At 31.8% G+C, this 57,671-nt stretch carries 44 protein-coding genes and 2 riboswitches (2 of these 46 only partly in view); of the genes, 32 read left to right on the top strand and 12 right to left on the bottom strand.

Translation table 11 applies throughout. The features are described 5' to 3' along the window. On the bottom strand, positions 1-758 hold the beginning of the coding sequence (locus J3477_RS15835; RefSeq protein ID WP_206870938.1) for a sensor histidine kinase. 925 nt of this gene lie to the left of the window's left edge; only the first 758 of its 1,683 coding nucleotides appear in the window; its start codon is at positions 756-758; its stop codon lies off the left edge, out of view. Positions 759-1,317: 559 nt separating this feature from the next. Here J3477_RS15835 and J3477_RS15830 point away from each other — a divergent pair. From J3477_RS15830 to J3477_RS15810, 5 genes are all read left to right on the top strand, one after another. Next, positions 1,318-2,667, top strand: coding sequence for an ABC transporter substrate-binding protein (locus tag J3477_RS15830; RefSeq protein ID WP_206870937.1), 1,350 nt, complete (start codon positions 1,318-1,320; stop codon positions 2,665-2,667). A 95-nt stretch (positions 2,668-2,762) separates the two neighbouring features. Continuing rightward, positions 2,763-10,250, top strand: a complete 7,488-nt coding sequence (locus tag J3477_RS15825; RefSeq protein WP_206870936.1) for a glycoside hydrolase family 3 N-terminal domain-containing protein — start codon at positions 2,763-2,765, stop codon at positions 10,248-10,250. 481 nt (positions 10,251-10,731) lie between these two features. Continuing rightward, on the top strand, positions 10,732-11,541 hold the full coding sequence (locus tag J3477_RS15820; protein WP_228731293.1) for an AAC(3) family N-acetyltransferase: 810 nt from the start codon (positions 10,732-10,734) through the stop codon (positions 11,539-11,541). 182 nt (positions 11,542-11,723) lie between these two features. After that, the gene (locus tag J3477_RS15815; RefSeq protein WP_206870935.1) at positions 11,724-13,433 is read left to right on the top strand and encodes a methyl-accepting chemotaxis protein; all 1,710 of its coding nucleotides are present in this window, start codon (positions 11,724-11,726) and stop codon (positions 13,431-13,433) included. Between the two features lie 300 nt (positions 13,434-13,733). After that, positions 13,734-15,446 (top strand): methyl-accepting chemotaxis protein, encoded by a 1,713-nt coding sequence (locus J3477_RS15810; protein ID WP_206870934.1) that lies wholly within the window; start codon positions 13,734-13,736, stop codon positions 15,444-15,446. 75 nt (positions 15,447-15,521) lie between these two features. On the opposite strand, the gene J3477_RS15805 is transcribed toward J3477_RS15810, so the two are convergent. Continuing rightward, on the bottom strand, positions 15,522-16,283 hold the full coding sequence (locus J3477_RS15805) for a DeoR/GlpR family DNA-binding transcription regulator (protein WP_206870933.1): 762 nt from the start codon (positions 16,281-16,283) through the stop codon (positions 15,522-15,524). 260 nt (positions 16,284-16,543) lie between these two features. Between J3477_RS15805 and fsa the strand changes: the two genes are divergently transcribed. From fsa to J3477_RS15710, 19 genes are all read left to right on the top strand, one after another. Continuing rightward, the gene (fsa, locus tag J3477_RS15800; RefSeq protein ID WP_206870932.1) at positions 16,544-17,224 is read left to right on the top strand and encodes a fructose-6-phosphate aldolase; all 681 of its coding nucleotides are present in this window, start codon (positions 16,544-16,546) and stop codon (positions 17,222-17,224) included. Between the two features lie 465 nt (positions 17,225-17,689). Beyond that, the gene (locus tag J3477_RS15795; RefSeq protein WP_206870931.1) at positions 17,690-19,024 is read left to right on the top strand and encodes a glycoside hydrolase family 30 protein; all 1,335 of its coding nucleotides are present in this window, start codon (positions 17,690-17,692) and stop codon (positions 19,022-19,024) included. Between the two features lie 41 nt (positions 19,025-19,065). Continuing rightward, the gene (locus tag J3477_RS15790) at positions 19,066-22,251 is read left to right on the top strand and encodes a cellobiose phosphorylase (RefSeq protein ID WP_206870930.1); all 3,186 of its coding nucleotides are present in this window, start codon (positions 19,066-19,068) and stop codon (positions 22,249-22,251) included. A gap of 220 nt (positions 22,252-22,471) precedes the next feature. Next, positions 22,472-22,717: riboswitch (cobalamin riboswitch) on the top strand. Positions 22,718-22,966: 249 nt separating this feature from the next. Next, the gene (locus J3477_RS15785) at positions 22,967-23,842 is read left to right on the top strand and encodes a sirohydrochlorin cobaltochelatase (protein WP_206870929.1); all 876 of its coding nucleotides are present in this window, start codon (positions 22,967-22,969) and stop codon (positions 23,840-23,842) included. A gap of 13 nt (positions 23,843-23,855) precedes the next feature. Next, on the top strand, positions 23,856-25,397 hold the full coding sequence (locus J3477_RS15780; RefSeq protein WP_206870928.1) for a cobyric acid synthase: 1,542 nt from the start codon (positions 23,856-23,858) through the stop codon (positions 25,395-25,397). Positions 25,398-25,410: 13 nt separating this feature from the next. Further along, entirely contained in the window at positions 25,411-26,727 is a 1,317-nt protein-coding gene (locus J3477_RS15775) for a cobyrinic acid a,c-diamide synthase CobB (protein WP_206870927.1), read from the top strand. Between the two features lie 117 nt (positions 26,728-26,844). Further along, the gene (locus tag J3477_RS15770) at positions 26,845-27,471 is read left to right on the top strand and encodes a precorrin-8X methylmutase (RefSeq protein ID WP_206870926.1); all 627 of its coding nucleotides are present in this window, start codon (positions 26,845-26,847) and stop codon (positions 27,469-27,471) included. 1 nt (position 27,472) lies between these two features. Beyond that, positions 27,473-28,552: a cobalt-precorrin-5B (C(1))-methyltransferase CbiD gene (gene cbiD / locus J3477_RS15765; protein ID WP_206870925.1), complete on the top strand. Its 1,080-nt coding sequence runs from the start codon at positions 27,473-27,475 to the stop codon at positions 28,550-28,552. 11 nt (positions 28,553-28,563) lie between these two features. Next, positions 28,564-29,172 (top strand): precorrin-6y C5,15-methyltransferase (decarboxylating) subunit CbiE, encoded by a 609-nt coding sequence (gene cbiE / locus J3477_RS15760; RefSeq protein WP_206870924.1) that lies wholly within the window; start codon positions 28,564-28,566, stop codon positions 29,170-29,172. Next, entirely contained in the window at positions 29,159-29,722 is a 564-nt protein-coding gene (gene cbiT, locus J3477_RS15755) for a precorrin-6Y C5,15-methyltransferase (decarboxylating) subunit CbiT (protein ID WP_206870923.1), read from the top strand. Before cbiE ends, cbiT begins: the two co-directional genes overlap by 14 nt. 18 nt (positions 29,723-29,740) lie before the next feature. Next, a complete protein-coding gene (locus J3477_RS15750) occupies positions 29,741-30,403 on the top strand; it encodes a cobalt-factor II C(20)-methyltransferase (RefSeq protein WP_206870922.1) in 663 nt (220 codons plus the stop codon). Between the two features lie 15 nt (positions 30,404-30,418). Then, positions 30,419-31,171, top strand: a complete 753-nt coding sequence (gene cobM / locus J3477_RS15745) for a precorrin-4 C(11)-methyltransferase (protein ID WP_206870921.1) — start codon at positions 30,419-30,421, stop codon at positions 31,169-31,171. A gap of 3 nt (positions 31,172-31,174) precedes the next feature. Further along, positions 31,175-32,236 carry a cobalt-precorrin 5A hydrolase gene (gene cbiG, locus J3477_RS15740; protein ID WP_206870920.1) on the top strand — a complete coding sequence of 354 codons (1,062 nt, stop codon included), beginning with the start codon at positions 31,175-31,177 and terminating at the stop codon, positions 32,234-32,236. Then, positions 32,236-32,952, top strand: coding sequence for a precorrin-3B C(17)-methyltransferase (cobJ, locus tag J3477_RS15735; protein WP_206870919.1), 717 nt, complete (start codon positions 32,236-32,238; stop codon positions 32,950-32,952). The genes cbiG and cobJ overlap by 1 nt, the downstream gene beginning before the upstream one ends. Then, positions 32,949-33,719: a cobalt-precorrin-6A reductase gene (locus J3477_RS15730; protein ID WP_206870918.1), complete on the top strand. Its 771-nt coding sequence runs from the start codon at positions 32,949-32,951 to the stop codon at positions 33,717-33,719. Before cobJ ends, J3477_RS15730 begins: the two co-directional genes overlap by 4 nt. Positions 33,720-33,897: 178 nt before the next feature. Then, the gene (locus J3477_RS15725) at positions 33,898-35,016 is read left to right on the top strand and encodes a HipA domain-containing protein (protein ID WP_206870917.1); all 1,119 of its coding nucleotides are present in this window, start codon (positions 33,898-33,900) and stop codon (positions 35,014-35,016) included. A gap of 228 nt (positions 35,017-35,244) precedes the next feature. Further along, positions 35,245-35,931 carry a ferric reductase-like transmembrane domain-containing protein gene (locus tag J3477_RS15720; RefSeq protein WP_206870916.1) on the top strand — a complete coding sequence of 229 codons (687 nt, stop codon included), beginning with the start codon at positions 35,245-35,247 and terminating at the stop codon, positions 35,929-35,931. Positions 35,932-36,063: 132 nt separating this feature from the next. Then, positions 36,064-36,291, top strand: a complete 228-nt coding sequence (gene tlp / locus J3477_RS15715; protein WP_206870915.1) for a small acid-soluble spore protein Tlp — start codon at positions 36,064-36,066, stop codon at positions 36,289-36,291. 428 nt (positions 36,292-36,719) lie between these two features. Continuing rightward, positions 36,720-38,612: a beta-glucoside-specific PTS transporter subunit IIABC gene (locus J3477_RS15710; protein WP_206870914.1), complete on the top strand. Its 1,893-nt coding sequence runs from the start codon at positions 36,720-36,722 to the stop codon at positions 38,610-38,612. Positions 38,613-38,829: 217 nt separating this feature from the next. Here J3477_RS15710 and J3477_RS15705 read toward each other — a convergent pair whose 3' ends face one another. From J3477_RS15705 to J3477_RS15695, 3 genes are read right to left on the bottom strand one after another with little or no spacing between them, the layout of a single operon-like run. Continuing rightward, a complete protein-coding gene (locus tag J3477_RS15705) occupies positions 38,830-39,972 on the bottom strand; it encodes a Ger(x)C family spore germination protein (protein WP_206870913.1) in 1,143 nt (380 codons plus the stop codon). Next, positions 39,972-41,069 (bottom strand): GerAB/ArcD/ProY family transporter, encoded by a 1,098-nt coding sequence (locus tag J3477_RS15700; protein ID WP_206870912.1) that lies wholly within the window; start codon positions 41,067-41,069, stop codon positions 39,972-39,974. The genes J3477_RS15705 and J3477_RS15700 overlap by 1 nt, the downstream gene beginning before the upstream one ends. A gap of 25 nt (positions 41,070-41,094) precedes the next feature. After that, positions 41,095-42,429 (bottom strand): spore germination protein, encoded by a 1,335-nt coding sequence (locus tag J3477_RS15695; protein WP_206870911.1) that lies wholly within the window; start codon positions 42,427-42,429, stop codon positions 41,095-41,097. Between the two features lie 454 nt (positions 42,430-42,883). Between J3477_RS15695 and gpmA the strand changes: the two genes are divergently transcribed. Next, positions 42,884-43,645, top strand: coding sequence for a 2,3-diphosphoglycerate-dependent phosphoglycerate mutase (gene gpmA, locus J3477_RS15690; RefSeq protein WP_206870910.1), 762 nt, complete (start codon positions 42,884-42,886; stop codon positions 43,643-43,645). Between the two features lie 90 nt (positions 43,646-43,735). Here the strand turns inward: gpmA and J3477_RS15685 are convergent, their stop codons facing one another. From J3477_RS15685 to J3477_RS15675, 3 genes are read right to left on the bottom strand one after another with little or no spacing between them, the layout of a single operon-like run. Next, positions 43,736-44,092, bottom strand: coding sequence for a VOC family protein (locus tag J3477_RS15685; protein WP_206870909.1), 357 nt, complete (start codon positions 44,090-44,092; stop codon positions 43,736-43,738). A gap of 14 nt (positions 44,093-44,106) precedes the next feature. Continuing rightward, positions 44,107-44,352, bottom strand: a complete 246-nt coding sequence (locus J3477_RS15680; protein WP_206870908.1) for a zinc ribbon domain-containing protein — start codon at positions 44,350-44,352, stop codon at positions 44,107-44,109. 20 nt (positions 44,353-44,372) lie between these two features. Next, positions 44,373-44,960, bottom strand: a complete 588-nt coding sequence (locus tag J3477_RS15675) for a TetR/AcrR family transcriptional regulator (protein WP_206870907.1) — start codon at positions 44,958-44,960, stop codon at positions 44,373-44,375. Positions 44,961-45,121: 161 nt separating this feature from the next. Continuing rightward, positions 45,122-45,227: riboswitch (SAM riboswitch) on the top strand. A 163-nt stretch (positions 45,228-45,390) separates the two neighbouring features. On the opposite strand from J3477_RS15675, the gene J3477_RS15670 reads away from it, so the two are divergent. Continuing rightward, on the top strand, positions 45,391-46,230 hold the full coding sequence (locus J3477_RS15670) for an epoxyqueuosine reductase (protein ID WP_206870906.1): 840 nt from the start codon (positions 45,391-45,393) through the stop codon (positions 46,228-46,230). A 66-nt stretch (positions 46,231-46,296) separates the two neighbouring features. Further along, entirely contained in the window at positions 46,297-47,475 is a 1,179-nt protein-coding gene (locus J3477_RS15665) for a trans-sulfuration enzyme family protein (RefSeq protein ID WP_206870905.1), read from the top strand. 191 nt (positions 47,476-47,666) lie between these two features. Here the strand turns inward: J3477_RS15665 and J3477_RS15660 are convergent, their stop codons facing one another. After that, positions 47,667-48,284 carry a permease prefix domain 1-containing protein gene (locus tag J3477_RS15660; RefSeq protein WP_206870904.1) on the bottom strand — a complete coding sequence of 206 codons (618 nt, stop codon included), beginning with the start codon at positions 48,282-48,284 and terminating at the stop codon, positions 47,667-47,669. Then, positions 48,251-48,607 carry a PadR family transcriptional regulator gene (locus tag J3477_RS15655; RefSeq protein WP_206870903.1) on the bottom strand — a complete coding sequence of 119 codons (357 nt, stop codon included), beginning with the start codon at positions 48,605-48,607 and terminating at the stop codon, positions 48,251-48,253. The genes J3477_RS15660 and J3477_RS15655 overlap by 34 nt, the downstream gene beginning before the upstream one ends. A gap of 256 nt (positions 48,608-48,863) precedes the next feature. On the opposite strand from J3477_RS15655, the gene spoVAC reads away from it, so the two are divergent. The 3 genes from spoVAC to spoVAE are packed head-to-tail and all read left to right on the top strand — an operon-like array spanning position 48,864 to position 50,712. After that, on the top strand, positions 48,864-49,337 hold the full coding sequence (gene spoVAC / locus J3477_RS15650; protein WP_206870902.1) for a stage V sporulation protein AC: 474 nt from the start codon (positions 48,864-48,866) through the stop codon (positions 49,335-49,337). Beyond that, positions 49,338-50,339 carry a stage V sporulation protein AD gene (spoVAD, locus tag J3477_RS15645; protein ID WP_206870901.1) on the top strand — a complete coding sequence of 334 codons (1,002 nt, stop codon included), beginning with the start codon at positions 49,338-49,340 and terminating at the stop codon, positions 50,337-50,339. Positions 50,340-50,358: 19 nt separating this feature from the next. After that, on the top strand, positions 50,359-50,712 hold the full coding sequence (gene spoVAE / locus J3477_RS15640) for a stage V sporulation protein AE (RefSeq protein WP_206870900.1): 354 nt from the start codon (positions 50,359-50,361) through the stop codon (positions 50,710-50,712). 119 nt (positions 50,713-50,831) lie between these two features. Here spoVAE and J3477_RS15635 read toward each other — a convergent pair whose 3' ends face one another. Together J3477_RS15635 and J3477_RS15630 are read right to left on the bottom strand one after the other, a co-directional pair. Next, positions 50,832-52,364 (bottom strand): M56 family metallopeptidase, encoded by a 1,533-nt coding sequence (locus tag J3477_RS15635; RefSeq protein ID WP_206870899.1) that lies wholly within the window; start codon positions 52,362-52,364, stop codon positions 50,832-50,834. 13 nt (positions 52,365-52,377) lie between these two features. Next, on the bottom strand, positions 52,378-52,752 hold the full coding sequence (locus tag J3477_RS15630) for a BlaI/MecI/CopY family transcriptional regulator (RefSeq protein ID WP_206870898.1): 375 nt from the start codon (positions 52,750-52,752) through the stop codon (positions 52,378-52,380). Between the two features lie 216 nt (positions 52,753-52,968). On the opposite strand from J3477_RS15630, the gene J3477_RS15625 reads away from it, so the two are divergent. Beyond that, complete coding sequence (locus J3477_RS15625) at positions 52,969-55,053, top strand: thioredoxin domain-containing protein (protein WP_206870897.1); 2,085 nt, start codon at positions 52,969-52,971, stop codon at positions 55,051-55,053. Between the two features lie 414 nt (positions 55,054-55,467). Beyond that, a protein-coding gene (locus J3477_RS15620) for an EAL domain-containing protein (protein ID WP_206870896.1) crosses the window boundary here: on the top strand, positions 55,468-57,671 show its 5' portion. The gene runs 760 nt beyond the window's last position; 2,204 of the gene's 2,964 nt are visible here — the first part of the coding sequence; its start codon is at positions 55,468-55,470; the stop codon falls past the right edge of the window.

Here is a 57,671-nt window from a genome sequence, read left to right as displayed (position 1 = left end):
TGTGAGGTAAGGGATATTAATTTCCAATGACTTTCTTTTATGACACTAGAAGTAGCTAAAAGCTCTGAACCATTTAGGCTTAGATTTTTATATTTATTATCTTCTGTTAGATTAGAAAAAACGTTGTCTAGGTTTGTACCACTTAGATATCTTTTTGTATCTTTAGATGAAATAATATTATTCTTATCATCTATAAGCGCGATACTATCGGAACCTTTTAGACCTTGAGAGTAAAGGTTTTCAATAAATGATGTATTTATGCAGATTACCATAAGTCCTGATTCTTCTAGAGTATTAGTATCTATAATAGTCCTAACCATTGCTATCTTAGGACTTCTGTTATCAGAAATTAGTATATTCTTTCTACTTCCTATATTAACCCATAAAGGAGCACCTTTTAAGTCGTGTGCGTTTTTGTAAACCTCATTTGTTTTTACAGCATCATAAGAGGAGAGCCCATTACTTCCATCCTTACTTAAATAATATTTTGAACCTTTATCACCATATATAACTATAAAGCTTATATAATCCTTAGAGGCAAGCAGTATATTTAACGGTTCTAATCCGTACTTAGTGAATTTTTCATACTCGTCAGAAGATTCGTTAGTAGTTACTAAAGATTGAATTAATGGGTTTAAACATATAAATGTAGAGAGGTCAGTAACATCCTTTTGCAAGAAGTTTATGCTATCTGCAGTTTGATTAATGTCCTTAATATTGATAGAAGTTACTTCATCTTTTAAAGATTTTGAAGCCACTAAATAAGAATAACCACCTAATATTAAACAAATTATAGACAAAATACAGACATAAAAAATTAATATCTTATTTTTGATACTAAGATTCATATAATTTATATTGAATTTTACTAAATGTTTCTTCAGGTAACTCATATGTGACTCCTTCTATATTGGATAGATTAGTTTTTGCCAAATATACACATTCTAGTCCATGATTTAAAAATATACTAATAATCAATTTAACTAGTAATGATATTTTTTTGATACGTTTATTTTGTTTAAAAGTGGTATATATAATTATATTTTACATTAAAAGAATTACTGTTTCAATTTATAGAAATATAACTTATTAATTCTTTGCGCAAGCTCGTTAAAACATTGGATGAATAACAACTTAATTTCAACACGATCCTTTATTGTTAAATAAATTTTAAGTTCTGAAAAATAATACCATTTTCTGAATTTTGCATACTACTAATTTTTACCTAAGGTTTATATAATTACTCTGTAGATTAACTGTATTTATAAATTCTAGTACAGAGTGGTAGATAAAAACATATACAAATTGGAGAAATATATGAGAATAAAAAGTTATAGAATTATTAGATATTTAGTAATAGCAGTGTTTATTGTGATTACTTGCACTAGCTGTAGCAGTGATATTATTAGTACTACATCAAGTAAAGGTTATCATAAAGATGGAAAAGTTACTATAAGATTTCTATCTAACTTACCAGAAAGAGAATCTGGTCAAGGAAAGCTTGAACAACTCTTAATAGATAAATACATGAGTGAAAATAGTAATGTAAATATTGAGGTGGAAGCATATCAAGATGAACCCTATAAACAGAGATTTAAGGCATATGCCATAAGTGATAATCTGCCAGATATATATTTTGTTTGGGGACAGCCATCTTTCTTTTATCCAGTGATGAAAGGTGGATATGCTTGCGAACTTGATACCAATAAGTTTAAAAAAGATGAATTTAAAGATGGGGCATTAGAAGGCTTTAGTCTTGATGGAAGACTATATGGTGTTCCTAAAAGCATGGATTATATGGCTCTTTATTATAATAAAGATTTATTTAATAAAAATGGAATAGATATTCCGAAAAATTTTAAAGAACTTATCGAGGTTTGCAAGAGTTTTAGAGATAAAGGAATTATTCCAATTACTATAAATATTAAGGATAAGTGGCCTTTGGCACTACTATATCAGGAATTAGTGCTTATGGAGGGGCAAGATCAAAGTTTTATATATGATGCTATACATGGTAAGGAGAGCTTTATAGATAACCCTGTATTTAAAAAAGCAGCAGAAGATTTAAAGCTACTTATAGATGCTTGTGGCATCGAAGGCACAATGACACAACTTGATTACAATACTTCTATGAATTTCTTTACAAAAAAAGAGAGCGCTATGATATACACTGGTTCATGGGAGATTGGAATGGTAAACAATACAGAATTACCTGAGGAGTTTAGAAATCAAATTGAGGTAAGTAAGATGCCTTTAGTATTACAGTCTAACTCTAATGATGATGCTCTGGTTGCCTGGAATGGTGGAGGTTATGCCATATCCTCTAGATCCCAAGTTAAAGATGAGACTATAAAGTTTTTAGAGTACTTAATGAAGCCTGAAAATTGGGCTAAAAAGGGTTTTGAAAAGGGGTTAATAGTTCCTGCGCAAAAGTATGAGAACTATTCAAATAAAAAAGAAACAAAGATACAAAAAGAATTGGTAAGCATACTCAATAATTCAAAATCGTTGAGTGGCACCTCATGGCATGATAGCTTGACTCCAAATTTTAAGCTAAACATAGAAGAATTATGCTATCAGCTGGCAGCAGGAAGGATAAGCCCAGATTACTTTCTAAAAGAGATAGATAAGGAGGTAAAGAGTGAAAATATAAGCAATGTAAAGTGAGGTACTAAGGTTATTTTAACTGGATAGCATTAGTACAAAATGTTAAAGGTAAAGCTTAGAGAGAAGATTAAACATTTAAGGGGGGAATAACAAATATGTTAAAAAAGTGGTTATCCAGATTTTTAACAGCAACCTTCGTGACAACTATGGTTCTAGGAAATGGAGTATCATCCATTGTAAAAGCAGAGGACGCTCCTAAATATCTAGATTCTAGACTTTCAGTGGATGAAAGAGTAGCTGATCTTATGTCTAGAATGACACTTGATGAAAAGATAGGACAAATGGTACAGGCTGAAAGAAAGACAGCTACTACTGAAGATGTAAAAAATTATTTTCTTGGATCGATTTTAAGTGGAGGTGGATCACTTCCTACTCCAAATACTGCTGAGAGCTGGGCTAATATGGTCGATGGTTTCCAAAAGGCAGCATCAGAAACTAGACTTGGAATTCCAATATTATATGGAGTAGATGCCGTTCATGGACATAATAATGTTTTTGGAGCAACAATCTTTCCACATAACATAGGTCTTGGAGCATCAGGAGATGCTGATATAGTAAAGAAGATTGGTCAAGCAACTGCAGAAGAAATGAGAGCAACGGGTGTAACTTGGACTTTTGCGCCAACACTTGGAATAGCTCACAATGAAAGATGGGGAAGAACCTATGAAACCTTTGGAGAAACTTCAGCGCTTGCTGCAAAGCTTGGTGAGGCTTATGTAAAAGGTTTACAAGGGGATGACCCAAGTAGAACTCTTAAAAAGAATAATACTGTAATTGCTACAGCAAAGCATTATATTGGTGAAGGATTAACTACTGATGGAGTAAATCAAGGAAATGCTGTAATTAGTAATCTTAGTGAAACTCTAAAAAATGAATTACTTCCACCATATATAGCAGCAATAAATGCTGGTGCTAGATCAGTTATGGTTTCTTACAATAGTATAAATGGTGAAAAGTGTCACGGTAATGTTGACCTTTTAAGCAATGTTCTTAAAGGACAATTAGGATTTAAAGGAATAGTAGTATCAGACTATGAAGGTATAGCACAGCTTTCAGGAACTGAAAGAGATAAGATAAAGCAAGCTATAAATGCAGGAATTGATATGGCCATGGTTCCAAATTCATGGAGAAGCTTCATTACAAACCTAAGGGACTTAGTTCAAAAAAATGAAGTTTCACAGGACAGAATCAATGATGCAGTTACAAGAATATTAAAGGTTAAATTTGAGCAAGGTTTGTTCGAGGATTCATATGCGCAAAGAGATTTGCTTAACACTGTAGGATCTCAAGCACATAGAGACATAGCAAGACAAGCGGTGAGAGAATCCTTAGTTTTATTAAAGAATGATAATGATATAGTTGGTAAATTAAAAGATAAAAAGAATATCCTTGTAGCTGGAAAGAGTGCAGACGATATAGGACTTCAATGTGGAGGATGGACTATAACTTGGCAGGGAGCTGCTGGTAATACCACTACAGGAACTACAATATTACAGGGTATAAAGAATACTGTAAGCAGTGATGTTAAAGTAACTTACAATATGCGTGGTAGAGCATCAGCAGATAATGATGTGGCAGTGGTTGTTATAGGTGAAAAACCATATGCTGAAACTGATGGAGATAGAACTCCAGATGCTTTAAAGCTTGATTCAGATGATTTAACAACTCTTAAAAATATAAAAGAAACGAATCCAAATCTTCCAGTTGTAGTTGTTTTAGTTTCAGGAAGACCTTTAACTATAGCCGATCAAATAGATGATATGGATGGATTAGTAGAAGCATGGCTTCCAGGAACAGAAGGTCAAGGAGTTGCTGATGTTTTATTTGGAAAATATGATTTTACTGGAAAGTTAAATATAACTTGGCCATGGTATGCTTCTGACATTACAAGCAAAAATGATGACGCAAAAGCTTTATTTAAGTTTGGATATGGACTTAAAAAAGGACAAACAGCAGTATTGCCACAAAAACCAGTGGTACCTGATAATTCAATTTCTATCCCAGGAAAGATTGAAGCTGAAGCTTATACAGATATGAAGGGAATCCAAACTGAAAACACTAGTGATCAGGGTGGCGGAAAGAACGTTGGTTATATTGATGGTGGAGACTGGATGAATTATGCTATCAATGTAGCTCAAGATGGAAAGTATAAGGTTGAATTTAGAGTAACAAGCCCAGGTGGATCAACAGATGGTGCTCAGTTATTTTTAGGTTCAAAGAATCTTACTAAAGTAAGTGTGCCAGATACAGGTGGATGGCAAAATTGGAAGACTGTTGAAGGTGTTGCAAACTTAAAAGCTGGAAAACAGACTTTAACCTTTAAGGCTGGTAACGGTAATTTTAATATCAATTGGATCAATCTCACTAGAATTGGTGATTATGAAGAAACTGGAGATGATAATGGTGGTGGACAAAACCCAGGAACTACACCTTCAGGTCCAGTTGTAAAAGCAGGAGCTGTTGAAGTATATATGAGTTCTTCAGAGCAATCAGGAAGCATGGGCTGGTATGATGCTCCAAAGGATTTATCAAATACTTTAACTAAGAAGGATAATATTGATATAACTACACAAGATGATTCAAAAATTACTTCTATAAAGATTGATGATTCAAAGCAATATCAAAGCTTTTTAGGTATGGGAACATCTTTTGAAGAATCAACAATTAATAATATATCTAAGATGTCACCTGAGAAAAGAACTGAATTTTTAAAGAAGTTAGTTGATCCTGTAGATGGAGCTGGTATGAGTCTAATGAGACTTACTATAGGTACAGCAGACTTCACAGGAAGAGAATTCTACACATATTACGACAATGTTCCAGGAACTTCAGGACCAGATTGGTACAACACTACTGGTAAGGGCTTCTCGGTACAAAAAGATATAGATTACAATATAGTAGCAACAATAAAAGAAGCTCTAAAAATTAATCCAAACCTTAAGTTATTCTCATCACCATGGACACCTCCAGGTTGGATGAAAGAGCAAACAAGCAGTAGCGAAAGCTATCAGAATAATGGGAAATTAATAAAGGGCGGTAAGTTAAGCGATGCTCATATTGCTGACGCTGCTACGTATTACACTAGATATCTTGAGGAGTATGCAAAGTTAGGAATTCCTATATATGCGATGACACTTCAAAACGAACCAGGACTTCAAATAGATTATCCAAGCTGCTATATTACTGCAGAACAAGAGCAAAAATTAGCCATTGCTATTAAGGCTGATATAGCTAAGAGTGATGTACTAAAGGGCAAGGATATTAAGATTTGGGCATTTGATCATAATTTTGATAGTGGTGTAAGTTTTGCATCTCAAGCAATGAATAACGATGCTGGAAAAGCTGCAATAGATGGTATAGCCTTCCATGATTATGGTGGAGAACCAACAGCTATGACACAAGTTCACAATATGTTCCCAGGTCATTCTGTAAATCTAACTGAAAGATCAGTTTGGGGAACTTCAGGTGCAGATAGAATAATTCAATATTATAGAAACTATGCTGAAAGTTATAATTCATGGGTAACAATGCTAGATAGCAATATATCACCAGAACAATGGACTGGAACTCCAGACCCTACAATGTTTGTATTAGATGCTAATGATCACAATAATTACTGGGCAACTCCTGAGTATTATATAACAGGTCAGTTCTCTAAGTTTATAAAACCTGGAGCTGTAAGAATAGATAGTGATTATGGTTCAAAGGATACAGTAACAAATGTTGTATTTAAGAACCCAGATGGTTCATTAGTTGCAGTTGTAGTTAACCAAACAGAAGCTCCACAATCCTTCAAGTTAACAAGTAGTGGTGGACAAATCACTGCAACAATACCTGCAAAGAATGTAGCTACTTACAAGTGGAATCCAATAGCAACAGAGAAAATAAACAAATTACCAGGAACCTTCAGTTCAGCTAATTTTACAGATGCAAGCTCAAATATAAAGGTTGATGGAGATCATGTAGGATATGTACATGATGGAAATTACCTTGAATATTATGTAAACGTAGATGAAGCAGGACTATATAACATGACTTTTGAAACAGCTACACCATGGGGTAATTATGACGATGGTGCTAAGAAAAATAGACAGATACATGTTATGCTTGGTGATAAGGAACTAACGAATGTTTTAGTTCAGCAATCAGCTTGGGATAACAAGACCTGGAGCAACTACTTTACAGTTAAAAATACAATTAATTTCACAAACAAAGGTCTGCAAAAAATTAGATTTAATATAGATGCAGGCGAATTTAATATAAAAAATATTAAAGTTGAGAAGGCAGTTTCTATATATAACCTTCCAGGAAGAATAGAAGGTAAGAACTACATCAATTCACAAGGTGTGGTAATACAAGATGGCAAGGTTGGATTTGTAGATAAAGATGACTTTATGGAATATAAAGTTAATGTAGCTGAAGATGGAGAATACACTCTTAATTTAAATATTGCTTCAGCAAATAGTGTTCCATCCTTTGATCTATACTCAGATAACAAGCTAGTTAAGACTGTAGATCTTCAGACAACAGGAGATTGGAAAGCTTGGAAGGTTGAAAGTACTAAGGTAAATCTTACAAAGGGTGAGCATACACTTAAATTATTAGTTAAAAGTGGCTTTAATTTAGATTGGTTTACAGTGGGCTCTGCAATTGGCGTTACCAATAATGTTATTAACGAAGGACTAGAAGAAGGTAGTGTAATTAACGTAAACCTTTATGATGGGAAGTTTGCTGAAACACTTACAAAAGCCAACTGGAAGCTAGAAAATCTACCATCAGGTATAGACTACGAGGTTTCAAGAGTTAATGATACAACAGCTAAGATTACACTTCATGGAAGTTCTAGCTCAGATTTTGATTATGATAAGACTATAAATGTATTGATGGCAGCAAAAGAAATTGCAGGCTTGTCAGACAAAACTTATAATATCGGAAGCAGCTTTATAATAACTGCTAATCCAGATGTAGAGAAGATAGCTGCTACAGAATCTATACCAATGAATACAAGTTCTGTAGATGTTACTCTAACTGGAGGAACACTTAATAAAGATAAAGTAGGAGATATTACACTATCAGGTGATGCGGCTGAAGGAAAATACGTTCAGCTTGAGTCAGCAGAATATATAGATGCAACGCATGTAAGATTACACTTAAAATGGGGAGCACTATATTATGAAAATCTACCATTGGTAGTAAATGTTCCAGTAAGTGCTTATAGTGATTCTACTGGTGGTAGTACTTTAACTACTACAATTACATGCGAGAAGAGTGATAAAAAACCTACTCCATATACAGTAAGTGATAAAGAAATCACCTTAACTGAGGACATGGCATATAGAGCTAAGGGATCACTTAAGAGTAATGTTCAAGCAGGAAATAGAATAGATTATTACTTAGATGTTCCTGAAGCAGGAGATTATACTATAACTTATACTGCCAACAATAATGCGGCAATTACTAATGCAATAAAATTAAGTGTTGGACAGGATACAAACGTAGCTGGAAATATTGCAACTTTAAGTTTTGCTAAGTTCTGGGGTGGTACACTTGATGTTAAGGATACTGTAAGGCTAGAGGCTGGCGTACAAACATTAAGAATTGAAGTCGTAAACGGAGGCTTTACTCTTGATTCAATAAAGATTTCAAAGAAGCAAGCTCCTCAAGTAGTTAATGCAGAAAATGCAGGGGATGCAACTGTAATAAATGCTGACAGCGTATTTGGCGGTTCAAGAGATAAAGGTTATGCTATTGAGACTAAAAATGGGGTGAAAAATATAGGGGATACTACCGTTGGAACTTATATGGATTACTCTGTTAATGTTAAAAAAGCTGGTATTTACAAAGTATCTTACAACTATGCAGATTCAGTAAGTTCAGTACCTGTAGCGGTATTACAAGATGGTCAAGGCAAGGAACTTGGTAGAACAAAAATGCCGAGTACCGGAGATTGGAATAAATGGGCTAATTCTGATTCAACACCTGTTTATCTTCAAGCTGGAGTGCAAACTTTAAGAGTTTATGTTGATATTGATGGATTTAATATAAGATCATTAACTTTAAAATACACTAATGACAATACTGCACCTACTATATATGGAAATGATGCTGTAGTTCAACAAGGTGAAAAACCAGACTTGATTAAAGCTTTAGGACTAAGCGTAGTAGATGATATGGATGGAGATATTACTAGCAAGGTGACTTTAGATGATAGCAAGCTAGATGTAAATAAAGCTGGCACTTATGAAGTAGTTGCTTCTGTATCTGATATTTCAGGAAATAAAGCTGAAAAGAGCTTTAAAGTAAGTGTTAAGGAAGATGCTATAGCACCAGTTATAGAAGGTCACAATGCAGTGATTCCTGTAGGTTCTAGTTTTGATCCTATAAAAGATTTAGGATTAAAGATCACTGATAATAAAGAGGGAAATGTTACAGCTAAAGCAGTAATAACACATGTTGTTGATACTTCAAAGGATGGAGTATTTAGAGTAAAAGTAGCTATTACTGATGCTGCTGGAAATAACTCAGTAAGCTTCTTTATAGTAAGAGTCTTGAGCATGGGAGCAATCGATACAAATGACTTAACTATAAATGTAGGAGATAAATTTAATCCTTTAGATGGCGTAAAAGCAGTAGATATAAATGGAGATGATTTAACTTCTAAGGTAGAAGTGGTTTCAAATAATGTTGATACAACTAAGGCTGGAACTTACAAGGTTGTATATAAAGTAGTTGATAAGGAAGACAATGTAATAAATAAAGAAAGAATTATTACAGTAAAAGAAGTTCCACAACAGCCAGGAGATAACGGCAATAATCCAGGAAACGGTGGTAATAACAATCCAGGAGATAACGGTAATAATCCAGGCAATGGTGGCAATAATAATCCTGGAAATGGAAACAATCAAAGCGGAATTGTTATAACAGATGAAAATGGCAAGAAGATAATTCAAGTATCAAAGATAACTAATGGTAATAATGTAATTGAAATAAAAGATGCTTCAAAAGGATTTACTCTAGAAGTGACAGACACATCTGCTATTAAGAATGGTAATGGAAGTATAGAAGTAAAAGGCACAAATATTGATGCTGTAATTCCATTCTCGGTTATAAGCAAGAGTCTTTTAAAAGAGGGTTCAAGAGTAGTTGTAAACTTTACTGTTGAAGATGGTAATGATATAACTAAAAATATTAAAGGTGTTAAAAAAGTATACAATTTTGGTTTATCTATAGTAACTGGTGATTCTAAAGTTGATATACACAACTTTGCTGATGGCAAGGCTCAAATATCTTTAATATTAACAGATGAAGAGTTGAAAGGATTGGACAAAAATAATATTGCAGTGTTCTACTATAATGAAAGTACAAAGAAATTTGAAATTATGGACACAAAAGTAGATGGCAATAAGGTAACCTTCACAACAGCTCATTTCTCTAAATTCATTGTCGCTGAAAAAGCTGCTACTGGAGAACAAGTACTGCCTAAGACAGGTTCTACTGTTGACAGTAATATATTATTAATTTTAGGATTAATGATGTTAGCTTTAGGTGCAGGGGTTTTAGTTAGAAAAAGAAGTGTTAAATAAGCATTAAATAAGCAAAGGTCATAGCTATAAGCTGTGGCCTTTTTTTCTTTCTTAAATTCCAAATGAAAGTCTTATTAGAGGTCTTTTTATTGTATAGGTAAAACTAAGATTTTATGCCCTTTAAACCTAGAGATTTCAGGGATTTAAGGAGTTATCTAATTAACTTATTGTTATATATGGGAAGTTATGATAACATGAACTCTAAATAAGATTAAAGAAGGTGATTAAGGTCTTGTTGATAACTTTCAGATAGAGAGATAGTATATTCAGAGTAAGCTTGTGCATATACCATTTATAAATATGGATAGCTGTTATATGTCAGACAATGTTGTGCAAGCGTTAGCACAAATGATTTTCAAAGTAGTACGAGATGAAGTGTATATCTATATAATGAAAAATACTAATGAAATATAAAAATATTATATTACCAGCAAAGTTAATAAAAAAAGATGGTATCAAAAGGATATAGGGGGTATTGGAAGTGAAAATTGAGAACAGAAAGATTGTTTTAAAGGATGATTTATTAAAGGGATTTGAAGCACTGGGAGTTAAAAAAGGACAAAATATAATAGTTCATACATCGCTGACCAGTCTAGGATTTGTCTGTGGAGGTCCTCAAGTTGTAATAGAAGCTCTATTAGAATCCGTCGGAGAAGAAGGAACTATTATGATGCCAACTCAAACGTGGAAAAACCTTGATCCTAGTATGGGGGTACATTGGGAGGAACCGGAAGAGTGGCACCAAATAATAAGAGATAATTGGCCAGCTTATGATAAGGCTATTACACCAACAAATACAATGGGGGCAGTTTCAGAAATGTTTAGGACTTGGCCAAACGCAAAAAGAAGTGACCATCCAGTGAGATCTTTTGCAGCCGCAGGAAAAAATGCAGAGTTATTGATAAAGGATCATGATTTATCCAATATATTTGGCAAAGGTTCGCCTATAGATAAGTTATATGATTTAGATGGATATGTAATGTTAATAGGAGTAGGATATGATAAGAACACTTCTCTTCATCTAGCAGATGTAATTGCTGAGTATGACGGTAAACATAATGAATATAACAGTAGTGCTATTATGGTTAATGGAGAAAGAAAATGGGTTACTTACGAGACCTTGTCGGTAGATGGTGAGGACTTTGAAGCTATAGGCAGAGATTTTGAAAAAGAATATGAAGTTAAAATTACCTATATTGGCAATGGAAATGTAAGATTTATGAGGCAAAGAGATTTAGTAGATTATGCTGTAAAGTGGATTGAAAAAAATAGAATTGTAAGCAAGGTATGATAAATAATTATTTAGTGCCCACTCCAAAAAAAATTATTTTGACTATCAATATAATAAAGTAATGCACGATAATATAACTAATAATTAATATTATTTAAAAAAAGTTAGTAAAAAAAACCATTAGATTTAAATCGTGTTTTAGAGGTATATTGTTTTAAATTTATTTTATTTGGAGGAGTAGTATGGGAAAGAAAGAAAAAAGATTAAAAAATGTTAAGATAGTCCATGGAATAGTGGCTCTATGGCTTATTGCAATTGTTTCTTTGATAGTTGTGGGTATAGTTTCACTAACAAATATGTCTAAAATAAATAGTAATCTGGACGCTATTAACAAGAAAGAACTTAAGAATATAAAAATATTAGGAGATGTTAATGGATCCTTTAATGGTATGAGAAATGTTCTAACAAAAGTAATAGATAGACCTTATGATGAAGCTATGGTTACTACAATTAAAGATACAGATACAAAAATAAGAAGTTTAATAGATCAATTAAATACATCAGGTAATACTGCAGATAAGAATAAGATAATAAGTGATATGAAAGAATATTACGATCAATATATGCAAAAGTTCCCTCCGCTTGCTGAAAAAAGAAAAGTCGGAGAAGCTATGGATAAAGCATATATGGATGAGTATACTAAAGTTGGAACTGGAGTTAGTACAAGTATAGAAAAGCTTGTAGATAGTGAAAAGCAATCTGCTGACCTTATAAGTAAGCAAAGTGAAGAGCAATTCTTATCAACAAAGACCACTTTTATAGCAATTGCTATAGGTGTAGTAGCTTTAGTGACTATCATATCTATGTTTATATTGTGGTATATAAGAAGATCCATTATTGAGTTTACAAAACAATTGAAGTTTGTAGCTTCTGGGGATTTAACAGTTGATATAGACAAAGATGAAAAGAATGAATTTGGAATAATGAAAAGAGAACTTGCAGTTACTGTAGAAGCTATATCAGGTATCTTAGGTGATGTGAAGTCAAACGCTGGAATGATGAATGAACAAGCATTATCCTTATCGGCGATTTCAGAGGAAATGACTTCATCATCTCAAGAAGTAAGTAATGCTATACAAGAGGTTGCGGTAGGATCAACATCTCAGGCAGAAGAATTAATGACTATTGCAGGTGTTGTTAATGAGTTTGGACAAGCTATAGAAAATATTTCAAAAACAGTAAAGAACGTAAATAGTTCAACTGAAACTATAAGTACTATGGCAAATCTAAGTAATGAGCAGCTACAAAGCCTTATACTTTCTGTTAAGACTATAAGCGAATCTTTTGGTAAGGTTGCTGAAAAGATAGATAAACTTGGCGATAATATACAAGAGATAAATGGTATAACTTCTCTTATAAATAGTATCGCTGATCAGACTAATCTGTTAGCTTTGAATGCTGCCATAGAAGCAGCAAGAGCGGGAGAGGCTGGAAAAGGATTTGCAGTAGTAGCTGATGAAATACGAAAATTAGCAGAACAAAGTAAATCATCTTCTACAGAAATAAACACCTTGTTGGATGTAATATCAAAAGAGACAAATGAGGTAGTAAATACTACTAATGTTGTTAATGATGAGTTTGCAGGTCAAATAAATGTTATTGACCAATCAATAGTTTCCTTTAAAAACATCATAGAGCTAGTTGAAAATGTAATACCTTTAATGAAGCAAGTAAGTGATGCAATGGGAGACATTGATTCTGAAAAGACTGAGATTATTGGAAGGATAGGAAATGCATCTGCAGTTGCAGAAGAAAATTCAGCCTCTGCAGAAGAAATAACTGCATCTTCAGAGCAGATGAGCAGTTCCTCTGAAGAAGTTGCTGGTTCAGCACAACTCCTTTCTGAAATGTCAGGTGGTATGGTAGAAGCGATTAATAAGTTTAAGATATAATATAAAAGGTAGCCAGTTAGATATCCATTCCAAGTGTTATATATTGATAGCATATGGGCGGTAAACTAAAGGCTGCCTTTTTTAATTTCTGAAAAAAAACACCTGATTCTAAAATTTATCTACTTTTAATCTTAAAATTATATATATAAAATTATGTTAAGGCACCTTTTGTAAACGGTTAACTAAAGATGTGTCGGTTATACTCAAAATCCATTCATAAAATTCTTGTGGGTTATGGTTAGGAAATCTTAAAATATAAGTTTTATAACTAAGAGTACATCAATATAATTGGAGGATTAAATGATGAAGAAGAAGGGAAATCAATTAAAGAATGCAAGAACTGTGCAAGGAATACTAGCAATATGTTCGATGTCTGTACTTTCCTTAATAATTGTAGGAGTAATTTCATTATCTAACTTATATAAAATAAATAATAATTTAAAATCAATTAATGACAATGAGCTGGAAAATATGAGAATATTAGTAGATGTAGATAGTGCATTTAATGGTATGAAGAATATTATCTCAAAAATAATAAGCGAACCCTATGATGAGACTATGGCAATGACAGTGAGTGATACTAATAACAAAATAATATCTCTACTGAGTAAGCTTCAAACCTCAAAAAATACTGAAGAACAAGATAAGCTTATATCAGAACTTAAGCAATCTTATGAAAAATATATGGATAAGTTTTCTCCACTTAGGCAACAAAGAAGAATTGGAGAAGTAATGTCAAAAGAATATATGAATGATTATACTAATGCGGGGCTTTTAGTAGGAGAAAACATAGACAAGCTAGTTATAAGTGAAAAAAAGTCATCTGATGCCACTAGTAAGCTAAGCCAACAGCAATTTACTAGTACAAGAAATACTTTTATAGCAATTTCTATAGTTGTAGCTATTATCATAGTTATTATCTCTATGGTTACATTAACTTACATAAAAAAATCAATAAAAATATTTACCTCTCAATTAAAAATATTGGCATCAGGAGATTTGACTATAGACATAGAGAGAAATGAAAGTAGTGAATTTGGTGTTATGAAAAGAGAATTAGCTGTTACAGTAGACTCTATTTCCTCAATATTAAGTGAGGTAAATGAAAATGCAAATAAGATAAATAATCACGCAGTAGCTCTGTCAGCAGTGGCAGAGGAGATGAGTTCATCTTCCCAAGGAGTTAGTGGTTCAATACAAGAAGTTGCATTAGGGTCAACTTCTCAAGCAGATGAGTTAATTAATATAGCTAAAATAGTTAATGAATTTGGAGAAGAAATTGATAGCATGGCCTCTATTATTAAAGATGTTAATGATATTACGGAAGTTGTAGGATCAATGGCAAATGTGAGTAATGATCAATTGCAAAATCTTATATTTTCAGTTAAAACTATAAGCAATTCTTTTAATGGTGTTACCAAAAAAATTGATCAGTTAGGGACTAATATAAAGGAAATAAATGCAATAACATCTCTTATAAATAGTGTTGCTGACCAAACAAATCTACTGGCACTAAATGCAGCTATTGAGGCTGCTAGGGCAGGGGAAGCTGGAAAAGGATTTTCTGTAGTTGCCAATGAGATAAGAAACCTAGCGGAGCAAAGCAAAGCGGCATCTTCAGAGATAAACAATTTATTAAGAGTTATTTCTAAAGAAAGCAACGAAGTAGTAACAACAACAAATGATGTAAATAGTGAATTTACAGATCAAATAGATATAATAAATCAATCAATAACTTCTTTTAAAGAAATAATAGAAATGGTTGGGAAAGTAATACCGCTTATGGAGAACGTAAGAGAATCTATGGGGACTGTTAGTTCTGAGAAAAGCGATATAATATCAAAGATAAGTAGTACCTCTGCAGTTGCTGAGCAAAATTCAGCTTCTTCAGAAGAGATTATAGCTTCCTCTGAGCAGATGAATAGTTCATCCGAAGAAGTGGCGAAATCAGCTCAAATACTTTCTTCAATGTCAACAAGTATGGTTAAAGCTATAAATCAGTTTAAAATATAGATGAATAAGACTTCTTATAATCCTTTCTTAAAGGATATAAGAAGTCTTTAATTTTAACACGGTTTCTAGGACTTTTTAAAATACTTCTATATTGAAATCAGATAATATACCTTCAACCTCTTCTTTTGGAGCCTTCTCTGTTATTATGGAATCTATATCGCTTAGACAGGCAAACTTATAATTTCCATCCATGTGAAACTTAGAGTCTTCCATGACAACATAGCTTTTTTTGCTAGATTCAAGAACTGCTCTCTTGGTTATTCCGTCATCAATATCAAAGGTAGTAATGCTTTCATCAAATACATCAATTCCGCAACTTCCAATAAAGGATTTATCAAATTTATATTTTGATATGATTTCAATAGTAGGAGCTCCAGTAAAACCATCTAGGTTTCTATTTAAAATTCCACCAGTACAGATAACTCTAATATTATTAGGTTTTGAAAGCACATTAACTATATCCAGCATGTTTGTCACTATGGTTATCTGCTTGCTGCTGGAAGCAAGTAGTTTTGCGAGTATTATATTTGTAGTAGAGATGTCTAAGAAAATAGTCTCTCTATGATTTATAAGGTTAAATGCCTTTTGTGCTATTATGGTTTTAGTTGTTATGTCTGCATCTTTCCTTGTAAGAACATCTATATCTTCTGCTGACTCTCTTACCTGTACAGCGCCTCCGTAAGTTCTTTTTAATAAACTTTGATTTTCTAATGTTTTTAGGTCTTTCCTTATACAATCTTCAGTAACATTGAATTTTATGCTTAAATCCTTAACCTTCAATTTGCCTTCACTATTCAATATTTTAATAATTGCATCTAATCTTTCTTCTGCAAACAAAATTTTACACCTCACTTATTTAAACACACATATAAATTAACGCCTAACGTAAATATTATATTAATTATGAAATAAAAATCAAAATCATTCAATAATTATTTTACACTAATTTATAAGAAATTTATACTTGAAATAATAAGGAATACGTATTAGAATAAGATTAAACAATAAAAAGTAATAAAAAACAATATAATTTATCAATACATAATAAGGCTAATTAAGCAGCAAAATATATAAATAAAAATTTAGGGGGAAACAAAATGCAATTAATATTAGATACTGGTAATTTAAAGGAGATTCAAGAGCTTTATACAACATTAGTAGTGGATGGAGTAACAACTAATCCGACAATAGTTTGTAAGGAAAAGAAGAATTTCGTGGATTTAGTAAAAGAGATAGGGGATATAATTGGGGATGAAACGCCTATACATGCACAAGTTTTAAGTACTAAATTTGAAGATATAATGGAAGAGGCTGAGTTTATAAGTGGCCTTCGTAAAAATATATATGTAAAGATTCCTGTTACAAGTGATGGGTTAAGAGCAATAAAAGAATTAAAGAAGAAAAACATTAAAATAACTGCAACTGCTATATTTACTGCACATCAAGGATTTCTAGCAGCTAAAGCTGGTGCAGACTATGTGGCTCCTTATGTTAATAGACTTGATAATATATCAGCTGATGGTGTTGGTACCGTAAAAGATTTAATCCAGATAATAGACAGATATGGTTTGAAAACAAAGGTTTTAGCAGCAAGTTTTAAGAATACCCAACAAGTTATTGAGCTCATGAAAGCAGGAGTGCATAGTGTAACTGTACCATATGATATAGCTAAAGCTATGATGAATCATCCATTAACTGATTGGAGTGTGGATAAGTTTATACAAGATTGGGAAAGTGTATATGGTGTAGGAACTAGAACTAAGGATAAATTGCTTTAATTTATAAACAAGAATAAATTTTGTTTGTATGGTAAGAATACTAATGTTTGCAACACATAAGTCCATAGATTAAAAAAGGTACCTGAATCAGAGTTGCTGGGAGCTCGATTCGGGTATCTTTTTTACTGTACTGGAAAGTATAAAGTTTTATGTAGCTAAACCTAGAGATTTCAGCGACTTTATAAGCTTTTTATTGGTATACAGTAAAAAATAAAACTTATTCGCCTGCCAAATTTTCCTCATGTACATTCGGAAAGGCAGATGCGCAAAAAAAGCTCACTGAAGAAGGTCGCTTTAGTGACTTTTTTACTTTATAAAAGCCGCTTTTGAGTAATATCTAAAAAATCAACTCTATAACCAAAAAAACACCCCTTTACCATGAATGGCATAAATTATACCATATTAAGTGTAAAGCTATACATTTAAAATTAAAAACCTATGGAAAAGAATAGTTGAGGTGTAGAGATGGGGAAAATAAGAATAATTCAGACAGCAAAAGATACAGCAGACAGATTAACTGAGAAAGATTCAATTGGTTTTAATGGACCAAAATCATCAGATATTACTTTAAAAATTGATAGAAATAAAAAGTATCAGAAAATAGTTGGATTTGGTGGAGCTTTTACTGAATCAGCAGCGTATACATTAGCTAAAATGGATGAGGAAAAAAGAGCAGAGATAGTAAAAAAATATTTTGATCAAGTTGATGGACTAGCTTATTCAATTGGAAGAGTTCACATACATAGCTGTGACTTTTCTCTAGGAAATTATACTTATGTAGAAGAAAATGATGTTGAATTAAAAACTTTTGATATAAGTCATGAAAAGCAATGGGTACTACCTTTTATAGATGCAGCTAGAAAATCTAGAAATGATGAAATTCTTCTTCTTGCATCTCCATGGAGTCCTCCAGGTTGGATGAAATCAAACGGTGAGATGAATCATGGTGGAACTTTACTTCCTGAGTATTATGAAGCTTGGGCAAATTATTATGCTAAATATATTAAAGCAATGAGAAAAGAAGGCTTTGATATTTGGGCTATAACTGTTCAGAATGAACCAGCAGCTTTGCAGGTATGGGATTCCTGTCTATACTCAGCTGAAGAAGAAAGAGATTTCTTAAAAAATCATCTAGGACCAACTTTAGAAAGAGAAGGCCTTTCAGATGTAAAAATATATATATGGGATCATAACAGAGATATTTTATTTGAAAGAGCAGACACAGTTTTATCTGATCCAGAAGCAGCAAAATATGTTTATGGTACAGGAAATCATTGGTATGTTTCTGAGGAATTTGAAAATCTTTCAAAGCTTCATGATAAATACCCTGACAAGCATATTTTATTCACAGAAGGTTGTCAAGAAGGTGGATTACACTTAGGTTCTTGGTTAACTGGTGAAAGATATGCAAGAAATATGATAGGTGACTTTAGAAATTGGCAAGAAGGTTGGATTGATTGGAACCTAATTCTTGATGAAACTGGTGGCCCAAACCATGTTGGAAATCTTTGTGATGCACCTATAGTTGCAGACACTAAGACTCAAGAAGTTCATTATAATAGTTCTTACTATTATATAGGACATTTTAGTAAATATGTTAAGCCAGGCGCTGTAAGAATCGATAGCGATATTGATGGGGCTTCAAAGCTTCAACAAGTTGCTTTCCTAAATGAAGATGGATCTATAGCTTTAATTGTTATGAATGAAAGCGATAAGACAGAAAGTTTTGATATAGAAGCTGATGGACAATATGCTAATTATGTTTTAGAAGCACATTCCATAGCTACATTTATTCTTTAGTCTAATGGTATTTGTTTATAATATTGAAAGGTAGTGAATATATGGCAGTAGAATATATTTTTAATGTAGATAATCAATTTATAATAAAAGATTATGATAAAGCAAAAACTTTCTCTAGCTTTCTTCCAGGTGTTGCAGGTGTAGATGGTATTCCAATGTGGGCATATTATGTAAATCGTGGACAAGGACTTGGAAGCTTTGGAGTAAAAGATAAGAATAATACAATAATGGAGTTCTTTCCGGCTCATTTAATGTACAAGAATATTGAGCTACAAGGGTTTAGAACTTTCATAAAATATAATGGGGAAGTACATGAAATATTTTCTTCTTCATCAAAAGATGATACGAAAAGAAGGATGCTAATAGAAAAAAATATACTTAAAATTGAAGAAATCAATAGGACTTTAAACATCATGGTAACTGTTACTTACTTTACTGTGCCTAAAGAAAGTTACGCAGGGCTAATTAGAAAAGTTGATGTTGAAAACTTAGATAGCACTGAAAAGTGCATAGAGGTGTTGGATGGATTAACTCAAGTTCTTCCATATGGCATAACAAATGCTGATTATCAAGCAATGGCAAATCTTATGAAATCTTGGTTTGATGTATTTAATTTAGAAAATAATATAGCTTATTATAAGGTTAGAGCCACTACAGATGATTCTGCAGAAGTAGGAGAGGTTAATAAGGGGAATTTCTTCTTATCGTTCTCTAGTGAAGATAATAAGTTAATAAGCCCTATAATAGATATGGATTTAATCTTTGGATGTAACACATCACTGATTAGACCTTTTGGTTTTGAAGCCAATGGCTTAGAAGACATATATTCTAAGAAGCAAGTGCCACAGAACAAAGTTTCAGGAGGCTTCTCAGGAAAAGCTGTGAAACTGACTAAGAAATTTACTTTATGCAGCATTTATGGACATATAGCTAGCGTTGAACTTATAAATTCAATAAAAGATAGATTTAATGTGGCATATGTGGAAGTAAAAGAAGACGAAGCAAGAAAATTAATTGAAGATTTAGTTGATAATACTTATACAGAAACAGGAAATCATCTCTTTGATCAATATATAAGTCAATGTTATATGGATAATGTTCTTAGAGGAGGATATCCATTAGTATTTAAAGGTAACGGAAAAAATCATGTTTATCATGTATACTCAAGAAAACACGGAGATCTTGAAAGAGAATATAATTTCTTCTCTATAGAACCAGCATACTATTCACAAGGTAATGGTAATTTTAGAGATGTTAATCAAAATCGTAGAAATGATGTTTTAATAAACCCTGAAGTAGAAGAGTTTAATGTTAAGCAATTCATGGATTTAATTCAAGCTGATGGATACAATCCTTTATCAGTAAAAGGATCAGAGTTTACCTTTGATAAAGAAAAGCTTGATGAAGTATTTGAGTTATTTAATGAAGAAGATAATAATGTAAAAAATATATTGAGTAATAAATTCACTCCAGGTAAGCTTATTAACTATATAGCTGATAATAACGTAAGCATAAAGTGTTCATATGAAGAACTTGTTGAACGAGTTTTAGAATACTCTAAACAAGGCTTTGAAGCTGAATTTGGAGAAGGATATTGGTCAGATCACTGGACTTATAACATGGATCTTATAGATAATTATTTAAATATATATCCAGATAAGTTAGATAAGTTTTTATTTGAAACTAGAGATTATAGATTTTTTGATAGCCCAGTAAGGGTACTTCCAAGAAGTGATAAGTATGTAATTACAAATGGTAAGGTTCGTCAATATGGAGCTATTTTAGAAGATGAAGAAAAATGCCATAAGCTTAATATACATCTTTCTGATACTAATTGGCTTAAAAAGGACAATGGAATTGGGGATATATATGAAACAAATTTATATGCAAAACTTATTTCTCTTGCACTAAATAAATTTGTAAATCTTGATCCAATGGGAATGGGAATTGAGATGGAAGCCAATAAGCCAGGTTGGAATGATGCTATGAATGGATTGCCTGGAATATTTGGAGCTAGTATAAATGAATCAGCAGAATTAGTTAGAGTTCTGAACTTTATAATAGATGTTTCAGAGAAATTTGATAAATCAGTTCCAATTTACACAGAATTATTTGAACTTATCACTGATGTTGATGCTGTTTTAAATAGAAAAAATAATGGAGAAATAGGACAATTTGAGTATTGGGATAAGATATCTTATTTAAAGGAAGCTTATAGAGAAAAAATAAGATTTGGAATAGATGGAAAAGAGAAAGAATTAACAAGTAAATATATACTGGACACTTTTAAGAAATTGAGAACTAAGCTTAGTGAAGGTCTTGAAAAAGCTTTGGAATTAGGAAATGGTATATATCCTACTTATATAACTTACGAAGCTAAAGAGTATGAGATATTAGAAGGAAAGAAGAATCCTGTAAATGGATATCAAAATGTTTTAGTAAAGGAATTTGAATGCGTTCCAATACCATTGTTCCTTGAAGGCCCAGCTAGAATGCTTAAGAGTTTAAAGGATATAGATAAGGCAAAATCACTTTATAATAAGATAAAAAATAGTAAGATATACGATAAAAAACTTAATATGTATAAGACTTCAGAGCCTTTAGATGATACTACCAATGAAGTAGGAAGGGCTAGAGCCTTCACGGCTGGGTGGTTAGAAAGAGAATCGATATTCCTTCATATGGAATACAAATATCTATTAGGACTATTAAAAGCTGGTTTGTATGATGAATACTTTGAAGATATAAAGACTGCGTTGATACCTTTTATAGATCCTAAGGTTTATGGAAGAAGTACTCTTGAAAACTCATCATTTATAGCAAGCTCAGTGAATCCAGATGAAGAAGTTCATGGAAGAGGTTTTGTATCAAGACTTACTGGATCAACCTCAGAAATGCTAAGTATGTGGTTCGTGATGATGGCTGGTAAAAATGTATTTAGGTATGAGGATGGAAAACTAAAATTAGAGCTAAAGCCTATACTTCCACATTGGTTGTTCAATAGCAATAATGAAATCAGTTTTAAGTTCCTTGGAAAAACTATTGTTACTTACCACAATAAGAGCAGCAAAAATACCTATGGAGATAATAGTGCAGTAGTAGAAAGATTAGAGCTCAGAACTTTTGATGAAGAAGCTTTTGAAATCGTGGGTAGCGTAATTGAAGGGCGATATGCTGAAATGATAAGACAAGGAAAGTTCAGAAGCATAGATGTTTACTTATCTTAAAATATAAATTGTATATTAAAGTAATTCCAATAATCCACAGCTGGTAATTTTTTGGCTGTGGATTTTTACTATATAGAGGAAGATTTATCTGTTTAGTGGAATAGATATGCCAGTTCTATTTCTCCTTTCAGAACCCAGAGGAGTTTTGAAAATAGTTTTCAGTTTGAACTGGTACATCTATATTGACAAACATCTTATATAAATGTAAGCTAATTTTGACAAGTTAATAACAGATTTAGGTGCCTTTCAAGAAACTAGTCTTAGAAAGGTGAAAAGGGAATGCGGTTTAAATCCGCAGCAGCCCCCGCTACTGTAAGTGAAGACGAACCTTTTAATACCACTCTTATATAGAAATAAAGTTAAGCCTTAAGATTAGAACATTAGGTAAGAACTTTAATTATAAAGGGGAAGGTTAAGGAGAGAAAGAAGCACAAGCCAGGAGACCTGCCTAAATTTAAGGAAAAGTAAGTCTTTCGGAGGGAAAGTACTATTTTTATTGATAGTTTATACGGAATTAATATGCGTTAATAAATGCTTATTCTAAGCAGAATAATACTATATGTTATAGGTATAGTTTATACGCATAATTTCTATATATACGTCTTATGTAAAGATAGTATTCTTTTGAAGAATATTATCTTTTTTTGTTTTTAAAATAATAGTGAATAAGTTTTTAATTTGTGAATATAGAAGCACAGTTTTAGGGGGAAGTTTAATGAATGATGTAATAAAAAAGAAGGATATTAGTAAGAAAGCAATATTAGTGGTTAGCTTTGGGACTACTTATGAAAATACAAGAAAGTTAACTATAGAAAAGATAGAGAAATTGATAGAAGAAAAATATAATGAATATGAAATAAGAAGGGCTTTCACAGCTCACGGTGTAATAAAAAAACTTGCTAGTAAGTATGACATGCATGTAGATACACCTGAAGAAGCATTAGAAAAATTAAAAGAAGAAGGTTTTGATGAAATAATAGTTCAGCCTCTTCATCTTATACCAGGTTTAGAGTATGACTATATAAGAAATGTAATAGAAAAGTTTTCAAAAGACAATGATTTTAAAAGTATAAAGCTTGGAAGACCACTTTTATATTTTAAAGGAGAAGAAGATGATATACCGGATGATTATACTTTGATGGTGAACGCTTTAGAAAACCAAGTACCAAGAGATGAAGCTGTTGTTTTTATGGGTCATGGTACACATCATCCTGCAAATTCAACTTATAGTTGTCTTCAAACTGTGTTTTGGGATAAGGATTTTGACAAAGTATTTATAGGAACTATAGATGGTTATCCAACCTTAAATCACGTTATAAAGAATTTGAGGAAAAATAATATAAAAAGGGTTACGTTAATGCCACTTTTACTAGTAGCAGGTGATCATGCCGTAAATGATATGGCTGGAGATGAGGATGATTCATGGAAAAGTATACTTCAAACAGAAGGTTTTGAAGTTGATGTCTATATGCATGGTCTAGGTGAAAATATTGATATACAAAATCTATACCTTGAACATTTAGAAGATACCATAAGTGAAAAATACATAGGTATAGGAAAGAATAAAAAAGGAATGGCTAGCAATTTTTAAGGGGGGATAAAATTTGGCTAAAATCATGATACAAGGTACTGCATCCTCAGTTGGCAAAAGTATTTTAGTAGCTGCGTTATGCAGAATATTTAAACAAGATGGCTTTAAGGTAGTACCGTTTAAATCGCAAAATATGTCCTTAAATTCTTATATAACCTTAGATGGCAAAGAGATGGGGAGAGCTCAAGTTTTGCAAGCTTATGCTTGCGGCTTAGAACCAGAAGTATATATGAATCCTATTTTGCTTAAGCCAACTTCAGATAAAAAATCTCAAGTAATAGTTAATGGGAAAGTATTTGGTAACTATACTGCTATGGAATACCATAATATGAAAGCTGGCTTTAAGGATATGCTTAAAAAACATTTTGACAAGCTAGAAGAAGACTTTGATATAGTTGTTATTGAAGGGGCAGGGAGCCCAGCAGAGATTAACCTAAGAGATAAAGATATAGTAAATATGGGAATGGCAGAACTTGTGGATGCACCTGTGCTTTTAGTTGGGGATATAGACAAGGGAGGAGTATTTGCAGCTTTAGCTGGAACCATGCTTTTACTTAAGGAAGATGAGAAGAAAAGGGTTGAAGGTACAATTATAAATAAGTTCAGAGGTGATGTTAAGATACTTGAACCTGGACTTGATATGCTAGAGGAGATAATAGATAAACCTACCCTTGGAGTTATTCCTTATTTTAAACTAAAACTAGAGGATGAAGACGGAGCTGTAGATTTTAATAAGAAAGTGACTGCTCCTATAGATGTGGCAGTAATAAAGCTTCCTAGAATATCAAACTTTACAGACCTTGATGCGTTGAAAAATGAAGAAGATGTATCCGTAAGATTTATAACTTCTCCAGAAGAGTTTGGAACACCAGATCTTCTAATAATTCCGGGTAGTAAGAATACCATAGAGGATCTTAAAGCTTTAAGAGAAAATGGGTTGGAGGATAAGGTTATAACTTATTCTAAATCTGGTATGGTTATTGGAATTTGCGGTGGATATCAGATGCTGGGAAAAAGTATAGAGGATCCATATGAGGTTGAAACAGAGCTAAGAGAAATAAATGGTATGGGACTTTTAGATATAGGAACTGTGTTTGAAAAAGAAAAGGTTACTACAAGAGTGAGGGCAAATGTAGTATCTGAATTTTTTGGAAAAGATAAGACACCAGATAACGGTGGTAACGAGTTAGAACAAATATATGGATATGAAATTCATATGGGAATAAGTAGCTATGGAACAGAAGTAGAGCCATTATTCGAAATTGTCGAGAAAAATGGCCAGTATCTAGGAGAGCAACAATTAATTTATAAAGATGGAGCAATAAATATTAATGGAAATATAATGGGCACATATATACATGGTATTTTCGATGGATGTCTATTTAGAGAGTATATTATTAATAAATTAAGAGAGAAAAAGGGGCTGTCTTATAAAAAAGCAAGCAACTATGAAAGCTTAAGAGAAAGTGAACTTGATAAGTTAGCGGATATTGTTAGAAATTCTTTAGACATGAATAAGATATACGAAATAGTAGGATTAGAAAAGGAATTATAGGAGGATACAAGAGATGAAAAGTATAATCATATCCTCAAATTCTAGCGGTGGAGGTAAGACCACATTTACCCTAGGCCTCCTCAATCTATTAAAACGTAAAGGGTTAAAGGTACAAGGGTATAAAGCTGGTCCAGACTATATAGATCCAGCCTTTCATTCCCATATAACAAAGTCCGCATCGAGAAATCTAGACCTTTTCCTTATGGGAGATAGGGGAGTTAAGTCAAGCTTTTCAAGAGGGGTTGGAGAGTATGGAATAATCGAAGGAGTCATGGGGCTATATGATGGAAAGGGAATAACCTATGAATACTCTACAGCACATTTGGCGGAGGTGCTAGATATACCGGTAATACTTGTGCTTTCACCTAAGGCTCAAGTGGCAACCTTATGTGCAGAAATATTAGGACTGCAGAACTTTGGAAAGGTTAATATAGCTGGTGTGGTGCTAAATAATATAAGTGAAAGCTATTATAGACTTTTAAAGCTTGCAATTGAGAAAAATTGTGGCATAAAGGTATTTGGGTACCTTCCTAAAGATGAAAGATTGTCTTTGAAAAGTAGGCATCTTGGACTTGTACAAAGCAGTGAAATAAGTGATTTAGACGAAAAAATTGATATATGCTCGGACCTAATACATGCTTATGTGGATGTAGAAGCACTTATGAGGTGCTTTGATAATACTGAAAGATATGAAGATAACTTTAATATGTCTAATAAAAAGATAAGATCAGCTGTAGCATATGATAAAGCTTTTAGTTTTTACTATAAGGAAAATTTAGAACTTCTAGAACAGATTGGGGAAGTAGAGTACTTTAGCCCTCTTAATGATAAAGAACTACCTAGAGATATTGATTTTCTCTATCTTGGAGGAGGTTATCCAGAAGTATTTATAAAAGAATTAAGTGAAAATAAAGCTATGTTAAAATCTATTAATACACAGCTAAATACAGGGCTAAGATGCTATGGCGAATGTGGCGGGCTTATGTATCTTATGGAACAAATAGACGGAACTAATTCAGTAGGCTTTTTTGAAGGTAAAGCTATGCTTACAACTAGGCTTCAGAATTTTGGCTATGCTGAATTGGAAGTGTTTGAAGAAAATAATATCTTGAAAAATGGAAGTAAGATTAATTGTCATGAATTTCATAGATCAAAGATAGAATCTCATGAAAAGAAAATATATAAGGTTTCCAAGACTACTTTTGATAACTCAATAAAACAGTGGGAGTGTGGCTATTACAAGAATAATACCCTTGCAGCTTATGCTCACGTTCATTTCTTTGGAAATATTGAAATGTTTAGTAGTTTGGTGGATATAAATTTAGAATAAGAGCTTAATTTGTAATTATAATTAAGTTCTGTATTAAACATTAGGTATACTCGATTTTTTGAAAATGATATGAAAGCTAATAAAGTATAATACTCTAAAATAATTAGGAGAGAAAACATGGAATATATAAAGATCCCAATGGATATAGAAAAGAGAAGTTTTGAAATAATTGGTGAAGAACTAGGAGAACACAGTTTTAATGAAAGAGAGCTTAGTATAGTAAAAAGAGTTATACATACTACAGCAGATTTTGAATATAAAGATTTATTATATATAAGAGAAAATTCTATAGATGAAGCTTTAAAGCTTTTAAAAAGTGGAGTTACTGTATATACAGATACTAAGATGGCTTTATCAGGTATAAATAAAAAAGCTTTAAGTGAGCTTAATTGCAAGGTTGAATGTTTCGTGGATAGAGAAGATGTAGCTAAGATAGCAAAGGAAAGAGGAATTACTCGATCAATGGCAGCAGTAGAAAAAGCTGTGGAAGAAGGAGTAGAGTTTTTTGTTTTTGGAAATGCTCCAACAGCTTTATATAGACTTAAAGAACTTATAGAAGAAGGCAAAGCTAAGGCTAATTTTATTATAGGAGCACCAATAGGTTTTGTAGGTGCGGCTGAGTCAAAGCAGGAAGCTGAAAAGCTACCACTTCCTATGATAACTATAAGAGGTAGAAAAGGTGGAAGTACCGTTGCAGCTGCTATTGTAAATGCGTTGATGTATCTAGTAGTGAATAGAGGCTAATATGTTAGATTTATATGTTAACTGTGATGGAAAGAGGCTTAGATGTGGATATACCACTGGATCTTGTGCTGCTGGAGCAGCTAAAGCAGCTACACAGATGCTATATGAAGAGAAAGATATAAGTGAGATAAAAATAGATACTCCTAAAGGGATAGTTCTTGTGCTTCCTATAGAAAAGGTAGTAAGAGGTAAGGATTATATTGAATGTTGCATATTAAAGGATGGCGGAGATGATCCAGATGTTACTCATGGTCTGGAGATTTGGGCTAGAGCTACAAAAAAAGAAGCGGGATATAGCTTAAAAGGTGGCAAAGGTGTAGGAGTAGTAATGGGAGAAGGATTATATGTTAAAAAGGGTGAGCCAGCTATAAATCCAGTTCCAAGAACTATGATTGAAAAAGAAGTCAAAGAAGTTTTGCCCCAAAATAAAGGTGTTGAGATAACAATATTTGTTCCAAAGGGAGAAGAAGTTGCAAAAAGGACTTTTAATCCTAGACTCAACATAATTGGAGGCATTTCAATCTTAGGAACTACAGGGATAGTCACCCCTATGTCAGAAGAGGCATTAAGAGAATCTATAAAGCTTGAGATAAATCAAAAGGTAGCAAATGGACATGAGGAGCTTGTTCTTGTATTTGGAAATATGGGTGAAGATAAGGCTGAAAGCCTAGGTTTAGATAGTAATAAATTTGTTGTAATGTCCAATTATGTTGGAGATGCTCTAAACTATTGTATGGAAATGGCCATTAAAAAGGTTACGATAGTAGGACATATAGGTAAGATATGCAAGATAGCAGCAGGTTGTTTTAATACTCATAGCAGGGTATGTGATGTTAGACTTGAGGTTTTGGCACTTGAACTAGCGCTTATGGGAGAAAATACTGAGCTGATTAGAAAGGTTTATGCAGAAAAAACTACAGAGGGTGCAGTTAAGCTTCTTGGAGATGGCTATGATAATTTGTATGAAAACATTGGAGAGAAGATAATAAATAGAATAAATATATTTACTTACAATAAACTGGAAGTTGAAGCTATAATGTACGCTATGGATAGTGGAGTACTTTACGATAGCAGGAAGTGATGTGATTTTTTATGTTATATATAGTAGGTATTGGTCCAGGAAGCAAGGAATACATCCTTCCAAAGGCTACAGAAATACTTGAAGCTTCGGATATAATTTTAGGCTTTTCTAGGGCAATAGAGAGTATAAACCATATTAAGAATACCATAGTAACTGTTAGTAGTTTACAAGAAATAATAAGTGTTGCAAACTTAAATAAACATAAGAAGGTTTCAGTAATTGCCTCCGGTGATCCAGGTTTTTATGGAATTTCAAATTATATAAGAACTAAATACGAAGGAGAAATACAGGTCATTCCTGGAGTAAGCTCTTTTCAATATCTTATGGCTAAATTAAACAAGTCTTGGCAAAACAGTCATTTAGGGAGTCTTCATGGAAGAGAAGAGAGTTTTTTAGAAGAAGTAAAGAAAAATAAAATATCCATATGGCTAACAGATAAAAACAATAGTCCGGATAGCCTATGCAGAAGGTTATATAAAGAGAATATAGCTGCAATGGTCTACGTAGGAGAAAATTTATCATATGATGACGAAATAATTTCAAGTGGAAATCCAGAAGAATTAATGAATAAAGCTTTTGATGAGCTATCAGTGGTGGTGATAGAAAATGATTTATATTAAAGATGAAGAATTCATAAGAGGCAACTGTCCTATGACTAAGGAAGAGGTAAGGATAGTCAGCATAGCAAAGCTGGAAATTGAAGAAGAGTATAACTTGCTAGATATAGGTGCTGGAACAGGTTCAGTATCTGTTCAGATGAGTAGATCTGTAACAAAGGGGAAAGTAATTTCTATAGAAAAAGATGAAGAGGCACTGGAGCTTTTACATAAGAATAAAGAAAAGTTTAATGCTGAAAATATGCAAATCATAAGTGGAGAAGCACTTGAGGTGGAACCATTAGTTGAGGGACAATATGACGGAATATTTATAGGCGGCAGCGGTGGAAATCTTCAAGATATAATAAAGGTATATGGAAGTAAATTAAAGCCTAATAGAAATATGGTGTTGAACTTTATAACTATAGATAATCTGTATAAGGCTGTAAATTGTCTTAGAGAGTTAGGTTATGAGGTAGAATGTACTCAGCTTGCAGTAAGTAAAGCAAAAGGGAAAAGTCTCATGCTTACGGCTAATAATCCTATTTTTATAATTACGGCTACAAAGAAATAAAATGATTAGGAGGATATTATGGCAAAGTTATATGGAGTTGGTGTTGGCCCTGGAGATAAGGAACTTATTACTATAAAAGCAGTTAAGGTTATTGAAAACTGCGAAGTTGTAGTTGTTCCTAGTGGAATGGCTGGAGGAAAGAGTATAGCCTTAGAAATTGCAGAGGATTATATAAAAGAAGGTACTGAGGTATTGGTAAAGCATTTTCCAATGGGTGGAGAGGAACAAGAGGCTAAGATATTTGAAGCTTTTAAGGCAGTTGAAGAAAAGCTTAAAGAAGGAAAGAATGTAGCCTTTTTAACTATAGGAGATCCTTTCATATATAGTACTTATATATACTTACTAAAGCATATTGAAGAACATGGTTATGAAACAGAAACTGTTCCTGGAATAACATCTTTCTGTGCATGTGCCAGTCTTGCTAAGGAACCACTTGTCATAGGTGATGAACCACTTTTAATACTTCCAGGAAATCAGATAGATAAGATAACAGATGAGAAGAATGTTGTACTTATGAAAGTATATAAGCAAGAGGAAAAAATAATTGATATTTTAGAAGAAAAGGGCTTTACCTATGTTTATATAAAGAAAGCTGGAAGAGAAGGACAAGAGGTTATAAGAGATAGAGCTGATATAATAAAAAATAGAGAGTATATGGCTTTAATTATTGCTCATAGATAGAGGAGGAATAGATAAATGGTTTACTTTATTGGTGCAGGACCAGGAGATGTTGATTTAATAACTGTAAAAGGTAGAGATATACTATCAAGAGCAGATGTAGTAATATACGCTGGGTCCTTGGTTAGTGAAGAACACATAAAGTTTTGCAAAGAAGAAGCGGAGATTTACAATTCAGCCTCAATGAATTTGGATGAGGTTATAGAAGTTATGAGAAAAAGTGAAGCTGAAGGGAAGGAAGTAGTTAGACTACATACGGGTGATCCTTCAATTTATGGTGCTATAAAAGAACAGATGGATGAACTTAAAATCTTAGGAATAAATTACCAAGTGGTTCCTGGAGTTAGTTCCTTTACAGCAGCGGCAGCTTCTATAAAGAGTGAATTCACTCTTCCAAGTGTTACTCAAACTGTAATCCTTACAAGAGTTGAAGGAAGAACTCCAGTACCTGAAACTGAGGACTTAGAAGCTCTGGCTAAAATAGGGGCGTCCATGGCTATATTCCTTTCCATTAGCATGATCGAGAAAGTAGTAGGGAAGCTAAGAAAGGGGTATGGTAGAAACGTTCCTATTGCTGTAGTTGAAAGAGCTACTTGGGAAGATGAAAGAGTTATATATGGAACTTTAGATGATATAGCAGAAAAGGTTAAAGAAGCAAAAATAACTAAGTGCGCTCAGATACTAGTTGGAGATTTTATAGATTGTGAATATGAAAAAAGTAAGCTCTATGATAAGAGTTTTACGCATATGTTCAGAGAAGGAATAAAGTAATATATGAAGATAGCAGCAATTTGTATTAATAGCCAAGGAGAGAAACTCTACGAAGATATAAATAAATATATTTCGCTAGATTTGTTTAATAAAAATCGTAAGGAAAATTTTAATATAAGCGAAGTAGTTAGTGAAATCTTTAAGCAGAAAAAATATGATGCTTTGATTTTTTTTACTTCCACTGGAATTGCAGTAAGGGCGATTGCTCCTTATATCAAATCAAAGGATAAAGACCCAGCAGTATTGGTTATTGATGTGTTAGGTAAGTATGTAATAAGCCTTCTAAGTGGACATTTAGGGGGAGCAAACGAACTAACTACCGAAATATCAAAACTAATAAAAGCTGAGCCTATAATCACAACGGCTACGGATAATATGGGGATTGTTGCTCCAGATATAATTGCTAAAAATAATAACCTAGTGATAGATGACTTAAAAAAGGCAAAAGAGATAGCAGCACTTTTAGTTGCAGGGAAAAACGTGATCTTTATTGATGAAGAGAAAAAGATATCTACACCTAAGGGATATATTGACGGAGATTGTGATAAACAAAGCTGTGACAGTGAAAAGGTAGAAAATGCATCTTATTATTATAATAACCTAAACGATAATAAAATCCCTGAATCAGGAACAGTAATAGTTACTAATAAAGATAAATATTTAGATGAAGATAGAACCTTATGTCTTATAAGAAAAAATATTATCTTAGGTATAGGTTGTAGAAAAGATTATTCAGCTGATAAGATGAGAGAAATTGTTATATGCAAGCTTAAGGAATTTGGCTTTCATGAAAGTGCTGTAAAAACTGTAGCTACTGTAGAAGTAAAAAAAGATGAAAAGGCTATAAAGAAGCTTTCAGAGTACTTAGAGGCTGATTTCAAGATAGCATCAATAAAAGAAATTGAGAAGATACAGCATAGATATAAAGGCAGTGATTTTGTAGAAAAAACCATAGGAGTGAGAGCAGTTTGTGAACCTTCTGTAGAACTTTTTGGAGGTACACTTATAACAGAAAAGCTCAGTATAGATGGAATGACTTTATGTATAGGAGTGGAGGAAGTATAATGGGAAAATTATATGTTATTGGAATAGGACCTGGCGGCATTGAACATATGTCAATTAGAGCTAAGGAAGCAATAGAAGAAAGTGAAATAATAGTTGGATATACAAGATATATAGAATTTATCAAACCTATATTAGAGGGTAAGAAGATATTCTCAACAGGTATGATGGGTGAAGAAGAAAGATGTAAAGAAGCATTAAGATTATGTAAAGATAGTACGGTTGCAGTAATTAGTACTGGAGATTCAGGCATATATGGGATGGCTGGTTTAATTCTTGAGCTTAGAACAGATGAAGAAGTTGAAGTTATTCCAGGGATAACTGCTTCATCGGCAGCTGGTTCTATAGTTGGTGCCCCCCTTATGCATGACTCATGCAATATCAGTTTAAGTGATCTTATGACTCCGTATGAACTTATTAAAAAAAGAGTAAGGCTAGCGGCAGAAGGGGATTTTGTTATATCTCTATATAATCCAAGAAGTAAGGGAAGATCAGAATATCTAAAAGAAAATTTAGAAGCAATAAGAGAATATAGAACAGGAGATACTCCAGTGGCACTTGTTAAGAATGCCTTAAGGGGTGGACAAGAAGTTACTATATCAACTTTAGATACTTTTGATTACGAAAAAGCAGATATGCTTTCAATAGTTATTATAGGAAACAGCCAAAGCTATATTAAGGACGGATATTTTGTAACTCCAAGAGGATATAAGTTATGATAACTTTGATACTAGGAACCTCTGAAGGAAAGAAGATTCTCTCTTTACTTAATGAATTTACAGAGGATATCGCTGTTTCTACTGCAACTAATTATGGTGGAGAGCTATTGAAGAATTATAAGTATAAGATATTAAATACTAAACCCTTAGATACTGAAGATTTGAAGCAATTCTTAATTGATAATAAATCTACTATACTTGTAGATGCCTCTCATCCATATGCTCAAGTAGTAACAGAAAATGCTATGAAAGTTTGCAAAGAACTTAAAGTAGAATATATAAGATACGAGAGACCGTCTGTTGCAGAAAGTTATAAGGAAGATATAATATGCGTTGAAAGCTACGAAGAGCTTCATAAGAACCTGGTTGGTGTTAAGGGCACCATACTAAATACAACTGGAAGTAATAATATTGGCAAGTTCATGGATATGAACCTTGATAATAGAATCGTACATAGAGTTCTTCCATCAACTAAGGTCATGGAAAAATGCTTTGAACTTGGTGTGAAAACAGAAGATGTAATTGCTATAAAAGGCCCTATAAGCTATCAGTTGAATCTTGCCTTTATAGATGAATATAATGCAAAGGCAATAGTTCTAAAAGATAGCGGAGTAGAAGGTGGAACTGAAGAAAAGATCAAGGCTGCAATTGATAGAGAGCTTAAGATATTTGTGCTTGAAAGAGCGAATTCTCTATACACCAATTCTTTTTGTGAAGTTGAAGAATTAGTTGAATATATAAAGGTGTATCAGTTAGGCATGAAGTAATGTAGTTATATATAACACATCTATAATAAATTTTCATTAAAAGTTCAAAAAGTTCCATAGTTTCAGAGGATTTATAGAAAATTCATAGAATTAGTAAAATTAAGGAATTTATATTTCTATTATAGGATAGATTAAAAATATAAAGCACAATGTGCAATAAAATAGCAGGAGGTAAAGTATGAGCAAGATAGAATTGGCTAATATTGTGAATAAGTATTCTAAAAATGATGATTATGATTTTGACGGATATTTGATGTATAAGGATGTAAAAGTAGCCGAAATAAAAAATACAGAATTGATCAAGTCACTTGAAGATAATTTACTTCCTGTAATAATGATAAACAAGAACTCCGGCACTTTTGAAGCTTGGTTACAAACTAGGGTTATAGATACGCATAGAACTAATTCTAGGCAAGTAAGGCGTAGACTTAGTATAAGAACTGAAGTCTCTAAGGAAATAGTAATTAAATCAAGAGCTATGAGTATAACTGATAATTACTGGCTAAAGTGGTTAGATGAAGATATAAGCTATAAAGAAGTTAGAGATAAACTTTCTGATGGGCTAAACACAGTAGCCTTATATGGTAATCCAGAAGAAATAATTTTTAGTGAGACTGATATCAGTCCTGAACTAACTAATATAGGTAGTTTCGAGAAGTGTTGGAAACTAATTGATGGAAGCTGGTATATGATAAAAAAAGGTACTTTAAAAGAAAATTTTGCAGAAATTTTAACAGCTAACATTGCTATATCATTAGGTTTTGATGCAGTAGAATATAAAGCTATCGATGAAGGTGCTTTAGTTATGTGTAAGGACTTTACTAATAATGCTGAGGTGGATTTTGAGCCAATGTTTAGTTTTGTTAAAGACTATTGGGAGGTAGATGCATCTGTAGAGATTATTAATGAACTAGGCTATATAAAGGAGTTCTTAGATATAACTTTTATGGACGCTTTATGCTACAACATAGATAGGCATACTTTTAATTTTGGATTACTAAGAAAAGATGGTGAACCTATTGGATTAGCACCCAATTTTGATAATAATTTAGCTTTATCAGGAGTTCTTAATGATAAGGGTCTAGAAAAAACTTGGTTTTCAACTTCTTTTACTAGAAATAATTATAAACCCATATTAAGGTCTTATAATTATTCTATACCCAAAATAGATTTTGAAAATATAAAGTCAATAGTAAAAGCCACAGCAAAAGATTTTAAGATTCTAAGTCAAGATATGGATTTTCAGGATATAGTATTTAAAATTATTAAGAACAACTATGATGAATTGATTAAATAAATTATGATATTTAAGACTATTACAAGATAGCAGCTATGTTATCTTGTAATAGTCTTTTTTCTTGTATTAGGAAAGTAGGAACTTTTTAATCTAGTGTGGCTTAATCGTATTTTATGGTTGTTCTATAGGTTAAATGGAAATAAAGATTTTTATTGACAACAGATGAAAATTAATTTAATATGTTAATGAAAATCATTATCGATAACTATTTAACAAAGGGGAAAACATATGATCTTTATTTATTCACTAATTGCAGTAACAATATTTTCTTTAGCCCTTTCGGCAAATATAAAAAAGAATCCTAAAGTTTACTATTGCTTAGCAACATTAATATCAGCTAGTACTATAGGGTTTGAACTTTATAAAATGTTCTCAAAGGTAAAACTAACAGGTTTTATAAATCAACTTGAAAGAGCATCTGCAAAGGGAATTATCGCAGTAGCATTTTTTATTTTAGTTATGTATGCAGGTGCATTGAGTACTAAACTTAAAGTAACTAGAAAACTTATGAGTATAAGAGCGGAGCTTGCAATAATAGCTTCTATTTTAATGCTTGCTCATGGAATTGTATACTTAATAAGTTTTATAATAAATACTGTGCCAAAGCTTATAAGTGGACAAGATGTCAAAATAATCACTATAGCAATCTCAATAGTAGGAATTCTAGCATTCATTTTGATGATTCCACTATTTATTACTTCCTTCAAGAAAATAAGAAAAACTATGCAGCCTAAGGCATGGAAAAACCTGCAAAGATGGGCATATCTATTCTATCTATTAGCATATGTACATATTTTGTTTATATTAGTAAAAGCAAAAAATCCAGACTGGATTAAAAATATTTCTTATACATTGGTTTTTGGAGCTTATCTAGTTTTAAAAATAATAAAATATAAAAGTAGATCTACATTTTAATAATTACAGGATTCATTTATATGGATTAGTGATGAAATTATAACTATATACTGAAACTATTCTCACGTATAATAAGCATGCTCCAACACATAATAAAGTAGAAATATTATTAAGTGAAGGAGATGTTTGAACATGAAAATTAATCCAGATGATAGAAGAGATAATGTGAATAAAATCCAACAACATATTAACGATACTTTAGACAATATCCATAAGGCTAATGATATGATTGAAATAACAGATGATGAAAAAACTAAGCAAGATTTAAAAGCGAAAAATGATAGAAGAGAAGAAGCATTAAATTCTTTTAGAAATGAAATTAGAGATGAAGCATTAGATAAAGAAAAAGGATATAAATAAACATTAAACTAACGAGCACTGCCAACTTTCTGGTGGTGCTCGTACTTATTTATTTTTTTGTACAACTTTTTATAAAAAATTTATTGACAAGCTTAATGAAACAAGTTATTATAAGTACATAGATTAAACGCTTACATATTGATGTATGGGATTGTAACTAATTCGATTAGGCAAGACCCTGGCTGATAAAAGAGACAAGTACTGCTCTTTTAATTGGTTAGGGTCTTTTATGTTTAAACCGAAACTTATTTATAACAATGTTTAGTCGATAAATTTAATATTTACTGGATCGTAACCGGTTAAGCGGGCGAGACCAAATTAGTGAGTATAGAGTAAATCATACTGCCTATTTGGTCTCGTCTTTTTTGTTCAAATCAAAAGTAAAAAAATACAATAAATTCAAAATTATATAAAAAGGAGAATTATATATGAAGTACGAAAAGTTAGCAAAAGATATTATAAAAAATGTCGGCGGAAAAGAAAATGTTAATAGTTTAACTCACTGTGTTACTCGTCTACGTTTCAAGTTAAAAGATGAAAGTAAAGCTAATACAGAAGTTTTAAAGAAGATGGACGGTGTTGTAACCGTAATCAAGAGTGGTGGACAATATCAAGTTGTTATAGGAAATCATGTTCCAGACGTATATGCAGATGTAGCCGCAATAGGTGGTTTTGCTTCAGCATCTGATGATAGTGGACAAGAAAAGATGAGTCCATTTAATAAATTCATTGATATTATATCAGGGGTGTTCACTCCAACCTTAGGTGTCTTATGTGCAACAGGTATGATAAAAGGATTTAATGCTTTATTTGTAGCTTTAGGCTTAATAAGCGCTACATCAGGAACTTATGCTATTTTAAATGGAATAGGAGATTGTTTATTCTATTTCTTCCCTATTTTCCTAGGTTATACAGCTTCTCAGAAGTTTAAAGGTAATCACTTTATTGGTATGGCAATAGGTGCATCATTAGTTTATCCTAAGATTGCAGCATTAACTGCAGCTAAGCCACTATATACAGTATTTGGTGGCACAGTTCTTGCATCAAACGTAAACTTAACTTTCTTAGGTATTCCAGTAATACTTATGGATTATTCATCAACAGTTATTCCTATTATATTAGCAGCTTTCGTTGGTGCTAAGATAGAAAAAGCATTTAAGAAGGTAATTCCAGATGTAGTTAAGACATTCTTAGTTCCATTCTGTACATTATTAGTAATAGTACCATTAACTTTCATAGTTATAGGACCAGTTGCAACTTGGGCAGGTAAGCTTCTTGGAGCAGCAACACTTACAATTTATAACTTAAGCCCTATATTAGCAGGAATATTTATAGGTGCATTCTGGCAAGTATTCGTTATATTTGGTTTACATTGGGGACTTGTGCCTATAGCAATAAATAACTTATCTGTACTTAAGCATGACCCAGTACTTGCAACTACATTTGCAGCATCCTTTGCTCAAACAGGTGTAGTATTGGCTATATTATTAAAAACTAAGAATAGTAAACTAAGATCAATTGCAATACCAGCAGTTATTTCAGGTATATTCGGAGTTACAGAACCAGCTATTTATGGTATATCACTACCAAAGAAAAAACCATTTGTAATAAGCTGTATAGCTGCTGCTATAGGTGGAGGTATACTTGGATTTGCAGGAAGTAACCTTTATATAATGGGTGGTATGGGTGTATTCGGAATACCAAGCTTTATAGGACCAAATGGTATGGATAAGGGCTTCTATGGAGCTGTAATTGGAATGGTAGCAGGTTTCGTAATAGGATTTGCATTAATGATGGTTACTGGATTTGAAGATGATAAAGAAGAAGTTCAAGAAACAACTAATAACAACGCAAAAATAGAAGTAAAAGCAGAAATTTTAGTTAGCCCAATAAAAGGTGAAGTTAAACCTTTAGCAGTAATAAAAGATGAAGCCTTTTCATCTGGAGCATTAGGAAAAGGAATTGCAATAGAACCATCAGAAGGAAAAGTAGTAGCACCAGTAGATGGAGTTTTAACAACATTATTCCCAACAGGACATGCTTTAGGAATCACAAGTGACAATGGAGCTGAAATACTAATCCATATAGGTATGGATACAGTAGAATTAGGCGGAAAGCATTTTACTACAAAAGCAAAACAAGGTGACCGTGTAAAGGCTGGTCAAGTATTAGTAGAGTTCGATATGAAAGCTATTAAAGAAGCAGGATATACATTAACTACACCTGTAATAGTTACTAATTCAGATAATTATGCAGATGTGGTTGAGACTGATAAGAAGTCTATAGCTCTTAATGAAGAACTATTAACAGTTCTAGCTTAAGACTAAAAAATATATTATTTAATTATCTATTTACCTGAATTACCTACAGATTACCAAATACTCTTAGAAAAAATGTCTATAAATTGATTCAATTCCAAAAAGAATCTCTGAGAAATCAGAGATTCTTTTGCTATTCGTCATATACTGGATAGCTATCAAAGTAACTTTGAAGTTAAGAATGCACATGAATTGTTTGATCATGTCTTAATTTAATGTGCTATTTTATAAGACCTGTTGATTTCAATTTAACATCAACTTGAACATTGAATCGTAGGGTATGATAGATATTTTGCCAGTTATCCCATTCATTGTAGTTATAAGTGTTTAAATGTCTTGCTCGATAATGCAATCCTAAGCCCATTGGGTCAACATCATTGCTTTGAATTTTTTCTAACAATGCTTGAATTCTTCCTTGTAATAATATTTCAGCTTCTTCTTCACATCTTTTAATATTATTTATTCTTAAGTTCCCTATGGTTTCTTCTATAGAACCTGTAGCAGTTAGTTTTAGATTAATATTAGATATATCTTTATCTTTTGTTTCAAATGTATATTTACATTTAGAATTATTTATATCAAAGATAAAATTAGATTGTGGAGAATTAACATGGAAATTAACCCTATTATGTGAGTATGCAATTAAATTATATAATTTTGTTTCTTCAGGATTTAGAATTAATTTGATTTTTAAAGAATCCTTTTTTTCAAAAAGAGCGAGTTTATTAATAGTATAGCTATTAGCTCTACTATTGATATCGCCATCCTTATTACTTGTATCTGATTCAATAATCGGCAATATTGGATCTAGTCCTAACTCGGTACGTCTTCTTTCCAAATCGAATAAATACTGCAGGGTAACATAATTAGTTACTGTACCTGTACTATCTAAAGATAAAATTAAAGCATCAGAAGGCGCCCGTTCAAAAGAAATTTTTTTCCCTAATGTTGCATTTGCACTAGGGGTACCTATTCCAATTAAAGTGCTCATTGGTATATCTCTTCTTCTGACAGGCCAATCTAAGGGAATTCTAAGATCAGTTGAAGCAAGCTTTTTGTCAAAGAGGATTACTTTTAAGTGGCTAAAATCTAATTCTTTATCTACCTTTGACTTGATAAGGGCAACTGCTTGTGAAATATTGTCTGATTCTTGAGTGAACATTATAAAGTTAGATTCACCTCTTTTGGGCTCAGTGTTTGGTACTGCTAACTTTAATGTTACTATATATGAGTTGATTGATTTTTCTGATTGATCAATTCCCATGCTGACTACAAAAAATCGTTTATCTATATCTTTAAATCCGCATCCAGTTATAAGTAGAGTTACGTAAAGAATTAAAATAAGCAATCTATATTTTCGCATCAAATTCTCCCCTTCTTATGAGTCTTATATGACACAAAACCTAAAAATATCACAAGGAAAAATTCCAAGAATAATCTAAGTGAAAGCCAATATTTAACAGCTGTTTCATCTTTAATTTGTGCAATATAATGTCTGTAAAAAAAAGGAATGATTGCAAAAACACATAAAATGCAGAGGAGTGCTAATTTAGTGTTTTTAAATTTGAGTTGATTCTGGAATAATTGTTTAAATAGATCTAAGGAAACATACCAATGAATAATTATATTTATCAATGAAGTTACGAGATAAATTAATAAATATATAAATAAAGTACGTTCAATTACACCAGTTTTAATAAGTATACAATCTGCAGAGATAATCCATGGAAAGTTGTAGTTATCAGCATTTTGTGTTCCAAGAAAACCAATTGGAATTAAAAATGCAAATAACATCAAAAAGAGTTCTATTATTGGAAATATCCATAGAAACTTCAGCTCATATTTATCTTTAAAATCTTTATTAAAAGTAACCATGTCAGTATAGCCAGTAAAGCTGTAAGTTGTAACTGCAAAAACTGATAACTTTGGCAAAGCAAGTGAACTTGTAACGGTTTCAACACAGGCATCCAAACAAAAAAAAGGATCTACAACTCCTTTTATAAATATAAAGATAATTGTAGGAATTATAAAGAGAATAAATATTTCTAATACATAAAGTAATGTTGTTCCCTTCATTCTGATGGCATAAATAATTAAAGATACATAGAGTAATAATATCAAATATACTGATGAGTCAGGGTCCATAAAGGTATTTGTCATATCTAGAGTAGAAGATAGCATCATTAAACCAGAAATATACCAAGTTGGACAAAATAACAACATAATGGTTATTTGAACCCACCTAGGAGAAGTTATTTGTAGTATTTCAGATAAGGTTTTATTGGGAAACATAGTAAGTGTTTTCAAAAAAATGTACATCATAATAGTTCCAAAGGGAATAGACAAAAAAATAGATAATAATCCTCCATTATTCCATTCTGGTAAAAGAATCTCAGGAAGAAAGATAATAATATTAGTAATTGAATTAATTAAAACAAGATAAAAAAAATATCGTTTCATGAAATTACCCCTTAGTTTTTAAAAGTTATTTTGTAGGAAATTTTTTTGAAAACAATTGTAAGTAAGGACGTCCGAAGCTCCTTATATTTGATATATATAGGGTTACAGCTATTATGCCAACGATTATGCCGTTCAATCCAAAAAATATAGATAGTATTAACAATGGATATTTAATAATTCTTATAGAGTAATTAAAGGAATTAACTGGTATAAGAAAAGTAGATATTGCTACTGCTGATACAATTATAACCATTATATTGCTTATTAAACCTGCCTCAGAAGCTGCCTGACCGATGATTAATCCACCAACTGTTGTTGCAGCAGGTCCTACCATTTTAGGAAGTCTTGAACTAGACTCAGATAGTATTTCAGTCATTAATAACATGCAAATAACTTCTATAAATGATGAATAAGGAACACTTACTCTGTTACCAGCAATAGAGAGTGCTAATTGGAATTTAAAAAGTTCAGGATTATATGAGGTAATCCCAACGTAGAAGCCAGGTAGTGTAACCGCTATAAATAATCCTAAGTATCTTAATATTAAAAGAGATTTACTTATTGAAGGTAATTGATATACATCTTCCATTGAGGACATAAAATCAAAAAATACTGATGGCAAAATCATAGCAAAAGGAGAGCCTTCTATAATTATTGATATTTTACCTTCATTAAGACTAGTAACTATTCTATCTGGTCTATCAGTCAGAAGTATAGTTGGAAATATTGATGAGTTATGCTTCATCAAATATTTATGTAAATGTTGTACTGGTTCTCCATATTCTTTAGGTAATTTTTGAAGACAGATTTGCAATTCATTCAATGCTTCATTATTTACTATACTGTTATCGTATATGATTGCAGTTGGAGTATTTAATGTCCCAAATTGTCTTAGTTCAATTTTTAAACTTTTTTTTGAATAACGTTGTCTAATAATATTTAAATTAGTATCTAGTTTTTCGCGAAGAGAATCTTTAGGTCCCTGAATAACAGTTTCAATTTGAGATGCGGTTATAGAACTTTCTAGAAAGTACTCTGCATCAAACAGTAACACTGTATTATCTAGAAATATAGCTACTGCCCCCTGAAGCAGCTTATTCAAAATAACTTGTCTGTCAGTTGATTCTAAACTTTTATCAAATGAAATTAGATAGTTTCTATATTCCTGAAGATCTTTGCTTCTAAAAAAAGATGTTATTATATTTTTTTTAATAATAAGTGGATCACAAATGCTAGTAATATACAGAAAATCAGTTTTTATTTCGTGAGATTCTAAATGGCGAAATGCTATATCAAAAGAATTTTGCAATGTATCTTTTAGCCAACTTGCTATTTTTAAAGTCTCTTCTTCGCTGAACATTGCCTTAATCCTCCATTATTTCTAATAAAATTTGTACATATAGTTTTACCTCAGCAAGATTATTTTATACTTTTTGGGGGGAGGAGTGTGGTTAAGGTAGAAGATATAAGTTGAAAATGCTGAAAAACAATGTATGAGAAAAACTTAGCAGGACATACATTCTTCTTTTTTTATTCTCTAATTTGAATTATCTTAGTAAGTATTAAAGTTATCAATTATATTAAGATTTATAGAAAAGTTTTAATAAATAGTGGAATTTATCCATATAAGGTGTATAATAAAAATATAGTATGATAACAATTATCAATTGATTAGCGGTATAACTCAGTTGAATAGAATATAGAAAACATATTAAGAAATTAATAATAATAAATTAAATCGTTAATTGTAGAATTTTATATATTCAAATTAATAATAATATAGAATATCTGGAGCAATGAGAGGAGTGGAAAATATGAAAAAATTAGTTTTAATAAGACATGGAGAAAGTCTTTGGAATTTAGAGAACAAATTTACTGGATGGACTGATGTGGATTTATCTGAAAATGGGCTTATAGAGGCAAGAAAAGCAGGCAAGATACTTAAGGAAAACGGATTTACTTTTGATGTTGCATATACTTCAGTATTAAAGAGAGCTGTAAGAACATTGTGGATAATACTTCATGAGATGGACCTTATGTGGATACCTATCCATAATTCTTGGAAGCTTAACGAAAGACATTACGGTGCACTTCAAGGATTAAATAAGCAAGAAACAGCAGAAAAGTACGGAGAAGAGCAAGTTCATAAGTGGAGAAGATTTGTTGATGTTAGACCTCCAGAACTTAGTAAAGATGATCCAAGATATCCAGGACACGAAGTAAAATATAAGGGATTATCAGAAGAACAACTGCCGCTAACAGAGAATTTAGCCGACACTGAGAAGAGAGTGTTACAGGACTGGTTTCAAGAGATAGTGCCTGCTTTACAAGAGGATAAGAAGGTTATAATAGCTGCGCATGGTAATACTTTAAGAGCTTTGGTTAAATATTTAGATAATATATCCAGTGACGGTATAGCAAGTCTTAATATACCAACAGGAACACCATTGGTATATGAACTTAATGATGATTTAACTCCAATAAGACATTACTATTTATCTTTAGATGGAAAGCTTCCTGAGATTGCAATTCCAAAAGATATTAATGAAAGCAAACAATTAGCAGGAAAAGTATAACAACACATTAAATTCAACAGTAATATTAAACAGAGACTAAATATAAAACAACAGGGATTTTGTATAACATAATACAAAATCCCTGTTGTTTTATATTTGATTGCTATAATCTGTGATTCCTAACCTATTTCCGAAAGGATCATCGAATTCAACCGCCATTCCTGTTCTTATAGGAAATGGAGAAGATATAAATTTTACTCCTTTAATTTTCATTTGTGCATATTCTTTATTAACATCTTCAACTACAAACCAAGTAGTAGGTTTTGTATCTTTAAATTTATTTTTGTCTTTTAATATAATGGCTGGTTCGTTATCACCTACATTAAAAGCTATCATTCCTTGATTTGAAAAATCAAATTTTAATGACAACCCTAAGATGTTCATGTAGTAGTCTTTAGCTGAAGTAATATCATCTACTGGTAAAAAGAAGTTATCATAATCTTTCATAATTCACCTCATAATTATTTTTTATCATTTTTCCAAGCAGGAAGCTTATTCATCATTGATTTAGCTGCATCATTAGCAACATCATGATCTAATCCTTGAGTCTTAATTATAAAGTTAGTTAATGAGGCGAGCTTTTCATTATAAGATTGCATTGTTCCATCAGATCTTGAACAGTATTTACAATAGTCTTTTTTCTGATCTCCACTTGCAAAATCATCAATGCTTTTCATTGGCATTCCACATGCAATACAAGTTTTCATTTTATGGGTACCTCCTTAATTTATATTTTTATCAATTTAATGTAGTGGTCTATTAACTGTGAACCATAATTTTTTAGTACAGGTTGATTTGGTGAAAAAAGATCACCATTGGTTAAATAGTAATGTATCAATCCAATCCAAGTGTTATAAAGCAAATTAACTGGAATAGGGCGAAGGTTTCCAAGAGATACTTCTCTTTCAGCAGCTAAACTAATATGATGAGAAATAGTTGAGTTGATGCTAATATATACGTTACGAATTTCTTCAGGTAAAAGTCTTCTTTCAATTATCAATCTTGTATAAAATTCCTCAAACTCCGATAATCCAATAATATGTGCATTTAATAAAGCTTCTAGATTGCTTTCTTCATCAACTAATTCATGTAGACGAGTTGTAATTTTATTGCCAAATTCATTTATAACTGCTATAAGTAACTCTTCTTGAGTGGGAAAGTGGGAAAATATAGTTCCATGAGATACGTTAGCTGCCTTTGCAATATCTATGGTTCTGGTAGATAAAATACCATTTGAGCTAAATTGTTCTATTGCTATTTCTATTAACTTGCTTCTAGTTTCTCTTTTTTGAATTTGTCTTTTATTTTCTGTCATAGTACCACCTTAATATAATGAGATACAACTCATTGAGTTATAACTCAATGATATATTTGTAATAGCATAATGTCAAGATGTTTTGAGAAAAAAATTTACATTAGTATTGGCATTGACACATTATAGAAAATATTATATAAATAAGATAATAATTTAATAAAGTCTTATTAAGAGTGGTGGAGGGACTGGCCCTTTGAAACCCAGCAACCAGTATGTTTCATTTGCATACATGGTGCTAAATCCTGCAGCAATGCTGAAAGATAAGGAACGTGTTATTAAAATCTCTTTCAGTGAAGAGATTTTTTTGTTTTTATAAGGGGCTATAATCTTTTATCTTACAATAATTTAAATTGAGGCTATGTTTAATTTCAACATGGTTCAACAGCACCTAAATTAATAATAAGTCATAAATAAAGAATGGGGAGTGTTTATGTCTGATATAAATGGAAGCAATGAATTTAAACAAAATATCATAAATAAAGCTAAGGAAATGGGGGCAAATATTATAGGCTTTGCTTCAGTAGATAGATGGGCTGAATTTAAAGAAACATCGCCAGAGTATTTTCCACAAAATATATGGCCTGAAACTAAGTCAGTTATTGTTTTGGGAATACAAATATTTTTGCCTATGCTTGAAACTACGCCTTCTATAGTTTACTCGGAATTATATAATACAACTAATAGATTGTTAGATGAAACAGCATATAAACTTGCAAATTATTTAAATACATTAGGACACAGAGCTTTTTATTTTCCAAGGGACGGGTATGGTGATATATCCATACTGGTGAAGAAACCAGCAGCAGCTTTTTCGCATGTATTGGCAGGAAAGTACGCAGGTCTTGGAACTATAGGTTATAACCATACTTTATTAACTAAAGAATTTGGACCTAGACTTAGATTGGTTTCTGTTTTAACTGATGCTGTAATAGAGCCTGATGAAGTTTTAAATAAGGAGCTTTGTATTAAATGTGAAATGTGTAGAAGATGTTGCCCAGCTAGTGTATATACTACTACAGAAGATCTTATAGCAAATATGGACAAGAAAAAATGTGCGGAATATCATTCAAAGCTTAAGGATGCCTATGCATATCCTTGCGGTGTATGCATAAAAGTATGTCCTATAGGTGAGGACAGGAAAATATATGGGAACAATGCTAAGAAGTATTTGAATGAAAAGCAAGCACTAAAAACTGGTGAAGGAATCGAAGAATATGCAGGGTGGATTCACGCTAGAAGTCACGGTTCAAAGGAAGTTAAATCTGAATAAAGTTTGATTACTTTAATTCTTAAAATAGCAGAAAAATATAAACATTTAAGATTGGGGGATTTATAAATGAAAGGAAATTTTAGTACAAGACTTACTCACCTAGGAGAAAAAAGTCCTAAATCAGTTTCAAGATCCAAAACTATTCCAATATCAATGACTTCAGTATTTGTGTTCGATGATGTAGAAACCCTTGATAAAGTTTATGACAATGAAGAAGAGGGATATGTTTACTCAAGAAATGGTAATCCAGGACATGATGCTTTAGAAGAAATAATAGCAGGAATAGATGAAGCAGAAGATGCGCAAGTATTTTCATCTGGAATGGGAGCAATAGCAATGTCAATAGTTGCTAATGTAAAAGCTGGGGATCATATAATAGCAGCTAGCGTTTTATATGGGGGAAGCTATACATTCTTAAAGCAGGAACTTGCAAAGTTTAATGTTGAGGTAACATTTGTAGATGTGGTTAATGAAAGTATTGAACAATATTTTAAGCAAAATACTAAGGTGGTATATGTGGAAACTATATCAAATCCATTGATGGAAGTTATTGATATAAAAGCTATAGCGGATTTGTCTCATAGGCATAGCGCAAAACTTATTGTAGACAATACTTTTGCTACAGGAGTAATATGCCAGCCATTAAAGCTTGGGGCAGATATTGTTGTATATAGTGCTACAAAGTATATATGTGGACATAGTGATGTTACTGGAGGAATTGTAGTTGCAGATAAAGGAAATGTAAACAAGATAAGAAATACAGGCGCTCTATATGGTCCTATGATGAGTCCTTTTGATGCTTGGCTTTTAATAAGAAGTTTAAGAACTTTGGAACTTAGACTAAAAAAGCACTCTGAGAATGCATTAAAGTTAGCTGAGTACTTAGAAAAACATGAAAAGATAAAGAAGGTTTACTATCCAGGCCTTAAAAGTTCCGCATACTATGAAATTGCCAAAGTTTTGTTTAATGGTGAAGATTTTGGAGGAATGTTAAGTATTGATGTTATAGATGAAGAAAGAGGAGCATATGAGCTAATAAGAAACCTTGAAAGTATAAAGTTTGTTCCAAGTCTTGCAGGAGTAACAACTTCTGTTTCATATCCAGTGAAAACCTCTCACAGAGCATTGACAGATGAAGAACTGAGAAAAGCTAATATATCTAAAGGACTTATAAGAGTTTCTGTTGGACTTGAAGATATAGATGATATTATTGCAGAGTTTGATAAGGCTTTGGAAAAGATATAGAGAGCTTTACAGTTAAATTAATAGCTTGATAATTTTTAAAGTTAGAATGCTTATGATATAGAAACTATAAAATACCATGAAAAGCACTTGAATTTATTAATTATATAAATTCAAGTTCTTTTCGTGTTTTATATATGGCATTAAATAAAGGCTATGTTTAACACGGGGATTAAAAGCTCTAAAGTAAAAATCTAGTTACGAGTTGGAAGTTTTATATTTATCATATTAAGTTTATTAACTGATATTAGAAGTATATATCCAATTAAAGCTCCTATAAAACTGCTTATAGAAATTGTCATAATGTAATTTATTCTTATTGAGGACATCATAAAAAAACTAAATAGTATAATAATATTTATGGTCAAAGGTAATGCAAGTAGTAAAAGCTCAAGTTTTTTCTTTGATTTCGAGAATATTACTGGCACCCAATACCCCAGTGGTATAAAAAACATCATAAAAAAAACTGATGAAGTTAATAAGTTAGAACTTGAACCCAATTCTATTCCAGGTATAGGAGCTTTGTTGCCAATTAAGATGAATGATATAATTAACAACAGTCCAAACAATAGAGTCATTTTGTTTCTATAATTTGAAAGAGAGTTTATTATGTTTAATCTTAGCTGCTTTACTTGGCCAAAACTATCGATAGACTTTCTTATAGCTTCAGCTTCTGAATATCCTTCAGACATATACTGAAGTTTTAATAACTCTAAATGATCTTTAAATTCAGCTATTAATTCTAGTTTTCTTTTTTTTCTTATTTTAAGTCCTGAAACTATAGAATTGATATATCTGTCAAACTCTTCCATGAAAATCCCTCCCTACAAGTATCAATCAACTTATTTAATAAATCCCATTCACTAAGTTTTTGTGATAATTTTTTTCTTCCATTTTCAGTGATACTATAATATTTTCGTCTTCCGCCGGTTTCTGAATCTGACCAATAGGAATGAATAAGATCCTTTTTTTCTAATCTTTGCAATGCAGGATATAGTGTACCTTCTCCCATGCTATAAAGTTCATTGCTTTTCTCTTTTAACCTTTTTGCAATTTCATAACCATATAAGTCTTCTTTTTCTATAAGTGATAACAAAAGTATATCAATACTTCCTCTCATAAGTTCTTTATCCATAATTAGCTCCTATTTAAGTTATTTTTTACCATTATACAATGTAATACATCGTCATACAAGGTATAATTCAATAATTTACAAAAGTTAAATTAAATTGCTAATTACATTTTTTATTTATTAATTAAAGAGTTATTATGATTAAATAAAAAGTAACTATTAAATAAGTTTTAAGTATACTGAATAATTAGTCTTAAAATTTGAAAGATTAATTTATAAAAGGAAAATTATATTTTATAGATTAGAAGGTGTTAGTTATATGGGCAAAAAGAAAAAGTTAACTGATGTTCAGAAGGAATATCAGGAGTTTGCCAAGGGTAGAGAGCCAAAGCGTCCAGTTATAAAAAATTGTTTTAAGGCTTTTTTAGTTGGAGGTATTATATGTACAATAGGTCAGTTTTTGCAAGTAATGTTTATCAAGTATTTTGGATTCACGACAGAAACTGCAGGGGGACCTACTTCAGCTGTACTTATAATAATTTCTGTTTTACTTACGGGATTTGGCGTATATGACCATATTGCGCAATGGGCTGGAGCAGGTACTGCAGTTCCAGTAACTGGATTTGCAAATACTATTGCGTCTGCTTCTATAGAACATAAGAGTGAGGGTTATGTTCTTGGAGTAGGAGGAAACATGTTTAAATTATCAGGTTCAGTAATTGCTTTTGGAGTATTTTCTGCGTTTGTTGTTTCAATAATTAAATTGACTATCAAGTGGATTGGGGGCATGTAAATGCTTAAGGGAAGACAAACTTGGATTTTTGAATCAAAACCAGTAATAATCTCATCTTCTGCTATAGGAGGTCCATTTGAAGGAAAAGGAGCACTAGCAGAGGATTTTGATTTTATTCATGACGATATATGGGCAGGAGAAGAAAGTGTAGAGAAAGCAGAAAAAAAGTTATTAGAGCAATCCTGCATTACTACAATGAATAAGGTAAACATGGAAAAAGAAGATATACAATTTTTTATAAGTGGAGATTTAATGAATCAAATTATATCTAGCAGTTTTACTGCAAGGTCACTTGAGATACCTTTTTTAGGTGTGTTTGGAGCGTGCTCAAGTTCTATGGAAGGGCTAGCTTTAGCGTCTCTGCTAGTTGATAGCAAGGCTGCTGAGTTTGTGTTAACTGGAGCATCAAGTCATAATGTAGCGGTTGAGAAACAGTTTAGATATCCAACAGAATATGGTGCACAAAAACCTCCTACTGCTCAGTGGACTGTAACAGGAGCCGGGACTGCACTTGTAGCTGCACAAGGTGATGGACCAAGAGTAACTTCCGCTACTATAGGGAAGATAGTAGATATGGGAATCTCTGATCCATATAACATGGGAGCTGCCATGGCACCTGCGGCTGTAGATACTATTGAGAAACATTTTAAAAATTTGAATATAGACCCCTCATACTATGATTTAATAGCTACGGGTGATTTAGGAAAGGTGGGCCATCAAATTACAGCAGATTTATTAAAAAAGCATGGCATGGAAATGCCAAGTGATAGATTCACAGACTGCGGACTTATGATTTATAAAGATGATCAACCAGTTATGGCTGGAGCAAGTGGGTGTGGTTGTACGGCTACAGTTACCTACGGTCATTTAATTAAACGTATGAAAAAAGGTGAGTTAAAGAGAATACTGGTTATAGCTACAGGAGCATTACTATCTCCTTTATCTTATCAACAAAAAGAGAGTATTCCATGCATTGCTCATGCAGTATCTATTGAGATGTAGAAGGGAGATTTTAAAGGATATGATAACTTTTTTTTGGGCTTTTGTAATTGGAGGACTTATTTGTGTTATCGGTCAAATTATGATGGATGTATTTAAGTTAACACCTGCTCATACTATGAGTACTTTGGTTGTTGCAGGAGCTATATTAGGTGGATTAGGTTGGTATGATCCTATAGTTAAATTTGCAGGATCTGGGGCTTCTACACCTATAAGTAGTTTTGGAAACTCACTTGTAAAAGGAGCCTTAATGGAGGCTGAAACTACTGGAATAATTGGGGTGCTCACAGGTATTTTTGAGATTACAAGTTCTGGAATATCTGCCGCAATAATTTTTGGATTTATGGCAGCCATTATATTTAGACCAAAGGGATAGGGAAAGTTTAATTAGTTTTATTAAATGCAAATGTGATAACCGCAGACTTACAACAGTTATCACATTTACTAATATTCAGGTCTTATGAAGTGAGACATCGTTATTAAGCTAAATTTATTTTAATAGCCACCTCCAATTAAACCAGGTAATTTAGAAGACACTGTTAAAATTACATTTACTGGTTGTTCATTTGAATTAGGCTTGATAACAGTTACATAAATTAAATCTGGATGAAATGTTGTAGGTGTAAATTCTGAGCCGGGAAATGAGAATATAGGCTTACCATATTCTACTACAGGAGTAATAAGAATCTTTGTAAAGTCATTGAGGGTGATAGTTAAGTTGGCATTATGTTGGTTTATTATAGGAATAGATTCTTTTGATGTCTTACAATCATTTAAATAACTTATAATAGTTTTAGCTATTTCAAGTTGGTATGAATCACTTAGTTTAAGGTCATAACGCTGGCCTTGTGTTCTCTGATAAATTCTAATGGGGAAAAGGTTTATATTTAGGATATCAGGCAAGGAAAGTGCTTTAAACATTTCAACAGTTTTTGTAGCATTAGCTGTAGTTTTAGTATCAGTGTCAGGTTGTTTATTTATAACCTTAGGATTTACTAAAAATATAAATCCTAACAAGATTATCAGTGTGATTCCCATAATAGATAGTTTTAATGATCTACCCTTATATGACCGAATCATAGCAATTCTCCTTTTCAAATTTATTTTACTTGATGTGAAAGCAGTAGAATTAATCACATTAGATGGATTTGAAAATAAAGCTGCCGCAGTAATTATTGTATTGCCATAGTTTTTATAGTAATCAGGTCCAAGATAAGTCATAACCTTCTCATCACAAGAAAATTCGCAGTCTTGTTTCATTTTATGAAAAGAGTATAAGATTAAGGGATTGAACCAATTTAGAAGACTTAATATAATAGTGATCCAATTTATAAATATGTCTTTTTGCTTCAGATGAACTAGTTCATGAAGGAGGATATATTTTTTTTCTTCGTCCAATAATTTATTAAACAAATCTTTAGAAATTATTATCCTAGGTTTAAATAGTCCATATAGAGATGTGCCTTGAATATCAGTTGAGTATGAAATAGGTATATGTTTTTTTATATTAGTGATTTTCTTACAGGAGTCAAATAGACTAAGTAAAGCTTCGTCGTTGCAAAACTGCTGATTTTTTATTTTATTATTGTTACTGATGTAGATGAATATTATAAATAGTAGAAGCAAAATTGTAATAGTAAACCAGGTTATACCTGCTAACTTAAACATATCAAAGTTGCTTGTACTAGCGGATAATTTACTTATTGTTGGCTCAGTAGAAGTAAAATTCTGAGGAACAGAATTCATACTATGTTTTAGTATACCTATATTTTCTAGATTATTTCGTGTATTTAATGTTGTTTGCACAGTATTAATTGGCTGTGGAAAAACATTAAAGATACTTAAGGAACTTTCAAAGCTGTAGGGTATACCAAGTCTTAGTATAAGTAAAAACCATATATAGTAGTGCCAGGAAGCACTTAGTTTGTTTTTGAATAATTTTTTTATAAGTAATATCATTAAAGCAACAAAACTTCCTAGTATGGAAGAAAAAAGCACCGCCTTAAATATTAAATCAATAAGCTGCAATCTGACTACCTCCTTAATTTTGCTTTTCTTCGAGCATCTTTTTGAGGTCTTCAATATCTTCATTAGTAAGATCTATGTCGTTTATAAAATATTTGAGAAAGAGCTTTTGAGAGCCGTCATAAATTTTGTTAATGAGAGTCTTTGTCTCCTCTTCCCTGAACTGTTCCTCAAGAATAATAGGATAGTATTTATATACTTTTGATTCTTTTATAACGCCAACAGCACCTTTTTTTACAAGTCTACTTATGAAGGTATGGATGGTTGTTGTACTCCAAGTTGAGTCCTCTTTTAAGCTATCAATTACTTCAGTAGAAGTAAGTGGATGTTTTTTCCATAAAACTTTCATTATAAGCCATTCTGATTCTGTGATTTTTGGTGAATTTTTCATATTAAAACCTCCTACTACAGTTGTAGTTATTAATCTAATACTACAACCGTAGTTCTGATATGTCAATATTTTCAATAAATATATTTTATTAATACAATTTAAATAATTTAATACGTAAATAAATGTATTATTAATAGTTATGTATACAAAATAATGTATGAAGTAATGAAAACAATGTAATAGATGAATGAAAATTTTTTATGAAGGAATGATTATATGAAAACTAAAGTTGAAATACCAAATAGGCTAATAGATGAAAAAAGCCCTTATTTGTTGCAACATGTCTATAATCCAGTAAACTGGTATCCATGGAGCAAAGAAGCCTTTGAAAAGGCAAGGTCAGAGGATAAACCTATATTTTTGAGTATAGGATACTCAACTTGTCATTGGTGTCATGTTATGGCTCATGAAAGCTTTGAGGATGAAGAAGTAGCAAAGCTTATGAATGATACTTTTATATCAATAAAGGTAGATAGAGAAGAAAGGCCTGATATAGATAACATCTATATGACTGTATGTCAGATGCTTACAGGAAGTGGCGGTTGGCCTTTAACTATAATAATGACTCCAGATAAAAAACCATTCTTTGCAGGTACATATATACCAAAGAGTAGCAAGTACGGAAGAATAGGAATGATTGAGCTTACTAACAAAACTAAGGAACTCTGGAATCAAGAGAAAGATAAGCTTTTTGATTCAGCAGAACATATATCTGAGAGAATAAAAGAAGCAACAAAAAATTCTCCTGGGGAATTATTAGGTAAAGAAGTTATTGATCTTTGCTTTGAGAAACTTAGTAATAGCTATGATAGTAATAACGGAGGATTTGGTAACTATCCTAAGTTTCCAACACCTCACAATCTATTATTCTTAATGAATTATTATCATATGAATAAGGAACAAAAAGCCTTAGATATGGTTGTTAAAACTCTAGATAGTATGAGTATGGGTGGAATTTATGATCATATAGGCTATGGATTTCATAGATATTCCACTGATGAAAAGTGGCTGCTTCCTCATTTTGAAAAAATGCTTTATGATCAAGCTATGATTACTTTAGCCTATACAGATTGCTATAACATTACAAATAACACTTACTTTAAGGAAATTGCAGAGAGCATATTAGAATATTGTAATAGAGTGTTATTATCAAAAGAAGGAGCTTTTTATTCTGCAGAAGATGCAGATAGTGAAGGCGAAGAAGGCAAATTTTATGTATGGTCTATAAAAGAACTAAAGGATATATTAGATGATCAAGAACTTGAACTTTTGAGTAGAGTATATAATTTAAAAGAAAGCGGTAATTTTAAGGATGAGGCTACAAGAAGATTTACTGGTTATAACATACTTCATCTTAAATGGAAATTAAGTGAAATTAGTTATGATAGATATGATGATAATTTAAATAATGCTTTAGATAAAATAAGAGATACTTTATTTAAGAAGAGAGAGCAAAGAGTACATCCACATATGGATGATAAAATATTGACGGACTGGAATGGCCTTATTATAGCGGCCTTAAGCAGAGCAGCAGCGATATTCAACAGAGAGGATTTAGCTAAAACAGCTTCAAAGTGCGCTGATTTCTTTGTAAGTAGTATGGAGGAAAATGGAGGTTTATTTCATAGATATTGTAAAGGGCAATGGAACATATCAGGTAATATTGATGATTATAGTTTTATGATATTTGGGCTCATAGAGCTTTATGAAGCTACATTTAATGATAGGTATCTTAAGGAAGCGATTGGCTTAATGGATGAACAAATAAAGAATTTTTGGGATGATGAAGGTGGGTTTTATTTCACATCATCAAATGAAGAGGAGGTGCTTACTAGAATTAAGGAAATATATGATGGAGCCATACCTTCTGGAAATTCTATTTCCTTCACCAATCTCATTAAGCTTAGCAGGATAACAGGTGAAACGAAATATGAAGAATATGGTGAGAAACTTCAAAAAGCATTTGCTAATATTATAAAAGAAAGCCCAATAGCTTATACCCAAATGGTGTCTGGAATACTTTTATCCATTAGCAACAGTGAAGAAATAGTTGTAGTAGGTGATATTAACTCAGAGGAGTTTAAAAATTATATAAACAATATTAGATCAGTATATTCACCGACCTCAGTATTAGTTGCAAAAAATACTAATGAACCTAATCCTATGATTCATGAATTAGCAGACTATACAAAATATCAAGATAAGTTAGATGACAAGACAACTATATATATATGTAGGAATTTTACTTGTAATGAGCCAGTGACAAGCCTAAATGAAGCTCTAAAAATTATTGGTAAATGAGTATAAGAAGTTCTTATGTGAATTCAAGTTAGATATCTGGAAGGTATAATTAAAATACTATGGCAATATTTTAGGTCTTTTTTAGAATAGCGAATCATTCTAAATAAGGCCTTAAAAGCTTTAATATTTTCTTCATTAACAATATATGAATATTTTAACAGAATAGAAAAAAATTTTTCGTACGATAATGTTATTAGATGAATTATTTAGAGTCTTTTTATGCATAATTATAAAAAGGTAATGCCAAAAAGATACAATTATAGAGGTTAGTTTAATGAATAAATTAAAGTAATTAAAAAATAATTAATGTTATTAGACATTATTTTTCATATAGATTATAATGTTTATAAATAACATGAAATTAATGTCAAAAAATAAGTTAAATTGTCTGCAAAGAAAGAAGGTGGAATAGGAGTGTATTGTAACAAAAACTTTAATAGAAAGAAAATTTTCAATATATTTATAATAAGTTTTATAAGTTTTATGCTTGTAGGGTTTTTGATTCCTTTTATAAATCCACCGGTAACAAACGCAGAACAACAGGAAAAAAACATTTTACTTATAAATTCTTATGACAGCACTTACACATGGACAGTAGATGAAACTGATGGAATATTAAAAAAAATTAAGGAAGATGAACCCAAATCAAAGGTCTATGTTGAATATATAGATTGGAAGAATAACCCGTATCAAGAGAATTTGGACAAGTTTAGACAATTGATTAAATATAAGTATGAAAACAAGAAAATAGATTTAGTGATGACAACTGATGATGCTGCGTTAGAATTTTCTCTTAAAAACAGAAAAGAAATATTTGGCAATATACCTATTGTTTTTTCTGGTGTATATGATGAAACCGCTAAAAAGTTAACTGATGGCTATGATAATGTGTTTGGGGTATTTGAAGCGGATGAGATTGAAGATACTGTAAAATCCGCATTATATATATATCCACATACAAAAAAGTTGTATGTGGTCCATGATAACACTGAAAGTGGTATAGCATCTTTTGGCGAAGTAAAAGAAGTTTTAAAAGAATTAGATAATAAGATTATTATGCAGGAAATTAGTGATTTATCAATAAACAATTTAAGTAATAACATTCCTGTTATTGATAAAGACAGCATTGTGCTTGTTACTACTTATGCAAGGGATGGAGATGGGAAAACTGTACAAAATGAAGAACTTACAAACTTTTTAAGTGAAAAGCTATCAGTACCTATATTCGGTATTTATAAAATGGATTTAAATCATGGGATTATTGGTGGTAAATTGCTAAGTGGAGAAGAACATGGCGAAAGCGCAGCAGAACTTGCTATAAATCTTATGAATGGAATTGTGCCAAATAATAAGTTAGTTGAGGATAAAAAGGCTGTTGTTAATATATATGACAATAATATAATGAAGAAGTTCAACATTTCAAAGGAACAGTTGCCAGAAGGTAGCATTGTTATAAATGAAGATTTTTCATTTTATAAAACATATAAGCACTTAGTATGGGGAGTCGTATCAATTATACTTATACTAATAACCTTAATAACAATATTAATAATAAATATACTAAGAAGAAAAAAGGCTGAAAATGAGCTGAAAAAAAATAACTATGAATTGTCTGAACTCTATGAAGAGTTAGCAACCTCAGATGAGGAACTTAGATATCAATATATAAAATTAGAAGAAAATAGAGATACTATTCAAAAAAATGAGGAAATGTATAAGTTAGTATTTGAAACAGCAAATGATGGCCTATGGGAGATTAATCTAACAACTGGAGAAAGATATTTTTCAGATAGATGGTATGAGATTTTTGATCTATCGAGAGAAGAACTCAAAGATATGGATGTATGGTATACAATAATACATACTGATGAGCAGGATAAAGCAAGGAGACTTGTTGATGAAGTTGGTGAAGGAATAAGAGATACTTTTTCATTTGATTTCAGAATAAGAAAAAAAGATGGTCAATACAAATGGATTCATGCTATTGGAAAATCAATGAAGGATAAGTATGGTAAACCATTTAAAATTGTAGGATCACACTCTGATATTCATGAAAAAAAGATTCAAGAGGATCAGATTAAGAGATTGGCATTTTTCGATTCTCTTACTGGATTGCCTAATAGAACTGAAATATCAAGAGTATTCGCTGAAATTATAAAAGAAGATAGTGAGAGAAACATAGCTGTAATATTTATGGATTTAGATAACTTTAAAAATATTAATGATTCTTTTGGTCATACTATAGGAGATGATTTGTTAATAGAGGTGTCTAAAAGAATTAAGTATGTAACCGGAGATAAAGGTGTGGTTTCAAGACACGGAGGAGATGAGTTTTTGATTCTATTACCTGACGCAATAGATAAAGAATTTATAACTTCGTATATAGGAGAACTAGAAAAAAAGTTAGGTAATAATATATCAGTAAATGGTGTTAATGTAATAACGTCAGCAAGTTTTGGTGCAGCAATATATCCAAAAGATGGACATGATTTTGAAGAGCTATTAAAAAATGCTGACACTGCAATGTATAAGTCAAAGGAAGCAGGTAAAAGAACTTTCACTTTCTTTGAAAGATGGATGAATGATAATATACTTGAAATGCTTATAATGGAAAACCA

This window comes from Clostridium zeae (assembly GCF_017312485.1).
Classification (GTDB): domain Bacteria; phylum Bacillota; class Clostridia; order Clostridiales; family Clostridiaceae; genus Clostridium_AR; species Clostridium_AR zeae.
Note: the sequence above shows the minus strand (reverse complement) of the source record. Positions and strands in the feature narration are given on the sequence as shown.

Excerpts from the sequence above, each read along its gene's own strand:
- J3477_RS15830 (WP_206870937.1), top strand. The coding sequence starts at position 1,318 with ATGAGAATAAAAAGTTATAGAATTATTAGATATTTAGTAATAGCAGTG.
- cobM (WP_206870921.1), top strand. The coding sequence starts at position 30,419 with ATGGTTTACTTTATTGGTGCAGGACCAGGAGATGTTGATTTAATAACT.
- cbiT (WP_206870923.1), top strand. The coding sequence starts at position 29,159 with ATGATTTATATTAAAGATGAAGAATTCATAAGAGGCAACTGTCCTATG.
- J3477_RS15810 (WP_206870934.1), top strand. The coding sequence starts at position 13,734 with ATGATGAAGAAGAAGGGAAATCAATTAAAGAATGCAAGAACTGTGCAA.
- J3477_RS15705 (WP_206870913.1), bottom strand. The coding sequence starts at position 39,972 with ATGCGAAAATATAGATTGCTTATTTTAATTCTTTACGTAACTCTACTT.
- J3477_RS15675 (WP_206870907.1), bottom strand. The coding sequence starts at position 44,960 with ATGACAGAAAATAAAAGACAAATTCAAAAAAGAGAAACTAGAAGCAAG.
- fsa (WP_206870932.1), top strand. The coding sequence starts at position 16,544 with ATGCAATTAATATTAGATACTGGTAATTTAAAGGAGATTCAAGAGCTT.
- J3477_RS15720 (WP_206870916.1), top strand. The coding sequence starts at position 35,245 with ATGATCTTTATTTATTCACTAATTGCAGTAACAATATTTTCTTTAGCC.
- J3477_RS15770 (WP_206870926.1), top strand. The coding sequence starts at position 26,845 with ATGGAATATATAAAGATCCCAATGGATATAGAAAAGAGAAGTTTTGAA.
- J3477_RS15630 (WP_206870898.1), bottom strand. The coding sequence starts at position 52,752 with ATGAAAAATTCACCAAAAATCACAGAATCAGAATGGCTTATAATGAAA.
- cbiG (WP_206870920.1), top strand. The coding sequence starts at position 31,175 with ATGAAGATAGCAGCAATTTGTATTAATAGCCAAGGAGAGAAACTCTAC.
- J3477_RS15825 (WP_206870936.1), top strand. The coding sequence starts at position 2,763 with ATGTTAAAAAAGTGGTTATCCAGATTTTTAACAGCAACCTTCGTGACA.
- spoVAD (WP_206870901.1), top strand. The coding sequence starts at position 49,338 with ATGCTTAAGGGAAGACAAACTTGGATTTTTGAATCAAAACCAGTAATA.
- J3477_RS15775 (WP_206870927.1), top strand. The coding sequence starts at position 25,411 with ATGAAAAGTATAATCATATCCTCAAATTCTAGCGGTGGAGGTAAGACC.
- J3477_RS15785 (WP_206870929.1), top strand. The coding sequence starts at position 22,967 with ATGAATGATGTAATAAAAAAGAAGGATATTAGTAAGAAAGCAATATTA.
- J3477_RS15795 (WP_206870931.1), top strand. The coding sequence starts at position 17,690 with ATGGGGAAAATAAGAATAATTCAGACAGCAAAAGATACAGCAGACAGA.
- J3477_RS15730 (WP_206870918.1), top strand. The coding sequence starts at position 32,949 with ATGATAACTTTGATACTAGGAACCTCTGAAGGAAAGAAGATTCTCTCT.
- J3477_RS15665 (WP_206870905.1), top strand. The coding sequence starts at position 46,297 with ATGAAAGGAAATTTTAGTACAAGACTTACTCACCTAGGAGAAAAAAGT.
- J3477_RS15670 (WP_206870906.1), top strand. The coding sequence starts at position 45,391 with ATGTCTGATATAAATGGAAGCAATGAATTTAAACAAAATATCATAAAT.
- J3477_RS15700 (WP_206870912.1), bottom strand. The coding sequence starts at position 41,069 with ATGAAACGATATTTTTTTTATCTTGTTTTAATTAATTCAATTACTAAT.
- J3477_RS15750 (WP_206870922.1), top strand. The coding sequence starts at position 29,741 with ATGGCAAAGTTATATGGAGTTGGTGTTGGCCCTGGAGATAAGGAACTT.
- cbiD (WP_206870925.1), top strand. The coding sequence starts at position 27,473 with ATGTTAGATTTATATGTTAACTGTGATGGAAAGAGGCTTAGATGTGGA.
- J3477_RS15660 (WP_206870904.1), bottom strand. The coding sequence starts at position 48,284 with ATGGAAGAGTTTGACAGATATATCAATTCTATAGTTTCAGGACTTAAA.
- tlp (WP_206870915.1), top strand. The coding sequence starts at position 36,064 with ATGAAAATTAATCCAGATGATAGAAGAGATAATGTGAATAAAATCCAA.
- spoVAC (WP_206870902.1), top strand. The coding sequence starts at position 48,864 with ATGGGCAAAAAGAAAAAGTTAACTGATGTTCAGAAGGAATATCAGGAG.
- gpmA (WP_206870910.1), top strand. The coding sequence starts at position 42,884 with ATGAAAAAATTAGTTTTAATAAGACATGGAGAAAGTCTTTGGAATTTA.
- J3477_RS15710 (WP_206870914.1), top strand. The coding sequence starts at position 36,720 with ATGAAGTACGAAAAGTTAGCAAAAGATATTATAAAAAATGTCGGCGGA.
- J3477_RS15625 (WP_206870897.1), top strand. The coding sequence starts at position 52,969 with ATGAAAACTAAAGTTGAAATACCAAATAGGCTAATAGATGAAAAAAGC.
- J3477_RS15815 (WP_206870935.1), top strand. The coding sequence starts at position 11,724 with ATGGGAAAGAAAGAAAAAAGATTAAAAAATGTTAAGATAGTCCATGGA.
- spoVAE (WP_206870900.1), top strand. The coding sequence starts at position 50,359 with ATGATAACTTTTTTTTGGGCTTTTGTAATTGGAGGACTTATTTGTGTT.
- J3477_RS15680 (WP_206870908.1), bottom strand. The coding sequence starts at position 44,352 with ATGAAAACTTGTATTGCATGTGGAATGCCAATGAAAAGCATTGATGAT.
- J3477_RS15685 (WP_206870909.1), bottom strand. The coding sequence starts at position 44,092 with ATGAAAGATTATGATAACTTCTTTTTACCAGTAGATGATATTACTTCA.
- J3477_RS15790 (WP_206870930.1), top strand. The coding sequence starts at position 19,066 with ATGGCAGTAGAATATATTTTTAATGTAGATAATCAATTTATAATAAAA.
- J3477_RS15695 (WP_206870911.1), bottom strand. The coding sequence starts at position 42,429 with ATGTTCAGCGAAGAAGAGACTTTAAAAATAGCAAGTTGGCTAAAAGAT.
- J3477_RS15655 (WP_206870903.1), bottom strand. The coding sequence starts at position 48,607 with ATGGATAAAGAACTTATGAGAGGAAGTATTGATATACTTTTGTTATCA.
- cbiE (WP_206870924.1), top strand. The coding sequence starts at position 28,564 with ATGTTATATATAGTAGGTATTGGTCCAGGAAGCAAGGAATACATCCTT.
- cobJ (WP_206870919.1), top strand. The coding sequence starts at position 32,236 with ATGGGAAAATTATATGTTATTGGAATAGGACCTGGCGGCATTGAACAT.
- J3477_RS15725 (WP_206870917.1), top strand. The coding sequence starts at position 33,898 with ATGAGCAAGATAGAATTGGCTAATATTGTGAATAAGTATTCTAAAAAT.